42 protein-coding genes and 2 pseudogenes (1 of these 44 only partly in view) are annotated in these 45,057 nt (G+C 70.9%); 16 read left to right on the top strand and 28 right to left on the bottom strand.

Translation table 11 applies throughout. The features are described 5' to 3' along the window. Positions 1 to 325: 325 nt before the first annotated feature. Positions 326 to 1,102, top strand: coding sequence for a class I SAM-dependent methyltransferase (locus ACF1CT_RS32580; RefSeq protein WP_391787609.1), 777 nt, complete (start codon positions 326 to 328; stop codon positions 1,100 to 1,102). A 385-nt stretch (positions 1,103 to 1,487) separates the two neighbouring features. Here ACF1CT_RS32580 and ACF1CT_RS32575 read toward each other — a convergent pair whose 3' ends face one another. Both ACF1CT_RS32575 and ACF1CT_RS32570 read right to left on the bottom strand, forming a co-directional pair. Then, a complete protein-coding gene (locus tag ACF1CT_RS32575) occupies positions 1,488 to 2,312 on the bottom strand; it encodes an aldo/keto reductase (protein WP_391787603.1) in 825 nt (274 codons plus the stop codon). Positions 2,313 to 2,576: 264 nt separating this feature from the next. Next, positions 2,577 to 3,863: an MFS transporter gene (locus tag ACF1CT_RS32570; protein WP_391787602.1), complete on the bottom strand. Its 1,287-nt coding sequence runs from the start codon at positions 3,861 to 3,863 to the stop codon at positions 2,577 to 2,579. 427 nt (positions 3,864 to 4,290) lie between these two features. Here ACF1CT_RS32570 and ACF1CT_RS32565 point away from each other — a divergent pair, with 427 nt between their 5' ends. Further along, positions 4,291 to 4,776 (top strand): MarR family winged helix-turn-helix transcriptional regulator, encoded by a 486-nt coding sequence (locus tag ACF1CT_RS32565; protein WP_391787601.1) that lies wholly within the window; start codon positions 4,291 to 4,293, stop codon positions 4,774 to 4,776. A gap of 436 nt (positions 4,777 to 5,212) precedes the next feature. Here ACF1CT_RS32565 and ACF1CT_RS32560 read toward each other — a convergent pair whose 3' ends face one another. Further along, on the bottom strand, positions 5,213 to 6,232 hold the full coding sequence (locus ACF1CT_RS32560; protein WP_391787600.1) for a hypothetical protein: 1,020 nt from the start codon (positions 6,230 to 6,232) through the stop codon (positions 5,213 to 5,215). Between the two features lie 117 nt (positions 6,233 to 6,349). Here ACF1CT_RS32560 and ACF1CT_RS32555 point away from each other — a divergent pair, with 117 nt between their 5' ends. Next, positions 6,350 to 6,970: a TetR/AcrR family transcriptional regulator gene (locus ACF1CT_RS32555; protein ID WP_391787599.1), complete on the top strand. Its 621-nt coding sequence runs from the start codon at positions 6,350 to 6,352 to the stop codon at positions 6,968 to 6,970. A gap of 147 nt (positions 6,971 to 7,117) precedes the next feature. Here the strand turns inward: ACF1CT_RS32555 and ACF1CT_RS32550 are convergent, their stop codons facing one another. After that, positions 7,118 to 8,116, bottom strand: a complete 999-nt coding sequence (locus ACF1CT_RS32550) for a LysR family transcriptional regulator (protein WP_391787598.1) — start codon at positions 8,114 to 8,116, stop codon at positions 7,118 to 7,120. 71 nt (positions 8,117 to 8,187) lie between these two features. Between ACF1CT_RS32550 and ACF1CT_RS32545 the strand changes: the two genes are divergently transcribed. Continuing rightward, positions 8,188 to 8,862, top strand: coding sequence for a maleylpyruvate isomerase family mycothiol-dependent enzyme (locus ACF1CT_RS32545; protein ID WP_391787597.1), 675 nt, complete (start codon positions 8,188 to 8,190; stop codon positions 8,860 to 8,862). A gap of 163 nt (positions 8,863 to 9,025) precedes the next feature. On the opposite strand, the gene ACF1CT_RS32540 is transcribed toward ACF1CT_RS32545, so the two are convergent. Beyond that, positions 9,026 to 9,619 (bottom strand): peroxiredoxin-like family protein, encoded by a 594-nt coding sequence (locus tag ACF1CT_RS32540; protein WP_391787596.1) that lies wholly within the window; start codon positions 9,617 to 9,619, stop codon positions 9,026 to 9,028. A 71-nt stretch (positions 9,620 to 9,690) separates the two neighbouring features. Between ACF1CT_RS32540 and ACF1CT_RS32535 the strand changes: the two genes are divergently transcribed. Further along, positions 9,691 to 10,305: a TetR/AcrR family transcriptional regulator gene (locus ACF1CT_RS32535; protein WP_391787608.1), complete on the top strand. Its 615-nt coding sequence runs from the start codon at positions 9,691 to 9,693 to the stop codon at positions 10,303 to 10,305. A 242-nt stretch (positions 10,306 to 10,547) separates the two neighbouring features. On the opposite strand, the gene ACF1CT_RS32530 is transcribed toward ACF1CT_RS32535, so the two are convergent. Further along, entirely contained in the window at positions 10,548 to 11,810 is a 1,263-nt protein-coding gene (locus ACF1CT_RS32530) for an MFS transporter (RefSeq protein ID WP_391787595.1), read from the bottom strand. 199 nt (positions 11,811 to 12,009) lie between these two features. On the opposite strand from ACF1CT_RS32530, the gene ACF1CT_RS32525 reads away from it, so the two are divergent. Then, positions 12,010 to 12,954, top strand: coding sequence for a hypothetical protein (locus tag ACF1CT_RS32525; RefSeq protein WP_391787594.1), 945 nt, complete (start codon positions 12,010 to 12,012; stop codon positions 12,952 to 12,954). Between the two features lie 137 nt (positions 12,955 to 13,091). On the opposite strand, the gene ACF1CT_RS32520 is transcribed toward ACF1CT_RS32525, so the two are convergent. From ACF1CT_RS32520 to ACF1CT_RS32455, 14 genes and pseudogenes are all read right to left on the bottom strand, one after another. Beyond that, positions 13,092 to 14,810, bottom strand: a complete 1,719-nt coding sequence (locus tag ACF1CT_RS32520; protein ID WP_391787593.1) for an oleate hydratase — start codon at positions 14,808 to 14,810, stop codon at positions 13,092 to 13,094. 260 nt (positions 14,811 to 15,070) lie between these two features. Next, positions 15,071 to 15,175: pseudogene (locus ACF1CT_RS32515) on the bottom strand (IS5/IS1182 family transposase); the annotation flags it as partial. Between the two features lie 198 nt (positions 15,176 to 15,373). After that, the gene (locus ACF1CT_RS32510) at positions 15,374 to 15,793 is read right to left on the bottom strand and encodes an SRPBCC family protein (protein WP_391787592.1); all 420 of its coding nucleotides are present in this window, start codon (positions 15,791 to 15,793) and stop codon (positions 15,374 to 15,376) included. Positions 15,794 to 15,843: 50 nt separating this feature from the next. Continuing rightward, on the bottom strand, positions 15,844 to 16,854 hold the full coding sequence (locus ACF1CT_RS32505; RefSeq protein WP_391787591.1) for an aldo/keto reductase: 1,011 nt from the start codon (positions 16,852 to 16,854) through the stop codon (positions 15,844 to 15,846). Between the two features lie 571 nt (positions 16,855 to 17,425). Next, positions 17,426 to 18,199 carry an SDR family NAD(P)-dependent oxidoreductase gene (locus ACF1CT_RS32500; protein ID WP_391787590.1) on the bottom strand — a complete coding sequence of 258 codons (774 nt, stop codon included), beginning with the start codon at positions 18,197 to 18,199 and terminating at the stop codon, positions 17,426 to 17,428. Continuing rightward, positions 18,196 to 18,330: a hypothetical protein gene (locus ACF1CT_RS32495; RefSeq protein WP_391787589.1), complete on the bottom strand. Its 135-nt coding sequence runs from the start codon at positions 18,328 to 18,330 to the stop codon at positions 18,196 to 18,198. The genes ACF1CT_RS32500 and ACF1CT_RS32495 overlap by 4 nt, the downstream gene beginning before the upstream one ends. Before the next feature lie 807 nt (positions 18,331 to 19,137). After that, the gene (locus ACF1CT_RS32490; protein ID WP_391787588.1) at positions 19,138 to 19,560 is read right to left on the bottom strand and encodes a heme-binding protein; all 423 of its coding nucleotides are present in this window, start codon (positions 19,558 to 19,560) and stop codon (positions 19,138 to 19,140) included. A gap of 43 nt (positions 19,561 to 19,603) precedes the next feature. Continuing rightward, positions 19,604 to 19,951 (bottom strand): annotated as a pseudogene (locus ACF1CT_RS32485) (MFS transporter); the annotation flags it as partial. A 209-nt stretch (positions 19,952 to 20,160) separates the two neighbouring features. Beyond that, positions 20,161 to 20,652: a VOC family protein gene (locus tag ACF1CT_RS32480; protein WP_391787587.1), complete on the bottom strand. Its 492-nt coding sequence runs from the start codon at positions 20,650 to 20,652 to the stop codon at positions 20,161 to 20,163. A 299-nt stretch (positions 20,653 to 20,951) separates the two neighbouring features. After that, positions 20,952 to 21,989: a TIGR03571 family LLM class oxidoreductase gene (locus ACF1CT_RS32475; protein ID WP_391787586.1), complete on the bottom strand. Its 1,038-nt coding sequence runs from the start codon at positions 21,987 to 21,989 to the stop codon at positions 20,952 to 20,954. Between the two features lie 176 nt (positions 21,990 to 22,165). Further along, a complete protein-coding gene (locus ACF1CT_RS32470; RefSeq protein ID WP_391787585.1) occupies positions 22,166 to 22,996 on the bottom strand; it encodes an aldo/keto reductase in 831 nt (276 codons plus the stop codon). A 13-nt stretch (positions 22,997 to 23,009) separates the two neighbouring features. Continuing rightward, positions 23,010 to 23,366, bottom strand: coding sequence for a nuclear transport factor 2 family protein (locus tag ACF1CT_RS32465; protein ID WP_391787584.1), 357 nt, complete (start codon positions 23,364 to 23,366; stop codon positions 23,010 to 23,012). Further along, positions 23,366 to 23,788 carry a heme-binding protein gene (locus ACF1CT_RS32460; protein ID WP_391787583.1) on the bottom strand — a complete coding sequence of 141 codons (423 nt, stop codon included), beginning with the start codon at positions 23,786 to 23,788 and terminating at the stop codon, positions 23,366 to 23,368. Before ACF1CT_RS32460 ends, ACF1CT_RS32465 begins: the two co-directional genes overlap by 1 nt. A gap of 69 nt (positions 23,789 to 23,857) precedes the next feature. Further along, entirely contained in the window at positions 23,858 to 25,069 is a 1,212-nt protein-coding gene (locus tag ACF1CT_RS32455; RefSeq protein ID WP_391787582.1) for an MFS transporter, read from the bottom strand. 150 nt (positions 25,070 to 25,219) lie between these two features. Between ACF1CT_RS32455 and ACF1CT_RS32450 the strand changes: the two genes are divergently transcribed. Then, the gene (locus ACF1CT_RS32450) at positions 25,220 to 25,690 is read left to right on the top strand and encodes a MarR family winged helix-turn-helix transcriptional regulator (protein WP_391787581.1); all 471 of its coding nucleotides are present in this window, start codon (positions 25,220 to 25,222) and stop codon (positions 25,688 to 25,690) included. Continuing rightward, positions 25,687 to 25,857, top strand: a complete 171-nt coding sequence (locus tag ACF1CT_RS32445) for a hypothetical protein (protein WP_391787580.1) — start codon at positions 25,687 to 25,689, stop codon at positions 25,855 to 25,857. The genes ACF1CT_RS32450 and ACF1CT_RS32445 overlap by 4 nt, the downstream gene beginning before the upstream one ends. Before the next feature lie 127 nt (positions 25,858 to 25,984). Here ACF1CT_RS32445 and ACF1CT_RS32440 read toward each other — a convergent pair whose 3' ends face one another. From ACF1CT_RS32440 to ACF1CT_RS32425, 4 genes are all read right to left on the bottom strand, one after another. Next, positions 25,985 to 26,551, bottom strand: a complete 567-nt coding sequence (locus ACF1CT_RS32440) for a CGNR zinc finger domain-containing protein (RefSeq protein ID WP_391787579.1) — start codon at positions 26,549 to 26,551, stop codon at positions 25,985 to 25,987. A gap of 297 nt (positions 26,552 to 26,848) precedes the next feature. Then, a complete protein-coding gene (locus ACF1CT_RS32435) occupies positions 26,849 to 28,477 on the bottom strand; it encodes an ABC-F family ATP-binding cassette domain-containing protein (protein ID WP_391787578.1) in 1,629 nt (542 codons plus the stop codon). Between the two features lie 80 nt (positions 28,478 to 28,557). Next, a complete protein-coding gene (locus ACF1CT_RS32430; protein ID WP_391787577.1) occupies positions 28,558 to 30,192 on the bottom strand; it encodes an ABC-F family ATP-binding cassette domain-containing protein in 1,635 nt (544 codons plus the stop codon). Positions 30,193 to 30,508: 316 nt separating this feature from the next. Further along, the gene (locus ACF1CT_RS32425; protein WP_391787576.1) at positions 30,509 to 30,913 is read right to left on the bottom strand and encodes a hypothetical protein; all 405 of its coding nucleotides are present in this window, start codon (positions 30,911 to 30,913) and stop codon (positions 30,509 to 30,511) included. A gap of 408 nt (positions 30,914 to 31,321) precedes the next feature. Between ACF1CT_RS32425 and ACF1CT_RS32420 the strand changes: the two genes are divergently transcribed. Continuing rightward, positions 31,322 to 32,554 carry an abortive phage infection protein gene (locus ACF1CT_RS32420; protein WP_391787607.1) on the top strand — a complete coding sequence of 411 codons (1,233 nt, stop codon included), beginning with the start codon at positions 31,322 to 31,324 and terminating at the stop codon, positions 32,552 to 32,554. A gap of 195 nt (positions 32,555 to 32,749) precedes the next feature. Here ACF1CT_RS32420 and ACF1CT_RS32415 read toward each other — a convergent pair whose 3' ends face one another. Further along, positions 32,750 to 33,727, bottom strand: coding sequence for an SDR family NAD(P)-dependent oxidoreductase (locus ACF1CT_RS32415; protein ID WP_391787575.1), 978 nt, complete (start codon positions 33,725 to 33,727; stop codon positions 32,750 to 32,752). A 416-nt stretch (positions 33,728 to 34,143) separates the two neighbouring features. Between ACF1CT_RS32415 and ACF1CT_RS32410 the strand changes: the two genes are divergently transcribed. Beyond that, on the top strand, positions 34,144 to 35,364 hold the full coding sequence (locus tag ACF1CT_RS32410; protein WP_391787574.1) for a PQQ-binding-like beta-propeller repeat protein: 1,221 nt from the start codon (positions 34,144 to 34,146) through the stop codon (positions 35,362 to 35,364). 97 nt (positions 35,365 to 35,461) lie between these two features. Here the strand turns inward: ACF1CT_RS32410 and ACF1CT_RS32405 are convergent, their stop codons facing one another. Both ACF1CT_RS32405 and ACF1CT_RS32400 read right to left on the bottom strand, forming a co-directional pair. Beyond that, the gene (locus ACF1CT_RS32405; protein ID WP_391787573.1) at positions 35,462 to 35,740 is read right to left on the bottom strand and encodes a hypothetical protein; all 279 of its coding nucleotides are present in this window, start codon (positions 35,738 to 35,740) and stop codon (positions 35,462 to 35,464) included. A 194-nt stretch (positions 35,741 to 35,934) separates the two neighbouring features. Further along, positions 35,935 to 37,488, bottom strand: a complete 1,554-nt coding sequence (locus ACF1CT_RS32400; RefSeq protein ID WP_391787572.1) for a SulP family inorganic anion transporter — start codon at positions 37,486 to 37,488, stop codon at positions 35,935 to 35,937. Positions 37,489 to 38,009: 521 nt separating this feature from the next. Here ACF1CT_RS32400 and ACF1CT_RS32395 point away from each other — a divergent pair. The 3 genes from ACF1CT_RS32395 to ACF1CT_RS32385 all read left to right on the top strand — a co-directional run bounded on the left by ACF1CT_RS32395 (position 38,010) and on the right by ACF1CT_RS32385 (position 40,209). Further along, positions 38,010 to 38,423 carry a MerR family transcriptional regulator gene (locus ACF1CT_RS32395; protein ID WP_391787571.1) on the top strand — a complete coding sequence of 138 codons (414 nt, stop codon included), beginning with the start codon at positions 38,010 to 38,012 and terminating at the stop codon, positions 38,421 to 38,423. A 106-nt stretch (positions 38,424 to 38,529) separates the two neighbouring features. Further along, entirely contained in the window at positions 38,530 to 39,198 is a 669-nt protein-coding gene (locus tag ACF1CT_RS32390; protein ID WP_391787570.1) for a HEAT repeat domain-containing protein, read from the top strand. A gap of 6 nt (positions 39,199 to 39,204) precedes the next feature. After that, entirely contained in the window at positions 39,205 to 40,209 is a 1,005-nt protein-coding gene (locus ACF1CT_RS32385) for a HEAT repeat domain-containing protein (RefSeq protein WP_391787569.1), read from the top strand. Between the two features lie 165 nt (positions 40,210 to 40,374). Here the strand turns inward: ACF1CT_RS32385 and ACF1CT_RS32380 are convergent, their stop codons facing one another. Continuing rightward, the gene (locus tag ACF1CT_RS32380) at positions 40,375 to 41,529 is read right to left on the bottom strand and encodes an oxygenase MpaB family protein (RefSeq protein ID WP_391787568.1); all 1,155 of its coding nucleotides are present in this window, start codon (positions 41,527 to 41,529) and stop codon (positions 40,375 to 40,377) included. Positions 41,530 to 42,285: 756 nt separating this feature from the next. On the opposite strand from ACF1CT_RS32380, the gene ACF1CT_RS32375 reads away from it, so the two are divergent. The 3 genes in view from ACF1CT_RS32375 to ACF1CT_RS32365 are tightly spaced (at most 56 nt apart) and all read left to right on the top strand, a layout consistent with a single transcriptional unit that may run on beyond the window. Then, the gene (locus ACF1CT_RS32375) at positions 42,286 to 42,882 is read left to right on the top strand and encodes a TetR/AcrR family transcriptional regulator (RefSeq protein ID WP_391787606.1); all 597 of its coding nucleotides are present in this window, start codon (positions 42,286 to 42,288) and stop codon (positions 42,880 to 42,882) included. Positions 42,883 to 42,919: 37 nt separating this feature from the next. After that, positions 42,920 to 44,749 (top strand): flavin-containing monooxygenase, encoded by a 1,830-nt coding sequence (locus ACF1CT_RS32370; protein WP_391787567.1) that lies wholly within the window; start codon positions 42,920 to 42,922, stop codon positions 44,747 to 44,749. Positions 44,750 to 44,805: 56 nt separating this feature from the next. Continuing rightward, positions 44,806 to 45,057 carry the beginning of a hypothetical protein gene (locus ACF1CT_RS32365; protein ID WP_391787605.1) on the top strand. Its footprint extends 1,395 nt past the window's final position, so only the first 252 of its 1,647 coding nucleotides appear in the window; it begins with the start codon at positions 44,806 to 44,808; the stop codon falls past the right edge of the window.

Here is a 45,057-nt window from a genome sequence, read left to right as displayed (position 1 = left end):
GCCCCGTGAACGACTCCACCCACACACGTTCAGCCCTCAACACCCCATCCATACAACGGAGATGCCCAGATCACGGCCTTCTGCAACACCCTTTAGGCGTTCCGTCCCGGCGAGGTCCGTCGGTCACGGCGCCGATTGCCCTTGCGGCACGGGGCGGTGACCGCGACGGCGGCGGCGCGAACAGCGCGGCGTCCGACGCCGGGAGCATGACACGGGGCCCGTCCGGAACCCATGGACGGGCCCTCCGCGACCGGGGCGTCGAACTCAGCCCCGGGGGGCGGTAGTTCATGGACGATAGCCTTGGGACATGCCAGCCATGCCAGCCATGCCCGAGACATCGGTGGCCCGCTTCTACGACGAACTCGCCGACGACTACCACCTGATCTACCCGGACTGGGACGCGAGCATCCGTCGCCAGGGCGACGCCCTGGACGCCCTGATCGGCAAGGATCGTGCGGCGGTGCTCGACTGTTCCTGCGGCATCGGCACGCAGGCCATCGGTTTGGCACTGCGCGGGCACCGTGTCACCGGGACCGACATCAGCCACCGTGCCGCCGCGCGCGCCGCCCGTGAGGCCGACCGCCGGAGCCTGAGCCTGTGGACGGCCGGCGCCGACATGCGACGCCTTCCCTTTCCTGATGGCTCTTTCGACGTCGTCGTCTGTGCCGACAACTCGCTGCCTCATCTGTTGACCGAGCGGGATGTGCACGCCGCCCTGGCCGAGATGCGTCGTGTGCTGCGTCCTGCCGGCCTGTTGCTGGTCAGTACACGTCCCTACGACGACCTGCTGCGCGAGCGCCCTGTCTCGACGCCCCCGCAGGTCCACCGGGTCGCCGACCGTGCCGACGGCGAGGAACGAACCGTCACCTTCCAGCTCTGGCACTGGCATGACGACGGCGAGCACTACGACCTGGAGCACTTTCAGCTCCTTCCGGCGGGCAGGGAATGGCGTGTCCAGGTCCGCCGGACCACCTACTGGGCGGTCGGCCGGGACCGGTTGTCCGGCCTCGCTGCCGAGGCCGGTTTCGTCGACCCCGGATGGCGGACGCCTCGGGAGACCGGCTTCTTCCAGCCGCTGCTCGTGGCCCGGGCAGGAGCGTAGAAAGAGGTTCCACCGCAGGGGATCGGGTCGCGGGGGCCTTGTGAAGGGCGGCGAGGCCGTCGCGGCGGATGCCGGGGAAGAGTTGGACGACTTCGTCGTCGGTGGCACCGTCGCGGTCGAAGCGGCCGGGCCATCGGTCCCCGGCGATGTCGTCCCGGCCGGGGACCGCGTGGAGCCGGAGGGTGGAGACGTGGCCGTTGACCGCGAAACGGGGCCCTGGCTGGGTGCGGGGACCGGGCGGGGGGAGTGCGGGTGGGTCACTATGGTGGGCCCTTCCCGAGCGGGGGCGCCGCCCCGTTCCGGGCGGTCTGTCCGGAACGGGGCGGCGCGGTGTACGGGACGGGCCGTATCGCTGGTGACGGGTGCACCGACTCGGACGTGCGGTTCAGTTGAACTGGTCCGGGTGGGGGCCGGTGCGCAGACCACGGTCGGTGGCGGCGATCGCGTCCATGTCCTCGTCGGTGAGTTCGAAGTCGAACACATCGAGGTTCTGGCGGATGCGGGCCGGGGTGACCGACTTGGGGATGACGACGTTGCCGAGCTGGAGGTGCCAGCGCAGCACCACCTGGGCGGGCGACTTGCCGGTGCGCTCGGCGATGGCGGTGACGGCGGGGTCGCTCAGGACCGCGCCCTGGGCGAGAGGGCTCCAGGCCTCGGTGATGATGCCGTGCCGGGCGTGGAAGGCGCGCAGCTCGGCCTGCTGAAGTCCGGGGTGCAGTTCGATCTGGTTGACCGCCGGGACGAGCGTGCTGTTCTCCATCAGGCGGGTGAGATGGGCGGGCTGGAAGTTCGAGACGCCTGCGGCGCGGATCCGACCCTCGGCGGCGAGGCGCTCGATGGCGCGCCAGGAATCCGGGTAGAGGTCGCGGGCGGGGGTGGGCCAGTGGATCAGGTAGAGGTCGAGGTGGTCCAGGCCCAGCTTGTCGAGGCTGGCGTCGAAGGCGCGCAGGGTGGCGTCGTAGCCCTGATCGGCGTTCCACAGTTTGGTGGTGACGAACAGTTCCTCGCGGGGCAGCCCGGAGGCGGCGAGGGCACGGCCGACACCGCTCTCGTTGCCGTAGATCGCGGCGGTGTCGATGCTGCGGTAGCCGGCCTTCAGGGCCTCGGTGACGGCGGTGGTGGTCTCGTCGTCGGGGACCTGGAAGACCCCGAAGCCGAGCCGGGGGATCTCGACGCCGTTGTTCAGCTTCACGGTGGGGATGACGGTCATGGTGTCGGCTCTCTTTCAGTCGGTGAGGTCGGTGAGGTCGGTGAGGTCGGTGAGGTCGGTGAGGTCGGTGAGGTCGGTGGGGTCAGCGGGGTCGGTGGGATCAGCGGTCGGCGCGTCGAGCCGCAGGGCCGGTGTACGCCTGGCGGGTACTGGTCTCGCCGGAGATCAGGACTGCCCGGTCGTCGCGGCGGAAGGCGGGCAGGTGGCCGCCCGCGTCCAGGTCCGTGACACCGACCGGGATTCCGGCGGCCTCGGCGGCGGTGATCAGGGTCTCGGCGTCGGCGGAGTGGGCGGGGCGAGGGCGGTGGTGCTCATGGTGGTGCTTCTTCTGACAGAGGGCGAGAGGGGCCGGCGGTGGACAGGGGCGGGGGCGGCCGCGAGGGCGTCGACCGCGGTCTTCCGCGCGGTGGTGCGGCGTTCCAGGGCGGCGGACCAGAAGGCGAGGAGCAGGGCCGCGGCGGCGAGAACCGCGCCGACCCAGTTCGGGGCGGTGTAGCCGAGGCCGGCGGCGATGACCATGCCGCCGAGCCAGGCCGCGAGGGCGTTGCCGAGGTTGAATGCCCCGATGTTCACGGCCGAGGCCAGTGTGGGGGCGCCGTGGGCCTGGTCCAGCACCCGCTTCTGCAGTGGCGGGACGGTGGCGAAGCCGAGTGCGCCCACCAGCAGGATCGTGACGGCGGCGGTGATCCGGTTGTGCGCCGTCAGGGTGAACAGCGCCAGCACGATGGCGAGGCCGCCGAGGGTGGTGTACAGCATCGGCATCAGCTTGCGGTCGGCGAACTTGCCGCCGAGGAGGTTGCCGAGGAACATGCCGACGCCGAACAGCACCAGCAGCCAGGTGACCGCACCGTCCGAGTAGCCCGCCACACGAGTCATCATCGGTGCGATGTAGGTGATCGCGGCGAAGACACCCCCGAAACCGAGCACGGTCATCGCCATGGCGAGCAGTACCTGCGGGTTGCGGAACGCTGCCAGTTCGCGGCCCAGGTGGGTGCTCTCCGGGCGCGGCATGGCAGGGACCAGCCCGGCGATGCCCAGCAGGCCCACGACGCCGAGCGCCGCGACGATTCCGAAGGTGATCCGCCAGCCGACGGCCTGACCTATGAAGGTGCCGGCCGGTACACCGACGATGTTGGCGATGGTCAATCCGGTGAACATGGTGGCGATGGCGCCGGCCTTCTTGTGCGGGGCGACCAGATCGGCGGCGACCACCGAGCCGATGCCGAAGAAGGCGCCGTGGGCCAGTGAGGTCACGATCCGGCCGGTGAGCATCACCGGGAAGTTCGGCGCGAGAGCCGAGAGCAGGTTGCCGACCACGAACAGGCCCATCAGCAGCATGAGCATCGTCCTGCGGCTGATCCTGGTGCCGAGCACGGTCATCAGCGGTGCGCCGACGACGACGCCGAGCGCGTAACCGGTGACCAGCAGGCCGGCGCCGGGAATGGACACGCCGTAGTCCCCGGCGATCTGCGGCAGCAGACCCATGACCACGAACTCGGTGGTGCCGATGCCGAAGGCCCCGATGGCCAGGGCGATGAGAGCGAGAGGCATGGCGCCGCCTTCCATGTGATTGCGATTGCGCCTTACAGGCATCAACAATAATTGCAGACGCCTTATGAATGCAAGGGCGGGCATTTCTTCTGGGGGTTGGATTGCGGTGATGGTCGGGGTCTCCGGCCCGTGCCGCCGAGGTCTGTCCGGGCGAAGGGGGCTGGATGGCGGGACGGCAGGGCGACAGCGGGGCGGGACGGCAGGGCGACAGCAGGGCGGGGCGGCAGGGCGGCAGGACGGCAGCGCGACGGCGCGACAGGGTGGCCGGGTGCCTGGTCGGTGAAGTTGCCCTCGGGCTGGATGATCTCCAGGTCCGTACCGTCCGGATTCCAGGGGTGCTTGTATAAGCCTTATGTAGGCTCTCGCCGATATTCCCAAGAAGGTCTTATCCTGGATCCCAGTCGCATCCAGAAGGAGACCCGGACCCATGACCGCCACGGACCTCGCGCCGACCGCCCTCGCCAATGGATGGGCAGCCCTCTACCTCCTGTACGGCAGGATCGAGGCGCACATCGAGCGCGCCCTGCAGTCCGGGCACGGCCTGAGTGTGCGGGAGTACTCACTGCTCGATGTGCTCAGCCGCCAGCACGACGGCGAGGGCGGGCACCTGCAGATGAGGGAGGTCGCCGAGGCGGTGGTGCTCAGCCAGAGTGCCACCACCCGCCTGGTCTCCCGGCTGGAGGATCGTGGCCTGCTCTCCCGCTATCTGTGTCCGACCGACCGCCGCGGTATCTACACGGATGTCAGCGACGCGGGCCTGGAACTCCTGAAGGAGGCCCGGCCGACCAATGACACCGCCCTCAGGGAGGCGCTCGACGAAGCCGCCAGGAACCCCGAACTGGCTCCCCTGGTCAAGGCGGTCGAGGGAATGGACCCGGCACGTCCGAACCCCGGCCTCCTTCCGGCGCGCTGAGAGCCTGTCGGGTGACCTCTGGCCGGGTGGCCACGTCCTGGCACGCACGCTTCCGGTGTTGCCGACATGACCGAGTGGCTCCGCTACCGGGCCGTCCCGGCGCCTTGGAAGCGCACGCACCATGCCCCGTCCGCTTTCCGGCCGAAGGTCACCCGACAGGCTCTGAGGAGGAGCGGACCGCTTCCCTCCTTTCTCGGCAATCCGTACCGCCCGGACGGGCCGGAGGCCCGCGCCATGGCGGCGGGGGATGCGCAGGTCGAGGTGATGCACGGCTCGGGCTCGATCCCGTCATCCCCGGCGGGCGCGTGACGAGCGCGCCACTGCGACGATCTCCCGCGGTCTCGCCACGCCTCCACCGTGCCGGAGTCCGGCTCGCCCTCCGCTTCACCCCTCGGTGCTTCCCCCCTCGGCGCTTCCCCCCTCGGTGCTTCCCGCCTCAGTGCTTCCGGTGGAAGTCGGCGACGGCGGCGAACGCGGCCTTGGGCTCCCACGGCATCCCGGGGTGGGTGGTGCCGAGCCGACCGTCCAGCACCTTGACGATGCCGTAACTTGCCAGGTCCAGGTCGTCGCGCGGGTCGCCGTCCGGGCGGTGGACATGGTCGTGGAGGGCGAAGGTGAATACGAACGTGCTGTCGATTCCGCCCGCGTCGAACGCCTCCAGCAGCTCGACCAGACAGGCGGCCTGACCGGCTTCGTCGCGGGCGTACACGCCGTTCAGCCGGACGGGACCGTTCTCGTCGTACTCGACGATCTCCAGCCCGTGAGCGCCTCGGTCCCCCGCGCCGCGGTATCCGGCCGAGCCGAACTCGGTGATCGCGACCGGCTTCTGCCCGGCGGTGAGATCGTGGACGGCCGCCGCGAAGCGGTCGGCGGTCTCGGCCGACCGGTAGAGGTCCAGGGACACGATGTCGAAGAGGGACCAGTCGACGCGTTCCAGCGGCACGGAGGCGTAGGTGACTGGGCCGTTGAAACGCTCGCGGACGAGCGCCGCGGCCCTGCCGAGGAACGCGTTGACGCGGCTGCCGACCTCACCGATGTGCTCGCGCACCCGCTGCGGATCGCTCAGCAGCGCGATGCGGTCGTCGGTGCTGTCGCCGGGCAGGAACCCCTTGTTCATCAAGCTCATCTCGGCACCGGCGACGAACACGACCTCGGCGCCCCGCCGACGGAGCCGCTCCGCGCGATCGGCGCAGTCGGCGAGCAGCGGCAGCATCTCGTCCTCCGTCAGTTCGAGGGGGTAGGGCGAGAACCAGACCTCCAGCCCGAGATCGGCGGCGTACGACGCCGCGCGTTCCAGCCGCTCCGGGTCGCCGCCCATCACGCGGACCGCGTTGCAGTGCAACTCATCCCGGATGACCCGAAGTTCACGCTCGACCACCGCCGGGTCGAAGACCCGGCGGGAGTTCGCTCCGTCCCGGACGAATCCGGTGTCGTAGCTGATTCCTCTGGCACGCATGTGACGCATCCTCCCCTGGGGAAATTTACGGTACGCAACGTACCTTATTTGTCGGGGTTCAGGGATGGCAATCACAATGGCGAAGGTACGAGCGGTGCCGTTTGGAGGAGAGGTGCCATGGCAGGGGAACCGACGGGCCGGGCGGGTGCCGGGCAGACGCGGCGACGCGGGGCCGTTCTGGAGGAGGCGATCCTGGGCGCCGCGGTGGACGAGCTCACCGAGTCCGGGTACGCCGGATTGACCATGGACAAGGTCGCCACCCGCGCCGGGACCAACAAGAACGCCATCTACCGCCGGTGGCCGAACCGTCTCGCGCTCGGTATCGCCGCCTACCGGCAGTTGGCCACGACGGTCCAGCCGCCCGACACCGGCAGTCTGCGCGGCGACGCCCTGGAGTTCCTGCGCCAGGCGAACCGGCACTGGAGCTCCCCGCTGGGGGCGATCCTGCGCGAACTGCTCTCCGCGGCCGGTGGCACGTCGGAGCTCCGGGCGCAGTTGCAGGAACAGTCCGGCGACGCGACGGCAGCGCCCTGGCTGACCGTTCTGGGACGCGCGGTCGCACGCGGCGAGGCGTCCCCCGAAGCACTCCATCCACGAGTGGCGACCGTGGCCGTCGTCCTGCTGCGCAACGAATTCGTCGTACGCGGGATGCCCACGGCACCGGACGACGTTCTCGTCGAGATCGTCGACGAGGTGTACCTGCCCCTGGTACGGCGACGCGGTTCTGCCCCGGACTGACCTTCGGGCCGCGCCGACCTTTCCGGCCGCGACCGCACCGAACCCGGATCCGCCGAACCCTTCAGGCCGCGACCGCACCGAAGCCGCGCCGGTGAACCGTCCCGGCCGCGGCACGGGGTGACGGTGTCGTCCGCCCGCCCGCCCCGCTCACCCCTCCGGCAGGTCCGGCAGCACCTCGCGCAGCCGGGCGAGGAGCGTGCGGGCCGCCGGGCTCGCGGGCCCGGTGGACCGCCAGGCCAGAGCTACCCGGCCGCGCAGCCCGGGCCGGATGATCCGAAGTGTGCGCAGCGGCCCGTCGGGGACCGGCTCCTCACCGGCCGGCAGCACGGCGACGCCGAGTCCTCGGGCGGCGAGCCGCGCGAGAACGTACGGGGCGGTCGCCTCGAAGGCGATACGGGGCCGGAACCCCGCCTGCGCGCAGGCGCGTTCGAGCACGGTGCGCACCCCGGTGCCGCGCGGCAGACAGATCAGTGGCCGCTCGCGCAGCTCGGCCAGCGGAACGCCGACGCCGACGCCGACGCTTTCGGTGTCGCCGGTGTCGCCGGTGTCGTCGGTGTCATCGGCATGTTTGCCGCGTTCGTTGTGTTCGTTGTGTTCGGCGTGGGCGAGCAGTGGATCTCCAGGAGCGACGGCGGCGACCAGTGGGTCGTCGATCACCGTCTGGAAGGTGAGGCCGGGCGAGGGCCCGTCCTCGGTCCGTCCGAGGACGGCGATGTCGAGTTCACCGGACAGGAGCGCGTCCTGCATCCGCACCGAGGTGTCCTCGGTGAGAGCCATCTCCATCCCGGGGTGCGCGTCATGGAAGTCGGCGAGGACGGATGCCACGTCGAAGGCGTGGCCGATGGCGCCGGAGACGAGCCCGATGGTGACCCGGCCGCGCAGCAGCCCGGTGATCTCGTCCACCGCTTCCCGTATCCCCTCCACCGAGGCGAGGGCGGCCCGCGCGTACGGCAGCACGGCTCGTCCCGCCTCCGTCGGTGTCACCGTCCGGCCGACGCGGTCGAGCAACGGTTGCCCCAACTCCCGCTCCAGTTGGCGTATCTGGGCGCTCAGGCCGGGCTGGGCGAGATGCAACCGCGCGGCGGCACGGGTGAAACCGCCCTCCTCGACGACGGCGACGAAGTACCGGAGCTGCCGAAGTTCCATAACCAACGATTCTAGATCACAGCATGACTGTCTATTGGACTTATGAATCGGCCGCGCACACGCTGGGATACATGGGGAAAAAGAGTCGGAGCACCAGGAACGGGATCGATCTCGGGGCCGTGATCGCGTCGGAGCGCCGGGAGTTGGCGGACCTGCTCGACGGCCTGCGGGCCGACCAGTGGGACGAACCGAGCCTCTGCGAGGGATGGCGGGTGCGCGAGGTCGCGGCTCATATGTCGACCGGGTTCCGGTACTCCCTGGCGGCGACGCTCACCGAACTCGCGAAGGCGCGGGGCGGCCTCGACCGGATGACCGACCGGGTCGCCCGCCGTGACGCTGCCGCCCACCCGACCGCCCGACTCGCCGCGTTCCTGCGGGACAACGCGCACCACCCCTGGAAGCCGCCGGTCGGCGGGCTCCCGGCGGCGCTCGGCCACGACGTGGTGCACGGACTGGACATCACCGTAGCCCTCGGCATCGACCGGCGCGTCCCGGAGGACCGGCTGCGGATCCTGCTCGACGAGGTCCGTCCCCGCGGCGTCAGGTTCTTCGGGGCGGACCTCGGCGGGGTACGGCTGTGCGCCGATGACCTGGACTGGTCCTTCGGCAACGGCACCCCTGTGTACGGGGCCGCCCAGGACCTGCTGCTCGTCGCGTTCGGGCGGAGACTTCCGGCCGGTCGGCTGCGGGGCGGGCCGGGCGACCGGTTCACCACCGTCCGACCGTCCGAACCGGGGCGCGCGTGAACGGCGCGCGTGAACGGCGCGTGTGACCGAGACGTGTGAACGGGGCGGGTGGACGGGGCGGGTGGACGAGCCGGGTGGACGGGGTGCGCGGGCCGGGGCGTGTGAACGGGGTGCAGGCCGTCGGGCGATCCCACCGCGGCAGGTCCGGGCCGCGGCGGCCTCCTCACAGGGTGTGCGGGCCGATCGTGGCCGCGTCGGACGCCAGTGTGAGCAACTCGTCGACCGACCACTGGTCGTAGACGTGCTCGCCGTGCTTCGCCGCGACGATCCGGCCGTCGCTCGCGATGAGGAAATCCGCGGGGAGACCGAGCCGGCCGCCGTTCGGCCGGGCCACCGGTCCGTGCTCGCGGCCCCGGAGCACCTCCAGGCAGCCCCGCAGGACCGCCCGGACGATCGGTCCCCAGGCGCGCGGGTCCAGCAGGGCGCGCCTGGACACCTCCACGCCGAACTCCGCGTACAACCGCCTGCCGGGGTCCGCGACAACCGCGAACGGAAGACCGGCGGTGTGCGGCAGCAGTTCCTCGACGGGGGAGTGGAACACCACGACCTCGCGAATACCGGCGGCCTCGATCTCCTCGTGGCGCCGCACCACCGATCGCAGGTGCAGGTTGCAGACCGGGCAGCCGGCGAACCGGCGGAACTGGAGGTGGACCAGCCGGTCGGGATCCGGGACCGCTACCGGGGGACCGGAAACGGGGGTGAGGTGGCGTCCGACGATGTCGGAGCCCGGCTCCAACGGCCTACGAGATGCGCGCATATACGGCCCCTCTCATGAGCATACGGTGTACACCTACGAGCTTAGGCGTATGCCGTACGCTGTCAATCGTGATGCCGCGCCCCCGTTCACTCACCCCCGACCGGTTGGCCTCCGCCGCCCTCGCCGTCATCGACCGCGAGGGCATCGCCGCACTGTCGATGCGTGCGGTCGCCCACGAGCTCGGCGTCAGCACCATGGCGCTCTACCGGTACGTGCGCGACCGCGACGAACTCGAAGGGCTCGTCGTCGAGCTCGTGCTCGGTGCCGTCGACACCGAGCCGCCGACGTCCGACGCGCCGTGGACCGAGCGGATCACGACCATGGTGGTGCGCCTGCGCGACGCCGTGGCCGCACACCCGGCGGTCCTCACCCTGACGATCGCCCACCGGCACCGTTCTCCCGGAGTGCTGCGCTGGTCGGAAACCGTGCTCGGTATCCTCGCCGAGGCCGGGTACGGCGGCGAACGGCGGGTCATCGCACTGCGCTGTCTGGTGAGTTACGTCAACGGGGCGATCCAGCTCGAACACCTCGGCCCGCTGTCCGGCGACGGCACGATCGCCCTCACCGAACTGCCGCCGTCCGGCTTCCCGTACATGACCGAGACCGCCGAGTGTGCCCGGAGCGTCGGTGCCGACCGGGAATTCCTCGGCGGGCTCGCGGTGGTGCTGCGCGGCCTGGAGACGTGACACCGGGTCGTGCGCGACATCCCGTTCCGGGCCCGGGTTCCGGGGCGCACGCCGCGGGTGTTTCCGCCGCCCCGGGCCGGGGTTCCGGGGCGCACGCCGCGGGCGTTTCGCCGTCCCGGGCGCGGTCGTCGCGGATTCCCCTCCCGTAGGCCGGTGCCGCGCCCCGGTTCACCCCGCACCCCCACGGCGACGGTGCGACCGCCGAAGTGCACCGGTGGCCTCCGGCCCCGCGACGGCCGCGTTCAGTCCGGCGACGGCGTTGCCCTGTGTCGCCGCACGGAAGGCAGTGCCAGCACCGCACAGGCTGAGACCACCTGCCATGTCGCACCGAATGCCAGGAGCCGGTCGGCTCCCACGACGCCCGACACCGGCCCGGCGAGTGCGAGCCCGAGCGGCCCCAGCGCGAAGGCGCCCAGACTGTCGAACGCGCTGATGCGCCCGCGGACCTCGGTGGGGACCTCACGCTGGACGAGGGTGGCGAACAGACTGCTGCACGCCGCCGCCCCGACCCCTGCGACGAACGCCGCCGCCGCCACGCCGGCCGAGGGGAGCCGCGCGGACAGCGCGGCCGCCGGAAGGGCCCAGGCCGCGGACGTGGCCATGGACCACAGGAGTGCGCGCCCGGGCTTCCTGCCGAGCAGTGCCAGGCCGCCGACGACCGAGCCGGCGCCGTACAGGGCAAGTACGAGACCCCAGGAACGCGCGCCGCCGAGCCGCTGCTGGGCGATGGTCGGTCCCAGCACCAGAAACGGCGCCCACAGCACGAAGTTGAACAGGCTGATGTGGAGCGTCGCGATCCACAGCCACGTGCGGGAGGTGAACTCCTTCCAGCCGTGCCCCAGATCGCTGAACAGCCCGCTGCGCGGCACGGACGGTTGCGACAGGCGCAGTCCGGCCAGGGCCACGACGCTCACGCCGTAACTGACCGCGTCGACCGCGATCACCGTGCCCGCGTCGAAGACGGCGACGAGCACACCGGCCAGACCGGGACCCGCGACCGAGGTCATGGCCTGGACCGTCTGCAACAGTGAGTTGGCGTCGGAGAGTTCCTCCTCGGGCACCAGGCCGGGCACCAGGGCCGTCAGGCCCGGACTGAAGCCGCCCTCACCGACACCGAGAACCACTGCCAGCACGACGACTTCCCAGAGCCGTGCGCTGTGGGTGACCAGGAGCACGGCCAGGACTGCCTGGGCGGCGAACCGGAGCAGATCCGCCGTCAGCATCACCGTCCGGGCCCCGAGCCGGTCGGTGAGCACACCACCGAGCAGTAGCACGGCCAGGATCGCCAGGATGCGTACCGCCATGACCAGACCGACGGAGTCGGCTCCGCCGTTGGGCAGTTCCAGTACGGCGAAGGTCGTGCCGATCGTGCTCATGCCGGAGCCGAGCAGCGACGTGCTCTGACCGACGAGGAACCGGCGGAACCGGGAGTGCCGCAGTACACGCAGACGGTGTGCGGCCGTTCGGGCAACCGCTCCGGAGGGAGCGGGAATGCGATGTTTCATAGCTCCGCAATGTGCCGCTTCCGACCCGTGTTCCACAACAGTTTCAGGAAAGAAAGTTGAGTTTCTTTCTGGCAATTTTACTTCTGGATCAATTGCCGCAGTAAATAGCTGAAATTTACTGCAACATGCCTGGTGGTAGGGTGTCTTGCGAGAAAATGAATTCTCTCCCGAGGGATAATTTACTGCGGAAGCGAGTGGCATGATTCAGCAGCGGATCGATGGTTCGGGAACGTCCTGCCCGGCGCCGGTGGAGTACGGCGCCGCAGTCGACCGCTACCTTGCCGCGGCGGGGTTGGGCAGCTCCTCCAGCCGGGTCTATCGCATCTCGTTGCACGGGTGGGCCTGGCCACTGGTCGAGCGCCGTGCTCCGACCGGCCGCGAGCGCAGGGGTGCCCTCCCGCCGGTCGTTCCGCTGGCCCGGCTCGACGACCCGCAGGCCGCACAGCGGTTGCGACGGGGTCTTGCCGACCGTGCCGACGTCGCGCAGCCGCGCACACTGGTCCGCGAACTCGCCTGCCTCCGAGCCGCGATCGCGTGGTGGCGGGCCCGAGGCTGGATCAGCGCGGACCCGGCCGCCGGACTGGCGTTGCCGACAGCGGGCCCCGTCCCGGAAACGGCCTCCTCCGGCGGGCCGACGACCGATGTCCCCGCGCCTCCCGCCGTGACGACCGTGAGGGAATCCGCCACCGACCGGGACCGGGCCCGTGCCGCGCTCGCGCTGCGTGCCCCGCTCAGGGAGTTGACCCTGTGGCATCTCCTTCACGAGTCGGGTGCCTCCGTCGAACGGGTGCTCGCCCTCGACATCGGCCATCTCGACCTGCTCGGTCGATGCGCCAGGGCGGGCGCGGGAGCCCCTCTCGGCTGGGGGCCGGGCACGGCACGCCTGCTCCCGATGCTGCTGGCCGGACGCACCTCGGGGCCGGTGTTCGTCACCTGCCGACGGGTTCACACCGGCACACCGGTTGCCGACCGCTGCCCGGTGACCGGTCGCGGCAGGCTCTCCTACCGCCGTGCCGCCGAACTGTTCACCGCCGCGACCGGGCCGCTCGACCCCACCGGCCGCGGCTGGACTCTGCTCGTCCTGCGCGACCGGGCGCCACGGAGCCGGAATCGGGTACGGCGGGTCAGGCCGGTCCGGGGATGATCCGCCGACCGCCGGTCCGCACCCTCACGAGCGGACCCGGTCCGCACCCCCACGAGCGGAACCCGGTCCGCGTCGCCCACGAGCGGAACCCGGTCCGGGGAACGGGCGAGGGCCGGGAGAAGGCGGTCGGGCGGGGGTCAGGAGAAGGCGGTGCGGAGGGCCGACCAGGCGATCCGGGGGTCGGCGAGGCCGTGGTACATCGGCGGGATCTTCTTCTCCACGCCGAAGTGGTGGTACACGGCCGTCATGGCCGACCGCACCGAGTACTCGACCGTGAACACCACGTCCTCCGGGATCTCCACGAACTGGCCGAGAAAGGCGAAGTTCTCCGCGCCGTCCGGTACGACCAGCGGCCGGTCGGCCACCACCCGCCGCTGGAACTGGGCGTCGATGTAGGGCATCTGGACGGTGGTGATCTTGCTGGTCGCCCGTACGTCGTCGGCGATGTCGTCGAAGCCCAGGTGCCCGAGCAGTTCGTCGAGGATCTCCGCGCCCGTGCAGTCGTCCATCTTCTTCGGTACATGGTCCCCGGGAACATCGCCGAACAGGGCGTATCCCCAGAGTGTGTAGACGTCGTTCGGCTGGTCCCGGAAGTGGGGCTGGGCCGGTACCACGATCGACAGCAGCCAGCGCGAGTCCTTCCACGTCATCAGCGCGCCCTCGCCCGGCACGTTGCCGGTGTACTCCTGGATGCGGTCCAGCAGGGTGCGGCCGTTCATGGTCAGGGTGAACGACTCCCACTTGGTCTCGTCGATGTTGCCGCAGAAGGCCGTCGGGCGGCCGAAGTCCGGGGCCTTCCTGGCGATGGACTCCCACAGGCGCCAGGAGCCGTCCCGCTTGTCACGGATCAGCTCCGGGACGGTGGCGCTGTCGCCGTAGGCGGTGTCCGCGGTCATCGAGCCGATCGTCAGGAAGACGTAGTCGTCGGCGCCGAGTTCGACCGTGACGGAACCCGAACCCGAACCCGAACCTGAACCCGAACCCGAACCCGAACCCGAACCCGAACCCGAACCCGAACCTGAATCGGAACCCGAACCCGAATCGGAACCTGGACCGTGCCCCTTGCCGGTTTCGCTACCGGGGGCCGCCCGCCGCAGATGCAGACGCGAGACCCGGCGCGCGTCCGGGTCGGAGAATTCCACGTCGTCGACGGTCACCCCGAACTCGGTCCGTACGCCCTGCGCGGTGAGCCATTCCTGGATCGGCCGGATCACCGAGTCGTACTGGTTGTACTTGCTCCGCCGCACCCCGGACAACGTGTGAATGCGGTCGAACTCCTGGACGAACGCGAGGAAGTAGCGCTTCAGCTCGATCGCCGAGTGCCAGGTCTGGAAGGCGAAGGTGGTCCGCCACATGCACCAGAAGTTGGTCGTGAAGAAGTGAGGCTGGAAGAAGTCGTCGATGCGCCGGGCCCCGATGATCCGCTCGGGCAGCGCCAGGAGCCGGGTCATGTCGGCCCGGTCGCGGGTGTCCAGGCCCAGTTGCGAGGCGTCCGCGATCGAGCGGTCGCCATTGATGATCCGGGCCTTGGCATGGGTGGGGTGCTCGATGTTGAACGCCAGGAACTCCTGCCGGACCGAAACCGCCGGGTCGTCCAGGGTCGGGATTGACTCCAGCAGGTTCCAGAGGCAGACGTAGTGCTCCTCCTCGAACATCCGGCCGCCGCGCGTGACGTAGCCGCCCTCCGGCGTGGGAGCGGGCGCGCCGTCCATCGACCCGCCCGCGATCGGCAACTGTTCGAGGATGCGGATGTTCTCCCCGGGCACCCCCGCATCGCGCACCAGGAACGCGGCCGCGGCGAGCGAGGCGATGCCCCCGCCGACCAGATGGACCTTGGAGTTCGGCGATGCCGACATGGACGACCTCCGGTTCGTCGGGCCCGGCTGACGGCGACCGGAAGCCCGACGCATCACCACCCGCCCACTCTGCCTTCCCGAGCCTCCCCCAACCCGGCCCGCCCCGCGAACGGAGGGGCTTGTCGGGGCGCTGGTTGCCCATGGGGGTTCACCCGATCGGCTCCGGACCGGCGGCATCCCCGTGCCCGGTACGGGGGTGGCAGGCCGGGTGCGCGGGCATCGTTCCCTGGACGCATCTGGACGCATCTGGACGCATCTGGACCGCCGCCGTTGGCCGGCGGCCTGCGGACCTGGATCTCGGTGGCGTCCAGCCGCAGTTCGATCCCTGGGGCCCGGGCGCAGGCGAACACGTCCATCAGCGGCCGCTTGGTCGGTGACATGGCGGCGAGTCATGCGGAGGGTGCCGGTGAAGGACAGCCGGTCGTGGCCGAGGCCGGATCGGTGAGCGGTCCGGTGCATGACGTGCCGTAGTGCGTGACGCACGAGAAGGAAGCACCGTAGCCCGGGTATGCGGGGTGCGTACCCGGGCTGTGCGGTGGGGCCTGGTGAGGGACGGCCCGGTGTCAGGCGGTGAGGGTCTTGTGGAGGGCGTCGAGGCCGTCGCGGTAGATGCCGGTGAAGAGGTCGGTGACTTCGTCGTCGGTGGCGTTGTGGGGGTTGAAGCGGCCGGACCACTGGACCTCGGCGACGTCGTCGCGGCCGGGAACGGCGTGGACCCGGATGGTGGAGACGTAGCCGTTGACCGGGTACGGGGCCTGGAGGATGGCGTAGCTGTAGTGGCGCTCGGTTTCGTTGAAGTCCACGAGGCGCTCGATGATGACCTCGCCGTTCGTGTTCTTCAGGCGGCGGACGCGGCCGCCTTCGAGCGGGGTGCTCTCGGGGATGTAGGGGAGCCAGTCGGGAAGGGCGTCGAAGCCGCCGATGAGGTTCCAGACCTTGTCGGGGGAGTCGGGCACTATGCGGCTGACGGAGGTGGAAGCCATGATCTTTCTCCTGGATCCTGGTGCTGTGGTGGTGGGTCGGGGGTGTGTGATCAGGCGCCGTTGGGCAGCGGGGCGGCCGGGCTGACCAGGCCTGCGGTGCGCAGCTCGTGCCAGAAAGCGGCCGGGACGGTCTCGTTCAGGGCGGCGATGTCCTCGGCGATGCGGCTGGGCCGGGTGGCCCCGGGGACGGCGGCGACGGCAACCGGGTGTGCGAGGGAGAACTGGAGGGCGGCGGCCTTGATGCTGATGCCGTGCTTCTCGGTGAGGGCCTTGAGCTTCGCGACGCGCTCGATGATCTGCGGCGGGGCCTGCTGGTATTCGAAGTGGGTGCCGCCGGCGAGGACGCCGGAGCTGTAGGGGCCGCCGACGACCATGTCGACGTTCTGTTCCTGGGCCATGGGCAGGAGCCGCTGCAGGGCGTGTTCGTGGTCGAGGAGGGTGTAGCGGCCGGCGAGGAGGAATCCGTCGGGCTGCGGCTCGTCGAGGGCGAGGGTCAGCTCGATGGGTTCGGTCTTGTTGACGCCGAGGCCCCAGGCCTTGATGACGCCCTCGTCGCGCAGCCGGGACAGTACCCGGAAGGCGCCGGTGCGGGCCTCCTCGAACTTCTGGAGCCACAGATCGCCGTGGAAGTCCTGGGCGATGTCGTGGACCCAGACGATGTCGAGCCGGTCGGTGCCCAGGCGCTTGAGGCTGTCCTCGATGGAGCGCTCGGTGGCCTCGGCGGTCCACACGTGGAGCATCTTGTTCGGGTTGCCGTGCTCGAACAGGCCGCCCTTCTCGCCGAGGTCGCGGGCGCCCTCCTCCAACTCGTCGAGGATGACCCGGCCGACCTTGGTCGACAGGACGTAGGAGTCGCGGGGCTTGGTGGACAGGACCTCGCCCAGGCGGGACTCCGAGAGGCCGGATCCGTAGAAGGGGGCGGTGTCGTAGTAGCGGATCCCCTGGTCCCAGGCGGCTTCGACGGTGGCGCGGGCCTCCTCGTCGGGGATCGCGCGGAACATGTTGCCGAGCGGGGCAGTGCCGAAGCCGAGCCGGCCGGGAAGGATTTCCTTGAGGGACATGAGGTGCCTTTTCGATCAGTGGAGCCGGGGTGCGACGGCATCCCCGGCGTGGGGGCGAGGCATGAGTGAACGGATGCCTCTGCGGCCGGCGGTTCTGCCGGCGGAGCCGTGGCAGTGGATGCACGGTGGCGTCCTGCCGGAGCCAGGTGTCCGACGCAGATAGTTGCATAAGCGCCTTACGGGTATGAACAATAATTGCAGACGCTTGGTAATGCAAGTGTCTGGACATCGGGCCGGTCGATCCGGGCTCGGGGGCCAGCCTCATGAGGCGGGCGTCAGGCCCATCGGGCACACGCACTCCCTGCCGTCGACCTCACTGCGGTCCACGAGGCCCCGCAAGGCGAAGGCAGCCGCACGCGCTGGCCGTCCGCCTGCGCCGACGACGGCACACCGGATCCCGTGGGGGCGCCGCGCGGGTCGCCCGGGGCTCCCGGCCGGAGCTCATCCCGGAGAAGGGGACACACAGCCCCTCGCCCAGGAGGAAGGCGAGCCGCTCACGGCACAACCACCCGTTCCCGTCGGCAGCAGGCACCGGACGGCTCGGATACCGGCGCGATGTCGGACGCCTGTTTCAGGGGATGATCGTGGGGACGAGGCCGCCGTCGACGCCGAGCGCCCTGCCTGTGGTCGCCGAGGCATGTTCCGACGCCACGTACGTGATCATGCTCGCCACCTCGTGAGGGCGGATCAGGCGTTTGAGCAGGGACGCGGACGCACGGTTCTCGGCAAGGTAGCGCCGCTCCTGCTCACCGGGGTCGACACCGGGATAGAGCTCGTCGAACATGGCCAGCACGCCGTCGCTCATCGTCGGTCCGGGCAGCACGCAGTTCACCGTGACCCCGGTGCCGGCGACCTCCTGGGCCATACCGCGGGACACGGCGAGCTGCGCCGTCTTGGTCATTCCGTAGTGGACCATGTCCGTCGGAGTCTGAACGCCGGCCTCGCTGCTGACGAAGATCACACGGCCCCACCCGCGCCGGGCCATTCGTGGCGTGTAGTGGCGTGCCAGGCGCACCCCGGAGAGCACGTTGACCTCGTAGAGGCGAAGCCAGTCCGCATCGGGGATTTCGAACACGGGCCTGGTCTCGAAGACGCCGGTGTTGTTGACCAGGATGTCGGCCTCGGGCAGTTGCCGGATCAGGTCGGCCGTCCCTTCGGCCGTCCCGACGTCGGCTGTGATGCCGCGTCCGCCGATCCGCTCCGCCGTTTCGGCGACCCGGTCGGCGTTGCGGCCGTTGACCACGACGTCGGCCCCGGCGGAAGCGAGCGCCTGCGCGGCTGCTTCGCCGATTCCCGCCGTCGACCCGGTGACCAGGGCGATACGTCCGCTGAGATCGATCTTCATAGGGCGAGTACCTCTCCAGAAATGGTGGGGCCGTAGGTGACGGTCCGTGTCCGATTCGTGCCGCGTTCGCGCAGCGCCCGCTCGCGGCGGCGTGCGTCGGCGAAGCGCGCGTTCTCACCGCCGATGACCATGTCGCCCGACTTCCGCGGCGTGCGGTCCCCTCGACGACCTCGGTGGTGGCCTCACCGGCCTTCACCTTCACCGTGATCAGCAGCCCGCAGGGGAGCTCCGGCGTCGTCACGAACTCCTGCGGCGACTCGGTCGGGACGAACGCGCCCTCGTTGTCGAACCCCTCGATCAGGGCCCCGGCCCGCCCCGGGAGCCGGTTGTGCACCGCGGCCGTGAAGACGTCGCGTGCGGAGCTCCGCGCCGGGTCGCGGCGCATGACCGCAGGCATCGTCACGCCGATCCGGACGGACGTCTCCATGCCTGTGCCTCGTTCCTCCTGGGCCCCGGAAGGCTTGCGGTCCTGCGCGGCAGTTCGCCGGGCCGGGCGGTCCGGCGAACTGCGTCCACGCGAACGAGCGCCGTGTACGGCCGTAAGAAAGAATTCCTGCCGGACCACGGGGCCGCGCGGCGAACTCCGGCCGTTGACGTCAGGGTCTGCCCGGAAACGGCGTCGTCCGGTGCGTGCGATCGCGAGGCGGCCGGAAGCCCTCGCAGCGGATGTATGCGGGTGTTCCGACGATGCGGCGAGGTGCGACAGTTGCTGTCGCGCACCCGCCAGGGATTACGGGACGGCCCTTGGCCCGTTCAGGGCGAGGGTGTGGCGGACGGGCCTGGGTGCTGGTGAGGCCGTCGCGGAGGACGAAGGCGCCGATGTCGTCGGCGACCCGATGGGGGCCGGCGTCCCCCGGTGCGGTTCGCGGTGATCAGGTCGAGGTCTCCGGTGCCCAGATGCTTCTTGTGGTCGGCGAAGTCCGCCTGCGGGGTGCGGGTCACCGGATGAGTTCCTCCAGTGCGGTGGTGGCGAAGGAGTGGTCCTGTTCGGGGGTGCCGCCGCCGACGCCGATGGCGCCGATGAGGCGGCCGTCGCGGTGGACGGGGGTGCCGCCGGCGATGAACAGCAGCGGCTTGTCGAGCGCGGTGGGCAGGGTGTGGAACGGCCCGCCCGGTTTGACGAGGTCGACGAGGTCGGCGGTCGGCGTGTCGAGCTGCAGGGCGGTGTAGGCCTTGCGGGTGCTGGTCTCGCCGGAGATCAGCACCGCCCCGTCGTCCCGGCGGAAGGCCAGCAGGTGCCCGCCCGCGTCCAGGACGGTGACGCTGACCGGGACCCCGGCCGCCTCGGCGGCGGCTCGGGCGGCCGCGATCACAGTCTCGGCGTCGGCTGAGGTCAGCGGGGTGACAGCAGTGGCGCTCATGGTGTTTCTCCTGGGGTGAGGAGGGTGTGGAAGGAGAGGGAGGTCAGTGGCGGACGGCGGTGGGAGTGGGAACGGCGTCGACCGGCATGGCCACGGGAAGGGCACGGCGCTCCAGGGCGGCGGACCCGAGGACGAGGGCCGGTGCGGCTGCGGCGGGGAGGGCGCCGACCCAGTTCGGGGCGGTGCATCCGAGGCCGGGGGCGATGACGAGGCCGCCCAGCCACGCGGCGAGCGCGTTGCCGAGACCGAACGCGCCGATGTCGACGACGGAGGCCAGGGCGGACGCCCTGTGGGCCTGGTGAAGGACGCGCTTCTGGATCGGCGGGACGGTGGCGAAACCGAGCGCTCCGACGAGCAGGATGGCGATCGCGGTGAGGATCTTGCTGTGTGCCCGGCCCGGCCCGCCCTTCGACGGCACTCCGGACGGGTCGCCGTCGCCGCCGTCGTCGCCGCCGTCGTCGCCGCCGTCGTCGCCGGCGTGTCGGCGGCAAGGGTCCCGGACCGCCGGGAACTGTCTTCGCACTGCCGTCTGCCGTGCGGCGCCCGGCACGCACGTACCAGGCGCCGCACGCCGATCCACCCCCGTTGCTCCCCAGGTCGTCAGCTGGCGAAGCCGCCCTCGGGCTGGATGATCTCCAGGTTCGTGCCGTCCGGATCGTTGAAGTAGGCAACCTTGGTGCCGAGGGCTGCCTCCGGGGTGACCTCCCCCGCGATGAATGTGTAGTCGTCGCCGAGGAAGTCGTAGCCGGCATCCTTCATCCGCTGGTATACGGCGTCGAAGTCGTCGACCTTGAGGCACAGGTGCATGGAGCCCGGGCGGTTCGCCTTGCCGTTGGTGCGCTCACCGACCGGCTCCTGGAACTGGATGAGATCGATGCCCAGGCTGTTGTCCAGGTTGATCGTGGCGTACCGCAGCTTTGAGGTGGGCAGTCCCTGCGATTTGCCGAACGGCACACTGCTCATGGTCCCTTCCGCGACGGGCTCCCGCCCGGTGAGAGCCTTGTAGAACGCGATCGAGGCGTCCAGGTCCGAGACCGAGATCCCGACGTGTGCGGCCCGGGTGAGGTTCATCGGAGTGGTGGCAGTGGTCATGACGCATCCCTTCGTTGTGCGCTCTGCCACCACGGCGAAACGTTTGCGGGGGCAGGGCGGCTCCATGAGGAGCCGGACGGAAGCGATTCTTCGGCAGGGCGACGGAGTGCGCACCTTGCCGACAGCCCGCCCCGGCGCGGCCGCACAGGGGTTGCGGGCCGGACGGGATGATGCCTCTCCGGGGCCGCTGCGGCTTCGGGCCTCCGCCTCTTCCGAGTCTCCGTCTCTTCGGGAACCTCTGCGGCCGTCGGCGTCCGGCGGGAGCCCGGCATCCGGCACTTCGGCGAGCGCTGCCTACCTCAGGAAGCGACGATGCCGCGCGTATCGGTCCCGCCCGCTGTGCCGGGGGAGGGGAAGTGCGGCAGGACCGTTTCGGCGAGCTCGTGGAGCATCTCTTCCACGGGGCGGTTGCCGGGACGGAGGTTGAAGGAGACGTGGGCGACGCCGAGTTCGCCCATCGCCCGCAGGTGGTCGATCAGAGCCTGGTGGCCGGTGCGCAGGCCGAGCCGGATCGGGGTCGCCGCAGTGGAGGGGTCCCCGGTGAGGTCCAGTTGCATGGGGGTGAGGTACGGCTTGGACGTGCCGGCGGTCAGCTCCTGCCACTCCCGTGTCCTGAGGCGCAGGGCTCCCAGGGGACGCGGGTAATTGAGGGACGCGTCCGCGTTCTGCGAGATCCACTCGGCCGACTGCTGGGCGTGCCCGGCGATGGCGAGAGGTACGGACGGGCCCGTCGGCTTGGGCAGGACGTCCAGATGACGTTCGGCGTCGAGACCGAGCTCGGGCAGCTCCATGCCCGCACCATCGGGGTGCCGGGCCCACGCGGCACGCAGGATCTCCACACTCCTGCGGAACGTGGCACCACGGCCTTGGAAGTCCTCCCCGAACAGGGGGTACTCGACGGGCCGGTCTCCGCTCGCCAGGCCGAGGACGAACCGGCCGCCGGAGAGCACGTCGACCGTGGCAGCGGCCTTGGCGACCAGCAGCGGCTGCCGCAGCGGCAGGACGACGGCCGCGGTCCCGAGCACGGCCCGCTCGGTCACTGCCGCGAGGTGCCCGAGGTGCGTGAACGTCTCGAAGACGGAACCGGCGTCGCCGAACTGCTCGGGATCGTAGAGGGGGACGTCCCGCACCCAGAGCCCGGCGAAGCCCAGCTCGTCCGCCAGACGGGCGAGTTCGGCATGGCGGGTCAGGTCCGGGACACCGAAGGGGCGGCCCGCGGCCCGGTCGGCGCGGAGCCGGGTCGCGCCCCAGTCGTTGTCGAGGGGCAGTTCGAGGCCCAGAGTCGGCAGGCTCGCGGCGTTCACGAGCCGGTCCAGGGCGGTGGGGGCGACGGGCATGGCGGACACAACTTTCGGAGAGCGGCGACGACGCGGGGCGACGCCCGAGGTGACGCGGAATTACGGAGTTCGAGTACGGGCTCGCGCGGGCGGGACCTGCCATCCACGCCCGCGCGAGCCGGGGCAACCCGACGGGACGGCGTGGAACGCCGCCCCGTCCGGGCCGGTCGGAAGGGTCAGTTGAGCTCGTCCGGGTGGGGGCCGGTGCGCAGACCACGGTCGGTGGCGGCGATCGCGGCCATGTCGTCGTCGGTGAGCTGGAAGTCGAACACGTCGAGGTTCTGGCGGATGCGGGCCGGGGTGACCGACTTGGGGATGACGACGTTGCCGAGCTGGAGGTGCCAGCGCAGCACCACCTGGGCGGGGGACTTGCCGGTGCGGTCGGCGATGGCGGTGATGGCGGGGTCGTTCAGGACGGCGCCCTGGGCGAGCGGGCTCCAGGCCTCGGTGGCGATGCCGTGCCGGGCGTGGGCGGCGCGCAGCTCGCTCTGCTGGAGACCGGGGTGCAGTTCGATCTGGTTGACGACCGGGACCAGATCGGAGCCGGCGATGAGTCGGTCGAGGTGCGCGGGCTGGAAGTTGGACACGCCGGCGGCGCGGACCCGTCCCTCGGCGACGAGCTTCTCGATGGCCTTCCAGGACTCGCGGTACAGGTCGCGGGCCGGGGTCGGCCAGTGGATCAGGTAGAGGTCGAGGTGGTCCAGGCCCAGCTTGTCGAGGCTGGCGTCGAAGGCGCGCAGGGTGGCGTCGTAGCCCTGGTCGGCGTTCCACAGCTTGGTGGTGACGAACAGTTCCTCGCGGGCGATCCCGGAAGAGGCGAGGGCGCGGCCGACGCCGGTCTCGTTGCCGTAGATCGCGGCGGTGTCGATGCTGCGGTAACCGGCCTCCAGGGCGGAGCTCACCGCGGCGGTGGTCCGGTCGTCGGGGACCTGGAAGACGCCGAAGCCGAGCTGAGGGATCTCGACGCCGTTGTCGAGGGTGACGGTGGGGATGACGGACGGTGCCATGATGTGTGGCCTTTCAGACGGTACGGGTTGTACGGGTGGAGAGGGTGTAGCGGACGGTCTGGGCGCTGATGAGACCGTCACGGAAGACGAACGTGTCGACGCCGTCGGTGACCTCGTGGGTGGTGGTGGCGGCGGTCCACTGCAGGAACAGCACGTTTCCGGCGAACTGTGGAGTCAACTGCCAGTCGGCGTCGGGAAGATCGGCCAGGAGACGGCCGATTCCCTCCCGTATGCCCTGATGACCGGTCAGCGTTCCCCCGGGGGTGACGAGGACGGCGTCCTCGGTGTAGTTCGCGGTGATCAGGCCGAGGTCCCCGGTGCCGAGCTGCTTCCCGTGGTCGGCGAATACTTCCTGCGGGGTGCGGGCCATCAGGACAGCTCCTGGACGGCCGCGGTGGCGAAGGAGTGGTCCTGTCCGGGGGTGCCGCCGCCGACGCCGATGGCGCCGATGAGGCGGCCGTCGCGGTGGACGGGGACACCGCCGGCGATGAACAGCAGCGGCTTGTCGAGCGCGGTGGGCAGGGTGTGGAACGGTCCCCCGGGCTTGACGAGGTCGACGAGGTCGGCGGTCGGCGTGTCGAGCTGCAGGGCGGTGTAGGCCTTGCGGGTGCTGGTCTCGCCGGAGATCAGCACCGCCCGGTCGTCCCGGCGGAAGGCCAGCAGGTGCCCGCCCGCGTCCAGGACGGTGACGCTCACGGTGACTCCCGCGGAGTCGGCGGCGCGGCGCGCGGCGGTGACGAGGACCTCTGCGTCCTGCGTGGTCAGTGGGGCGACGGGGACGGTGGTGCTCATGATGGATTCCTTCGGGGGTGGGGGATCGGGTGGGGGCGGGAACGCTCGGGCCGCGGTGGCGCGTGCGGGTCAGTGCAGGACGGTTTCCGGCGTGCTCCGGTGCCCGACGGGTCCTGCGACGACGTGCTCGGTGGTGCGGGTGCGGCGGTGGAGGCGGGCGGCGAGCAGGGCGAGCAGCAGGGCCGTGCCGGAGAGGATGGCGCCGATCCAGTTGGGGGAGGTGTAGCCGAGGCCCGCGGCGATCACGACACCGCCGAGCCAGGCCGCGAGGGCGTTGCCGAGGTTGAAGGCGCCGATGTTGGCGGCGGAGGCCAGGGTCGGAGCGGCCGAGGCCTGGTCGAGCACCCACTTCTGCAGTGGCGGGACGGTCGCGAAGCCGAGGGCGCCGATCAGGGAGAGGGTGATCGCGGCCAGCACCTTGTTGTGGGCGGTTGCGGTGAACAGCAGCAGTGCGACGGTGAGGGCCGCGAGGGTGGTGAGGAGCATCGGCATCAGCCTGCGGTCGGCGAACTTGCCGCCGAGGAGGTTGCCCAGGAACATGCCGAGACCGAAGAGGACGAGCAGCCAGGTCACCGCGCCCTCGGTGTAGCCGGCCACTTCGGTCATCATCGGGGTGATGTAGGTGATCGCGGCGAAGACACCGCCGTAGCCGAGGACGGTCATGGCCATGGCCAGCCACACCTGCACGTTGCGGAATGCGGCGAACTCGGTGCGTACGGTCACCGATTCGGGTCGGCCCGTCTCGGGGACCAGCCTGGCGACGCCGAGGAAGCCGATGACGCCGAGCGCGGCGACGATGACGAAGGTGACGCGCCAGCCGGCGGCCTGGCCGATGTACGTACCGGCGGGGACACCGACGACGTTGGCCACGGTCAGGCCCATGAACATCAGGGAGATGGCCGAGGCCTTCTTCTCCGGAGCGACAAGGCCGGCTGCGACCACGGAACCGATCCCGAAGAACGCGCCGTGTGCCAGGGAGGCCACGATCCGGCCGATGAGCATGACGCCGAAGCTCGGTGCGAAGGCGGACAGTGCGTTGCCGATGACGAACAGCGCCATCAGGAACATCAGCATCTTCTTGCGGGACACCTTGGTGCCGAGGACGGTCAGGAGCGGCGCGCCGAACACGACGCCCAGGGCGTAGCCGGAGACCAGCCAGCCGGCGGCCGGGATGGTCACACCGAAGTCGCCTGCGACCTGGGGCAGCACGCCCATGATCACGAATTCGGTGGTGCCGATCCCGAAGGCCCCGATGGCGAGAGCCAGGAGCGCGAGAGGCATGGGGAGCTACCTTCCAAGTGCTTGCAATGAGTGCTTACGGCACACGACAATAATTGCACACGCTGGATAAGGCAAACGCGCAATGAAGTGGTGTGCATGTATCGGCGTGTGCAATAATTGAGGTGTACGGCCCGAAGAAGGAGGCCCCCGTTGACTGCTACAGCCCCCGCGCTCACCGCACTGGCTCAGGGCTGGTGCGCACTGTCTCTGCTGCACGGAAGAATCGAGTCCCGCCTCGAACGCGCCCTGCAGGCCGGTCATGACCTGAGCGTGCGCGAGTACTCGCTCCTCGACGTCCTCAGCCGCCAGCACGACGGGGAGGGCGGACACCTGCAGATGAAACAGGTCGCCGACTCCGTCGTACTCAGCCAGAGCGCGACGACCCGCCTGGTCACCCGCCTTGAGGACCGCGGACTCCTGGAGCGCTATCTGTGCCCCACCGACCGGCGCGGCATCTACACCAACGTCACCGAGGCCGGCCTCAAGCTGCTGCGCGAAGCCCGTCCGACGAATGAGGCGGCCCTGCGCGCGGCACTGCGGGAAGCCGCCGAGGACCCTCGGCTGGAAGCCCTGGTGCGCACCGTCGAAACCGCGCGGGCACCGGCAGCGATCACTACGTGAAAGCGACCACCCTCAACGCATACGGCGGCCCCGATGCACTGCGGCTTGACGGCCTCCCGGAGGCCGCCACAGCAATCGGCGCCCCAGTTTCCGACCGCAGCGTCAAACCCCCGACCCGCAGCAGGCCGGGCGTGGAACTCGACCTCGCCCGCGAGACGGCCTGCTGATCCACCCCCGAGCCGAACGGCCGGGCCGGCACGTCCCGAGCCCTTGGGAACCGCCGCCGCCGCCGGGGCGCCCCGGCCCGCCCGGGGCTCCGGCACGGGCCCCTCGCCGGAGTGGGGGGCGAGGCCGTCAGGCCGTGGCGGCGGCGACCTGCGCGTTCTTCTTGCGCGCCCGATAGGCGGCCGCCTTGATCCGGTTCCCGCACGACTCCATGCCGCACCACTGCCGCCGCGTACCCCGTGAACGGTCGATGTAGACGCGGGTGCACTCGGGATTGCCGCACTCCTTGAGCAGCGGCACGTCAGGTCCGCTCAGGAGTTCGACCGCCTGCCGTGCCACGGCCGACAGGGCCTCGTCCTGCGTCGCCTCGGTCCAGCGCCCCGACAGGGTGAGCTGCGGGGCCGCGGACGGCCTGCGTGCCGCGCCGTTCAGGACCTCCAGCGCCCCGGCGTCGAAATTCTCGCCGAGGCGACGGTCCGTCACCAGCCGGTAGACGGCTTCCCGCACGGTCGTCGCGCGGTCGACGTCCGCCCGGCGGGCGGGGGAGACCGCGTCGACGATCCCGGACTCCACGTACCAGGCGTCCAGCCGGTCCGGTGACGCGAACATCTCGAACCGCACGGTGCGCCGGGCCCGGAGCGTCGCCGCGAAGTCCAGAGCCGGATTCCCGCACAGGAAGACGTGATTCAGGTCCACGTCACCATCTTGACGGGTGACTCATGCCGCGGCAAGACGCGCCACCCGCCGGACCCGCCGAGCCCGGCGCGCCCGCAGAGTCTGCCGATCCCGTGGCCGATCCGCCGGTCCGAAGCTCGACCGGAGCTTCGGACCGGCTCGACCGGAGCCCCGGCCGTGACTCGACCGGAGCCCCGGCCGTGACTCGACCGGAGCCCCGGCCGTGACTCGACCGGAGCCCCGGCCGTGACTCGACCGGAGCATTTGCTGCCGCTCGACCGGAGCAGTGGTTGTCGTTCAACCGGAGCAGTGGTTCGTTCAACCGGTGCTCCGGCCGGAGCCGAGCCGGAGTTCGCTTCCCCGCCAACGTCTGCGCAGCCAGCGGTCGTGGCTGGCCAGCACGATCGCGCCGGGCCCGGTGCCCAGGGCGTCCTCCAGTTCGTCGCAGAGGCGCGGCGACAGATGGTTGGTGGGTTCGTCGAGCAGCAGCAGTTCCGGCGGACGTGCCACCAGGAGCGCCAGCGCGAGCCGACGCCGCTGTCCGACCGAAAGCTGCCCGACCGGCCCGTCCAGATCCGTTTCGCGCAGCAGCCCCAGCGAGGCCAGCGGTACCGCCTCCGCCCGTTCGGCGCCGAGCGAGAGCGCGTAGGTGTCCCGCACGGTACGGTCCGGCCGTTCGAACACGGTGTCCTGGGCCAGCAGCCCCACGGTCAACCCGTGCCGCCGTCGTACGTCGCCCCCGGCCACGAGACGCCCTGCGAGCACCGACAGCAGTGTCGACTTCCCCGCGCCGTTGCCTCCGGTGACGAGCAGACGCTCGGTCGCCGACACGTCCAGCCGCGCCACATCCAGCCGGCCCGGCAGGCAGACGTCGCGCAGGGAGACGAGGGTGCCGTCGGCCGCGCCTCCGGCGAGCGCGGCGACGCGGAACCGCAGCGGCTGCGGCGGCTCACCGACCCGGCCGCGCTCCAACTCGTCCAGCCTGCGCGCGGCGTTGCGCACGCGTCGCGAGATCTGGCCCTGCACCCGGCCGCCCCGATGGCCGTAGCCCATCTTCTCGTTGTCCCGGCGCTCGCGGTTCGGGGCGACCCGGTGCGCGGTCACCTCCGCCGACCGGCGAAGCGCCTCCACCTCCTCCTGCTCCTCGGCGTACCGCCGTTCCCAGCGCTCCCGCTCGACCCGCTTCTCGACCTGGTAGGCGCTGTAGTCGCCGCCGTACCGCACGGGACCGTCCACGGCCGGATCGAGATCGACGAGGTCCGTGCAGACGGCGTCGAGGAAGGCCCGGTCGTGACTGGCCACCACGACGACCCCGGACAGGCCGCGCACCTGCCCCTCCAGGAACGCGGCGGCGTCGTCGTCGAGGTGGTTGGTCGGCTCGTCCAGCAGCAGTGCGCAGGGGCGGCGCACCAGCAGGGCGGCCAGTGCCAGGCGGCTGCGCTGCCCGCCCGAGAGGGAGCCGAGGGCCCGGTCGTGCCCGAGTGCGGCGAGGCCGAGCCCGTCGAGCGTGATCGCGGCCCGCCGGTCGGCGTCCCAGGACTCCCTCCGCTGAGCCTCTTCGAGCCGTCGGCCGTACGCGTCGAGCAGTTCGCCGTATGCGGGGCAGTCCTGCGGGTCGCGGGCGAGCCGCCCGGTGAGGCGTTCCAGCTCGGCAAGGTCGGCGCGGGCCTCGCGCAGGGCGTCGTCCAACACGTCGGCGACCGTCGACGAGGCGTCGAACGGCATCTCCTGATGCAGAAAGCCCAGGTCGGACGGGCGCGTGACGCTTCCGGCGTCGGGTTCGTCGACCCCGGCGAGCAGACGCAGCAACGTCGACTTGCCGGCGCCGTTCTCCCCGATCAGCCCGATGCGGCGGCCGGGGGACGCGGTGAGTGACACCCCGTCCAGCACCCGCCGGGTGCCGAGGGTGCGGATGAGGTCGTGGGCGAGCAGGGCGGGACGGGACATGGGCGATCCACCTGACGTGGTTGGTGTGCGGCCCGCCGGGTGTACACCTCGGACGCGGGCCCGGTCGGCACGCCGACGGCTCACACCTCGGGCGCCGCCGTCTCCCGCAGCTCACCGCCGGACAGCCGCAGCCACCGGTTCACGCCGATCCGGGCGAGAAACCGCTCGTCGTGGCTGACCACCATGAACGCCCCCTTGTAGGAACCGAGCGCGCTCTCCAACTGGCCGGTGCCGACCAGGTCCAGGTTGTTCGTCGGCTCGTCCAGGAGCAGCAGCTGCGGGGCCGGTTCGGCGCACAGCACACAGGCGAGGGTGGCGCGCAGCAGCTCACCGCCGGACAGCACACCCACGGGGAGGTGGGCCCGCGCCCCCCGGAAGAGGAAGCGGGCGAGCAGGTTCATCCGCTCCGCCTCCGGCCGCCGCGGGGCGAACGCGGTGAAGTTCTCGGCGACGCTGCGGTCGGGGTCCAGCAGGTCCAGCCGCTGCGAGAGGTACGCGATCCGGCCGTCGGCCCGCTTGACCTGCCCGTCGTCCGGCTCCAGATCCCCGTTGACCAGCCGCATCAGGGTGGTCTTGCCGCCGCCGTTGGGACCGGTCAGTGCGATGCGCTCGGGCCCCCGGATCGTCAGAGCGACGCCCTCCGCGCCGAACAGGTCGCGTTGCCCGCGACGGGCCCGCAGCCCCTCGCCGAGGAAGAGAGTGCGTCCGGCGGGCACGTCGGTGTCCGGCAGGTCCAGGGTGAGGCGCTGCTCGTCGCGCAGGGCGCGGCCCGCCTCGTCCAGCCGGGCCTTTGCCTCGCCGACCCGGGAGGCGTGCATCTGGCCCGACCGGCCCGCGGACTCCTGGGCGCCCCGCTTCATGTTCCCGGCGAAGATGCGCGGCAGACCGGCGCTCTTGAGGTTGCGGGCGGCGTTGCTCGCCCGGCGTTCCGCGCGTTCGCGGGCCTGCTGCATTTCCCGCTTCTCCCGCTTCAGCTCCTGTTCGGCGTTGCGGACGTTCTTCTCGGCGACCTCCTGCTCGGCCTGCACGGCGGCTTCGTACTCGGTGAAGTTCCCTCCGTGGAAACGCAGTTGGTCGCTTTCGAGCTCGGCGATGCGCTCCATGCGGTCGAGCAGTGCCCGGTCGTGGCTGACCAGCAGGAGGCAGCCGCCGAAGTCCTCCAGCGCGTCGTAGAGCTTGTGCCGGGCGTCGAGATCGAGGTTGTTGGTCGGTTCGTCGAGCAGCAGCACGTCGGGACGCCTCAGCAACTGGGCAGCCAGCCCGAGCGAGACGATCTGGCCGCCGCTGAGCGTGCTCAGGCTCCGGTCGAGGGTGAGGTCGGCGAGGCCGAGCCGGTCCAGTTGGGCCCGGGTGCGTTCCTCGATGTCCCAGTCGTCGCCGATGGTCGTGAAGTGCTCCCCGTCCACATCACCGGACTCCACGGCGTCCAGGGCCCGGATCACCTCGGCGACTCCCAGGACCTCGGCCACCGTGAGGCCACCGGTCAGGGGCAGGGTCTGCGGGAGGTAACCGAGCGAGCCCGCCACGGAGATCGATCCGGTGTGGGGGCGCAGCTCACCGGCGATCAGCCTGAGCAGAGTGCTCTTGCCGGAGCCGTTGGGTGCGACGAGACCCGTCCGGCCGCCGCCCAGGGCGAAGGACAGGTCCTGGAACACCGGGGTGTCGTCGGGCCAGGCGAAGGACAGGTTCGAGCAGATGACGGAGGCGTCTGACATGGGAAGACCTCAAAGGAGATACGGGCAGGCAGAGACTGGTGCCCGGGACACGGGAAATGGGAACGACAAGACGAGCCACGGCGGCTGTGCGATGCCTCTGGGCACCGGCCGGTGGCCTGTCGGGGCGGGATCTCACCCCGAGATGTCGTCGTCCCCTGCCATGTCCGGTCTCCTCGCTATGCGGTCGATGTCGCGGCGATTCTAACGCAGCGGCCCGGTGAGGTCCTGGTAATTTCGGCCCGCCGCGACGACCGGGGCTGCGGGCCCGGGATTCGTTCCCCAAGGCCCCGGGGCCCAGCGAGCGCCTCCGGGGCGCCTACAGCCCGAGATCCGCGGCCAGACAGGAGAAGGACGTCCACGAGCCCTCCGGGTCGTACGCGTCCCGTGCCGGCGCCGTGGGCGATACCGGCTTCAGCTGGACCATGTCCTCGTAGGGGACGCGGTCGGGCAGCTTGCCGAACCGCTCGTGCCGGACCACCGCGGCGTCGTCCACAGTGCCGGTCACGGTGTCTTTCGTCGGCGCGTCGCTCCCGGTACCCGCGGTGTGGCCGGTGTTCTCGATGCGCACGGTGCTCGCGGTGCGCATGGTGCTCGCGGGGTGAACGGTGCTCTCGGAGTGCGGGGTGCCGTGTACGGCGTACTCGATGTGCGGGACGTTTCCGGTGTTCACGACGTCCTTGGTGTTCACGATGTCGGTGGTGTTCACGATGTCGGTGGTCACGGCCAACCTCCGCTCGATCGGTGGCGGGATCGCGCCATACCGATGGGTGCTACGGGGGTCCTACCCTCTCCGTCACCTGTCAAACCGGTGACGGAGAGGGTCCGTGCGGTGGGCCGGCTCGCGGGGTGCCGTCGGAAGCGGTCCGCCTCGACGACGGCCCGGGAGAGGAAGCGCGTCGTGCCGTGACCGCGGAGGCTCGGGACGATCACTCGGTTGCCGCCGAGTCCGAGGCGGCCGACGAAGGAAGGAACCCAAGTAGCTTTCGATGGAGCTTCGTTCATCCTTTCGCCGGTGGTTCGCAGACCTTCGGCCGATTCCGGGCAGCCGGTTCTCCCCGGCAGGCTGAGGCCACACGGGAAACACCCACCGCAGGGAGTCGCAGTGCAGCGCAGTGAACGCAGCCGAGGGATCAGCCGGAGTCGGTTCCTGGCCGGGGCAGGGGCGGTCGGGGCCGCGGCGGCCGGATCCCTCCTGGCCGGAACCTCCGCATCGGCGGTGACGCAGGGGGGCCGAGCCCGGGAACAGGGAGGGGAGGCAAATGGCGACGACAGGGGAACCGCCGACGGCGCCGTCCGAGGCACCGGGCTGAAGTACCGAGGGGTGTGTTACACGGTCGGCGAGGGCGAGAACCCGGCCACCGCGTGGAGCGTCCCCCGCATGCGCGCGGACATCCGCGCCATCGCCCGGGACCTGCACGCCACTTCCGTCGAGGTGACCGGCGACGGTGTGGAACGGCTCAACGCCACCGCGACCGAGGCGGCCGAGCAGGGCCTGCACGTCTGGCTCCAGCCGACATTGGGCGACCGCCCCGCCCACGAGATCCTCGACCACCTCGCCGGGACCGGCCGGCACCTGGAGCGGCTGCGCCGCCAGGGCGCACGGGCGGACCTGAGCGTGGGCTGCGAGTTCTGGCTGTTCGTTCCGGGCATCGTCCCCGGCGACAACGCGCAGGAACGCATCCACAACCTCATGACCGGCAACTACGACCCCGAGCGGATGACGCGCCGCCTGCACGCCTTCACCGAGCGGGCGGCGGCGGTCGGGCGTTCGGTCTTCGGCGGCAACCTGTCGTACGCGGCGGCGCAGGACGACGAGGTCGACTGGAACCTGTTCGACATCGTGGGCATCGACTACTACTCGTACTTTCCGAACCGCGCGGACTATCTGCGCGAACTGCGTACGTATCTCCGTTGGGGAAAGCCGCTGGCCATCACGGAGTTCGGCACCTGTGCGTATGTGGGAGCGCCGGAACGGGGCGGAATGGGATGGGACACCGTCGACTACACCGTGCGACCGCCGCAGATCAAGGGCGACCTGGTACGGAGCGAGCGCACCCAGGCCGCCTATCTCACCGAACTCCTCGGAGTCTTCGAGTCGTTGGGGCTGTACGCGGCGATGGCCTTCGAGTTCGTCACCGCCGACGCCCCGCACTCCGCCGAACCGCGCTACGACCTGGACATGGCGAGTTACGCGATCGTCAAACCCGTCAAGGACCGGTTCGACGATCCCCGGTCCGACTGGCACTGGGAGCCCAAACAGGCATTCCACGCACTGGCAGGCTGTTATGAGCTGGGGAGCGGGAGAAGGCGGAGCAGCGAGCGGCGTCCTGCGGCTTCGAGTCCGGGGCGGAGGAGGGAATGAGGGCGCATGGGGCCTCCCCTGTGCGGGCGAGGCCGGGAACGTGGGGAACCGCGTGGGTGCCCGGCGACACGATCGGGGACGGTGATCCGGCACCCGGACGGCGCACCGGTACGACGGCGAAACCGGTAGGACGGGAAGACCGGTAGGACAGGAAGACCGGTACGGCAACACGTCGGAGTTCATGGGGAGTTGCCGTCATGCGGCGGTTCGGCCCGGCGGGGCATCGCGCGAACCGCTCGCGTCGACGCCGGTCAGGTCACGGGAGGCATCCCACAGCCGTGCGGCCACGGAAACGTCGGTGAGGTGTTGCCACACCGTTTCCAGCCGGGGCCTGCCGCGCAGGCCGAGGACCCGTGGTGTCCACAGCTGCCCGCCGAGCACGGCCGGGTCGAGTACCGCTCGCACCGCGGGCCACGCCCCGGAGTGCTTCCCCTGGAGGAGGACGGCGGCGGGCAACCCGGGCAGCCGGGTGTGCAGGGGCCGCGCGGGGATCGCCGGCGGGCGTGAGGGGGTGAGCGCGTCCAGGGCTCCGCCGGGGTGGACCACCACGCTCGCCACCGTGCTGTCGGCGGCCCGCAGCCGACGGTCGAGTTCGAACCCGAAGTACATCTGCGCCAGTTTGGACCTGCCGTAGGCGCGCTTGGGCCGGTAGTCCTGCCGGGACTGGAGGTCGTCCGGGTCCAACCGTTCGGACTTCGCCGCGAAACTGCCCATGGTCACGACGCGCGCGCTCGGCGCGGCCGACAGCAGCGGCATCAGCCAGTGGGTCAGGACGTAGTGCCCGAGATGGTTCGTGCCGAACATGAGCTCGTGACCGTCCGCCGTCTCCCGGCGAGGCGGGTGGTCGAGTGCGACCCCGGCGTTGTGGACCACCGCGTCCAGACGCGACACCTCCAGCGCGTCCACCGAGGCCCGGATCGAGGACAGATCGGCAAGGTCCAGCCGCACCGAGCGCACCCGTGCGTCGGGGACGCGTGCGCGTATCGCGGCCATGGCGTCCTCGGCCTTGCCGGGGCTCCGACTGCCGAGCACGACCGTGGCACCCGTGGTGGACAACTGCTCCGCGACGAAGTACCCGATGCCCGCGTTGCCTCCCGTGACCAGGAAGACGCGGCCGTCCGCACGCGGGAGCCGGTGAACGTTTCGGAGCGGGGCGGGATGGATGGGCGACATGGGACGTGCTCCCTCGCAGGGGTCGTGGGACGGGGCCGGAGGACGGACCGCTCCCTCGAAGCGGCCCGTCGCCCAGCATTCCCACGGTCACCGACACATCGCCTACGTGGCGCCGACAGCCCGGGAGGGAGCCCCGGCCGGGCTGTCGGCGTGCCGTCGGCGTCGTGTTGTTCGCGTCGTGCGGTCGTCGCCCCGCTCGCTTCGCCGTGCCGAACCGGTCATGCGCCGTGCCGAACCGGTCACAGGGGTGTCCCGGTCGCGTCCCACTCCTCAATTGGCCGAAATTCGCTGGTTACTCTGATCCGGCTCCGGGCGCCCATGCCCGGCGCGTCCGGTTTCCGCATTCGGGGGACCGGTGGACCGGGGGATCCGGCAACATCGCGCACGGGTATCGCACGAAGACGGGGGAGAAGGCCATGGACAGAGACGACGTGTCACGGCGCCGGGCGATGGGACTGGCCGGAAAGGGTCTGGGGCTGGCGTTGCTCGGGGCCGGCGTGTGGGGGTGCGCGCCGGAGGACGGCCCCGCCGCCGGTGGTGCCACGCGGAGACCGGGCGGAGGCGGCGGGAGCGGGAACCCGTTCGTCACCCCGCCGCCGGGCACCGCCCCCCGGGCCCTGTGGCAGACCCCCGCGTCCAACGACGGCCTGGCCGGAAACGAGGCGCTCGCCGTGGTCGGCGACGTGGTGATCGTGTCCGGCGACCCGCTGGTGGGGCGGGACATCGCCTCCGGCCGGGAGGTGTGGTCCCGCAAGGGCGTCACCACCCCCGGGGCCAACCTGCTCCTCGGTTCCGGAACCCTCTACCTCGCCAGTGCCGAGTACGACGGGAACGTCGTCGGTCTGGATCCCGGCACCGGTGGGGAGACCTGGCGGAGCCGTCTGGGCACGCGGTACTCGCAGCCCCGTCCGATCGCCGCCGACGACCGCCACGTCTACGTCACCGGGGGCATCCTGGACAAGGACTTCAGGACACCGGACAACGTGGTCGCCGCGATCGACACCACGTCCGGCGAGGTCGTCTGGCGCGAACAGCGCGACCACGGCACGGAGGAGACCGGGATCACCGCGGAGGCCATCGGCGGACACCTCGTCTACACCGACTTTCGGGAGAACCTCACCGTCCGTGACACCGCGACCGGGCGACAGGTCTGGACGAAGAAGATCGGCCGGTCCAACAGCCGCGCGTTCGCCGTCCACGAGGACCTGGTCGTCCTCGCCGACGGGCCCCGGTTGCGCGCCTTCGCGCTGGCCGACGGCAAGGAGCGCTGGTCGCTTGCCTCCGGGGAGTTCAGCCGGTTCAACGATCCGGCGGTCCTGGACGGTGTTCTCTACGCCTCCGACACCGCCCACGGTCTGTGGGCGGTCGACCCCGCCACCGGCAGGAAGGCCTGGCGCAACGACGACCTTCTGGACGTCGCCTTTCCCTGGCAGTTCGCCAAGGTCGGCGACACTCTCTACGGGGCGACGGAGTTCGACGAGAAGGGCGGCATCCACGCCTTCGACGCCGGCAGCGGGAAACTGCGCTGGACGTACAACGACGGCAGCGGCAACATCCAGAAGTGGTACCTGGCGGCCCGGGGCAAGCGGCTGGCGGCCCTGCACGGGAAGAAGACGACCTGTCTGCCGGCCGTCTGACCCGTGGACCGTCGTCCGCCGTCGCGCCCCGTGCCGTCACCGGGGGCGACGGGAACGGGGCGCGACGGCGGGCGACGGCCGGGCGCGTTCCGGGCGCTCAGTCCAGGACGTTGACGTCCCTGTTCGCGAGGGTGCTGTCGGCGGTGGGGAGCGGGCGGTGTCCCTCGTCCCAGTGATTGGACCAGGAACACAGGCCGCACGCGTACCGCCCGTCGAGTCCGTAGACCTGGGCGTCGCAGCCGCGACAACGGCTGGTGGTGATCTCGGGGGTTATCGCAGTGGCCGGGACGGTCGAGGACCAGCCGCACTGGTTGGAGCAGGTCCACGACCCGTCGGGCCCCTGAGCGGCCGCAGCGCCGCAGTTTCCGCACGTCATAGGTGACCTCCGGGAGTAACCCCGCCGACGGGGGCGCGGCGGGGCTGACTCCAAGTCTGACAGCGGTCGGCGGCGTCGGGGAGGGGTTTCGGGAGCGGACCCCCTCCGGCGCGGTTGTTCGGCGGGCGGCGTCGGGGGTTCGCGGGGCGGCGTCGGGATCCGCGGGGCGGTCGGGCCGCTCGTGCGCCGACCGGTCAGTGACCGGCGGTGAGTTCGCCGCTCAGCCTGCCGTGGAGCAGGGCGCTGGGGTCGTTCAGTCCGGTGATCTCGACGGTCTTGCCGCGTTGCGCGTACTTGGCCTCGACGGTGTCGAGCGCGGCGACGGAGGAGGCGTCCCAGATGTGCGCCGCACTCAGGTCGATGACGACTCTGTCCGGGTCGGTGGCGTAACGGAACCGGCCGACGAGGTCGTTGGACGAGGCGAAGAACAACGCGCCGTCGATCCGGTAGACGACCGTGCTGTCGTCGGGGGCGGTGACGGCGGTGACGTCCACGACATCGGCGACGCGCCTGGCGAAGACGGCCATGGCGGTGACGGAGCCGACGACGACGCCGATGGCGAGGTTGTGGGTGGCCACCACGCAGCCGACCGTGATCACCATGACGGCGATCTCCCCGGCCGGCATCCGCTTCAGGGTCCCGGGGGCGACGGAGTGCCAGTCGAAGGTCGCGAACGACACCATGACCATGACGGCGACCAGGGCGGCCATGGGGATGCCGGAGACGAGCGGGCCGAAGACGATGCACAGGACCATCAGGAACGCGCCGGCCAGGAAGGTCGACAGCCGGGTCCGGGCGCCGGAGACCTTCACATTGATCATCGTCTGGCCGATCATGGCGCAGCCGCCCATGCCGCCGAAGAAACCGGTGACGATGTTGGCGATGCCCTGGCCGATGGACTCGCGGGTCTTGGAGGAGTGGGTGTCGGTGATGTCGTCCACCAGCTTCGCGGTCATCAGCGACTCCATCAGGCCCACCAGGGCCATCGCGAGCGCGTACGGGGCGATCGTCCTCAGGGTGTCGAGGGTGAACGGCACATCCGGCAGGCCGGGCACGGGGAGCGAGGAGGGCAGGGCGCCCCTGTCGCCGACGGTCGGGACCGCGATGCCGGCGGCGACCGTGACGACGGTGAGGACGACGATCGACACGAGCGGCGCCGGGATCACCCCGGTGACCTTCGGGAAGAACACCATCAGCGCGAGCCCGGCCGCGATCAGCGGGTACACGGCCCAGGGGACGTCGTGCATCTCGGGGACCTGGGCCAGGAAGATGAGAACGGCGAGGGAGTTGACGAAGCCGACCATCACCGAGCGCGGGACGAACCGCATCAGCCTCGCCACGCCGAGCGCACCGAGCAGCACCTGGAAGACACCGGCGAGCATGACCGCGGCGACCAGGTGGCCGAGGCCGTGCTCGCGGTTGAGCGGTGCGATCACGAGGGCGACGGCGCCGGTGGCGGCGGAGATCATCGCGCGGCGACCCCCGACGACGGAGATGGTGACGGCCATGGTGAACGAGGCGAACAGACCGATCGCGGGATCGACACCGGCGATGATCGAGAAGGAGATCGCCTCGGGGATCAGCGCGAGTGCGACGACCAGACCGGCGAGGACCTCGGTGCGCCAGACCTTCGGGTCGGTGAGCCAGTCGGGTCTCGGGCCGCGCGGGCGTGCGGCCGGGAACGGGGCGGCGGTGGAGGCGGACGGAGACGCGGAGGAGGACGGAGCGGAGGACGGAGTGGAGGACAAGGGCGAAGGAACCTGTCGTGCTCGGGCGCACCCCGGGCAGCGGGCCGGGGCGTGCGGGAAGGCGTGGAGGGCGGCGGCACCCCGCCGACGACCCCACGAGGAGGTACGAAGGACGGGACGCCTCGTGGTGCGGCCGGACATGTGCGACCCCGGGCGGTCGATGTCCCGTGCATGCCCCGCGGGTGTCCGACGTGCCGTGATGCCCCGCGGGCGTCCGACGGCCACTGCTTCGCCGGACTTCCGGCCGGGCCGCGGCGCCGGGGCGACGCGACGGTCCCGGTGCGTCACGGCGGGCAGACGGCGGCGGGAGTCATGGGCTCGCGCACGCTTCTCCCCTGCAAGAATCGGAACGTCAGGAATCGGAACGTCGCCGGGGCGACACCGGCCCGGCGCGACACGGGTGGGACAGCGGTCGGCCGCGCCCGCCCGACCAGCAACTCTACCCTAACGTTAGGGTAGAGATCGGCGACGCCCGCCCGGACCGGGACCATGGGCGACGAGACGGGGCACAGGAGACGGGCGTGGACGGCAAGCACATCCAGATCGGCGAGGTCGCCGCACGGACCGAACTGTCCCTGCGCACCATCCGGCACTACGAGGAGACCGGCCTGGTCGTCCCTTCCGCCCGCTCCCGGGGCGGCTTCCGCCTCTATACCGAGAACGATGTCGCCCGCCTCATGGTCATCCGCCGCATGAAACCGCTCGGCTTCACCCTGGACCAGATGCGCGACCTGCTGGACGCGACGGACCGCCTGGACGCGGACGACACGGCCGACGCCGCCGACAGGCTCGACGCCGACCGGCGCGATGCCCTCCTGGAACGCGTTCGCGCGTACGAGAGGGCCGCCGCCGAGCAGGTCGAGAAGCTACGTGTCCAGCTCGCCCGCGCGGAGGACTTCGCCGCCACCCTGCGCGCCCGCCTGCAGGGGACATGAGGCGGTGGCGGCCCCGACGGCGCCAGCGCCGCGACACCGGCGCCCTCCCGGACTTGACCTTGACACGGTGACAAGCCCTTCACTGCGGCCGAGGAGGTGGTCCCCCATGACCATGTCGGAACAGGACACGGACACGATTCGAGTTCTCCAGGGGCTGGAGAACAGCAGTGCGTCGGTACGGCTGCGGACTGCACTGGCGGTCGGCACGACCCCCGACCCGCGGTTCATCGACACGCTCGTCGAACGATGCGCGATCGAGCCGGAATTCCATGTGCGCGAAATGCTCACGTGGGCACTCACCCGTCACCCGCCGTCGATGACGGTCCCGGAGCTTCTCCACGAAATCCGTTCGGAGCGTGCGCAGGCACGAAGCCAGGCGTTGCACACGCTGTCCAAGATCGGGGACCGGCGGGCGTGGCCGGCGATCACCCGGTCGCTTCTGACCGATGCCGACGACGAGGTGGCGCGGAGCGCCTGGCGGGCGGCGGTCGCGCTCGTGCCAGAAGGCGAGGAGCACGCGTTGGCCGGGGCGCTGACGACACAGCTCGGGCGTGGCGAACGTGAGACGCAGCTCAGTCTGAGCCGGGCACTGATCGCACTCGGTGAGGTGATTCTGCCGACTCTGCGCGCCGCGATGACACATCCGCGACCTCACGTGCGGCAGCACGCGATCGCCACGGAACGGCTGCTGCGCGACCCGGACGCCGGGTTCGAGTGGGCCGTAGAGGAGGCGAAGCGCGTCGTGGCGCTCGAAGGGGCGGGCCGGGAAGGGTGAGGGGCAGTGCTGATCGGTGATGTGGCTCGGCGGTCCGGGGTCAGCGCCCGCATGCTCAGACATTACGAGTCGCTCGGCCTGGTGCGGCCGACGGGCCGTACCGGGGCCGGCTACCGGGAGTACTCCGGCGAGGACATCCGGCGGATCCTCCACATCGAGAGCCTGCGGTCGTTGGGGCTGTCGCTGCGTGAGGTCGGGTGCGCGCTGGACGATCCCGGCTTCAAACCCCCGGAGCTCGTCGACGACCTCATCCACCGGACGCGAGAGCGCATCGCGGCGGAGACGGCGCTGCTCACGCGACTCCGCCGGATCGGTGCCGCGGAACCCGCCGACTGGGCGGACGTCCTCCAGACCGTCGCGCTTCTCCAGGCGTTGGGGTCGAAGAACGCCGGGACGCGCCAGCGTGCGGCCCTGTCCTCGGCCGGTGAGATTCCGGTGCCGGTGGAAACACTGGTCGAGGCAGTCCTCGGCGAGGCGGACCCGAACGTCGCCGGGGCCCTTCGCTGGGCTCTTGCACAGTCCGACGACGGAGGACTGCCGCTGCTGGCGGAGGGCCTCGGCTCACCGGTGGCCGAGGTGCGAGCGCGCGCCGTCCGGGCCATCGCCGAGAATCCGAGCGGCGCGGCGACCGCACTGCTGCACGACGCGCTCACCAACCCCGACACCGTGGTCCGCAGGTGCGCGGCCGTGGAACTCGGGGCACGCGGGGCGGCCGACGCGGTCCCGACGCTCATCGACATGGTCGTCGAGGGGACGAACGACGTCGATGCGGCCGATGTGCTGAGCGCGCTGGCGAGTTGTCCCGCGTCGGCGGAACGGATCGCCACCGGGCTCGTCGAGCGCCTCTCCCACGGCGCCGTCGAACCGTCGGCACGCCGACGGCTGGCACAGGCGCTCGCGGATGTCCCCGGAGTCACGGCGTCACGTGCCCTCAAGGATCTGTCCCGGGACGAGGACCGAGCCGTCGCGCTCACCGCGGCATACGTTCTCGGAATACGCGACGCGCGATGACGCACCCCTCGCGGGGTGCCGCGCACGCGGGACCCGGAGTCGATCCGGTGCGTGACGTGGGAGGACCGACCGCCGGGGCCGGGGAGTGGTTCCGGCGGTCGGAGCGCGATGGCTGATCCCTCCCGTCACCGATCGGTCGGCCGTTCCGCCGCCGCGGTGCGGTGATCAGCGGTTGTCGTGGAGTTCCTGGTGCATCTGCGGCTGGTCGTCCTGATCGTGCGTGACGGCGTACCGCTGGACTTCGCTGAACGCCTTCGACGCGACGCCGAGGACCTCCTTGTAGGGGTTGACGCCCACGGCCTGCTCGACGCCGCCGCCGAGCAGGCCACCGCCCAGCCCGGAGGCGACGCCGTGGGCGGCGGCGAGAGGCTTGCCGGCCTCCGCGAGGACACCTCCGGGAAGACCGGCCATGTCGGCGTACTTGTCGGTCAGGGCCACGCGGACCATGGCGAGGAACGCGTCGCTGAATCCGGGCTTCAGGAAGTCCTTGTAGAACGCGACGGCCTGTTCCGTCATGAACAGGCCGTCGTCGGACTTGCTCCACTCCTTGTCCCGTTCCGCGTTCCACATCCGTTCGACCTCGTCCGCGTCCTTGGGCAGCAGCCACTTCTCCGGCGTGCCGAGGTAGTGATTGACGTAGTGCCAGGCACACACGAAGCCGTGCGCGTCCTCACGGGAGACGTCGAGACCGAGACGCGCCATCGCCTGCAGGATCTGGGTGCTGAAGACGCAGGCGGCACCCGTGACGTACTTCTGGGAGACCGGCTCGCCCCACGTGACGTAGTCCCACGCCCCGCTCTTCTTGTGGAGCTGCCGCACGGAGGCGTGCACCAGACGCACCTTGGTGACGTTCGCGGCGAGCGTCCCGTTCCGCATGGCGTCCTCGTCGCCCATGTCGATGAACAGCCGCGAGGACTGCGACAGCCGACGGCCCGGCCCCTCCACGCCGCCCAGGCGTCCCGTGGAACGAAGGGTGAACGCACCGGTCGGAGAGAGATAGGTGCCGATCAGCCCGACGGTGCCCTGAAGCATGGACGCCTCCCCGTGGTGGTGCGCGAAGAAGCCCTCCGCGGCCCTCACGTCCGCCTCGCTCCAGTCCGGCGGCGGGGCGGACGCCTCGTCAAGGAACGCGCGCAGCCGCTCCGGCAGGTGGGACAGGTCCTGGTGCGGCTTCAGCGTTCCGATCGTACGGAACAACTCGTTGACCCCGGACACCTCCCGGTTGTCGATCAGATCCGACACCAGGGCGTCCGCCGCCGGGTCACCCGCCTGGTTCGCCGTTTCGAGCTCGGACGCGAAGGACTCGGCCGTCAATGCCACAGCGGGACTCCGTTTCTCGGTGATCGGGGAAGGGACGGTGTGCCCCTGCCGGGCGCCGGAACACACACTCGGTACGTCCCGCCACAGGCCGCCGGTCCATGAGGACCGGCCGGCCCGTCGCGGCGGCACCGCGCGATGTGCCGTTCCACGACGGACCGGTCCGGCGACGGGACCGGGCACACCGGCCACATGGACAAGATCTCCCGATCGTGGCCCGGCCCACAGGGCGAACGGCCCACGACAACCCTTTCGAGGTACGACCTCGTCCACGACGGGGAGTGGAGCAACGAACGGTGTGCGCCCGCGCGTTCGGTCACACCCCGACGCGCAGCACGCGCGCAGCACGTCTCCCACGGGAGGGACCGGTCGGAAGGCCGCCCTCCGGCCGCCCCCGCACGGCGTGACACCGCCGGCCCGAGGTCGCTTCCGAAACAGGCCATGCCCGCGGTCGGCCCCGCCCCTCCCAGCTCCCCGGAACGGTGGGCTTCTCACCCCGTACGGCGTCCGGAATGCGTCCGTTGCGGCAGGTCCCGCGCTGGCCGAAAACGTAAGTCAGTCAATTGACTCAAGAATGAGGGCGTGTATTCACTGAGCCCACATCCCCGATCAGGATCAAGGAGGCCGCCCGCGGTGACCGACGCCCCGAATCCGACCACGAGGACGGCGCGGGAGACCTCCCTCCCGCACACGAAGCGGACAGCGCGGACGAACCCCGTCCCGCACGCGACCCAGACGGCGCGGACCCGTCGGGCGATCATGACGGCGGCCGAACGGCTCTTCGCCGAACAGGGCCTTGTCGCCGTGTCGAACCGGCAGATCAGCGAGGCGGCCGGGCTCGGCAACAACACCGCCGTCAGCTACCACTTCGGCAGCAAGTCCGGACTCGTCCGGGCCATCATGCGCGACCACGCCGACGCCACCGAGCACATCCGCGAGCACCACCTGGCACGGTGCGCCGACAGCGCGGACATCCGCGACTGGGTCGGCTGCCTCGTCCGCCCGTCCTGCGAACACCTGGCCGATCTCGGTGTCCCGTCGTGGCACGGCCGCTTCGCCGTCCAGGCCATGGCCGACCCGGTGCTGCGCGCGACCGCCATCGACGAGGCACTCGAACGCCCGCCGCTGCGCCGGACGTTGGAAGGGCTCGCAGCCCACCTCACCGCCGTCCCGCTGACCGTCCGCGCCGAACGCGCCGACATGGCCCGCCACCTCATCCTCCAGACCTGCGCCGAGCGCGAACGCGCGCTCGCCGACGGCATCGGCGCCCGCCACGCCTCCTGGACCCGCACGGCCGACACCCTCACCGACGCCGTCGTCGGCCTCTTCCTCGCACCCGTCACCACCCGCCCGTAACGCCGTCCGCCGCCCGCCCCGCACCCGCAGGAGACCCATGCCCATCCCCCACGACCCGCAGGAACTCGGCTTCGACCCCGCCGAGTTGCGCGCCCGCTACCGCGCCGAACGCGACCGGCGCATACGCCCCGATGGCAGCGGACAGTACCGGCGCACCGAAGGCGAGTTCGGCACCTTCGACGAGGACCCCCACGCCACGGGCGAGGACACACGGGAGCCGTTCGACGACCGGGTGGACGCCCTGATCATCGGTGGCGGCTTCGGCGGGCTGCTCGCCGGGGCACGGCTGCGTCAGGCGGGTGTCGGCTCGATCCGGGTGATCGAGAAGGGCGCCGACTTCGGCGGCACCTGGTACTGGAACCGTTACCCCGGCATCCACTGCGACATCGAGTCGTACGTCTACCTGCCCCTGCTCGAAGAGGTCGGCCACGTCCCGGCGTGGAAATACTCCCCGGGCGAGGAGATACGGCAGCACGCACGCGCGATCGGCCGCCGTTTCGGCCTCTACGACAACGCCTGCTTCGGCACGCAGGCCACCGAACTGCGCTGGGACGAGGACGCGGCGCACTGGCTCGTCACCACCGACCGCGGCGACCGCATCCGGGCCGGACACGTCGTCGTCGCCACCGGTACCCTCAGCCAGTCCAAACTCCCCGGCATCCCGGGCATCGAGACCTTCCGCGGCCACACCTTCCACACCAGTCGCTGGGACTACACGTACACCGGCGGCAACGCCGACGGCGGACTGCGGGGGCTCGCCGACAAACGCGTCGCCCTCATCGGGACCGGAGCCACCGCCGTCCAGGTCGTCCCGCACCTCGCCGCCGACGCCCGTCACCTGTACGTGTTCCAGCGCACCCCGTCCACCGTCGACGTGCGCGGCAACCGGCCCACCGACCCCGCGTGGGCCGCGTCCCTGGAACCCGGCTGGCAGCGGCGGCGCAGGGAGAACTTCCTCAGGGCCGTCACCGGCATGCACGTGGACGAGGACCTCGTGAACGACGCCTGGACCGGCAGCGCCCGGCTCCAGGAGAAGATGATCCCCACCGAAAGCTACGCGCACGTACCCGCCGAGGAACGCGAACGGGCCTACGAACTCGCCGACTTCCTGAAGATGAACGAGCTGCGCGACCGGGTCGACGACATCGTCGCCGACCCGGAGACCGCGCGGAAGCTCAAGCCCTGGTACCGCTACATGTGCAAGCGCCCCACATTCAGCGACAGCTACCTCCAGGCGTTCAACCGCCCCGACGTCACCCTCGTCGACACCGCCGACACCCACGGCGTCGAACGCGTCACGGACCGGGCCGTCGTGGTCGGCGACCGTGCCTACGAGGTCGACTGCGTCATCTTCGCCACCGGCTTCGAGACCGGCGTCTCGGGCGTGCTCTCCGGGAAACTCCCCGTGTTCGGGCGCGGCGGCACGAGCCTGCTGGACGCCTGGAAGGACGGCCCCGGGACCCTGCACGGCTTCTGCAGCCACGGCTTCCCGAACCTGTTCCACATGGGCTCGCTGCAGAACGCCGCCGCCGTCAACTACGTCCACGTGCTCGACGAGCAGGCCACCCACATCGCCGAGGTCGTCGCACAGGCCCGCGAGCGCCGGGCGCGGTACGTCGAGCCGACCGCCGAGGCGCAGGACGCCTGGGTCGCCACGATCCGGCGCAAGGCCGCCGACCTGTACGCCTTCCACGCCGAATGCACCCCCGGCTACTACAACAACGAGGGCAGTCCCAGGGAGCGCAGCCAGTCCTACGGCGACGGCCCGGTCGCCTTCCACAAGTTGCTCCGGCGCTGGCGCGCCGACGGGGGGCTCGACGAGGTCCTGGTCGGAACGCGGGACGTCGAGGCGGCGAGGGCGCGGTGAACCCGCTCCCCGACCACGGAACGGCCCCGGACCACCGGGAGTCACCCGGCCACGCCGTGCTCCCCAACCGCTTCGACGCGACGGGCCGATCCCGTACCACCAGCACCCGCTTCGAGGCCCGCCGCCTCAACCCGCCCAACCGGCTGTGGGGGTCCAACGGCATCGCCTTCGGCCCCGACGGACGCCTCTACGCCGCACAGTTCCTCGCCGGACGGATCAGCGCCGTCGACCCGGCCACCGGGGACGTCGAGGTGATCGTGGAGATGGACGGTCCGGTCCAGTCGCCGGACGACCTCGCCTTCGGCGCG

It is taken from the genome of Streptomyces sp. NPDC014734, assembly GCF_043083325.1.
GTDB lineage: Bacteria > Actinomycetota > Actinomycetes > Streptomycetales > Streptomycetaceae > Streptomyces.
The sequence above is the reverse complement of the archived record's forward strand: the minus strand, read 5'-3'. Positions and strand labels throughout refer to the sequence as shown.

Coding starts and splice junctions, on each gene's coding strand:
- ACF1CT_RS32520 (WP_391787593.1), bottom strand. CDS start 14,810: ATGTCGGCATCGCCGAACTCCAAGGTCCATCTGGTCGGCGGGGGCATC.
- ACF1CT_RS32575 (WP_391787603.1), bottom strand. CDS start 2,312: ATGACCGTCATCCCCACCGTGAAGCTGAACAACGGCGTCGAGATCCCC.
- ACF1CT_RS32475 (WP_391787586.1), bottom strand. CDS start 21,989: ATGCCCGTCGCCCCCACCGCCCTGGACCGGCTCGTGAACGCCGCGAGC.
- ACF1CT_RS32505 (WP_391787591.1), bottom strand. CDS start 16,854: ATGTCCCTCAAGGAAATCCTTCCCGGCCGGCTCGGCTTCGGCACTGCC.
- ACF1CT_RS32545 (WP_391787597.1), top strand. CDS start 8,188: ATGGGGAAAAAGAGTCGGAGCACCAGGAACGGGATCGATCTCGGGGCC.
- ACF1CT_RS32500 (WP_391787590.1), bottom strand. CDS start 18,199: ATGAAGATCGATCTCAGCGGACGTATCGCCCTGGTCACCGGGTCGACG.
- ACF1CT_RS32390 (WP_391787570.1), top strand. CDS start 38,530: ATGACCATGTCGGAACAGGACACGGACACGATTCGAGTTCTCCAGGGG.
- ACF1CT_RS32535 (WP_391787608.1), top strand. CDS start 9,691: ATGCCGCGCCCCCGTTCACTCACCCCCGACCGGTTGGCCTCCGCCGCC.
- ACF1CT_RS32405 (WP_391787573.1), bottom strand. CDS start 35,740: ATGACGTGCGGAAACTGCGGCGCTGCGGCCGCTCAGGGGCCCGACGGG.
- ACF1CT_RS32530 (WP_391787595.1), bottom strand. CDS start 11,810: ATGAAACATCGCATTCCCGCTCCCTCCGGAGCGGTTGCCCGAACGGCC.
- ACF1CT_RS32465 (WP_391787584.1), bottom strand. CDS start 23,366: ATGGCCCGCACCCCGCAGGAAGTATTCGCCGACCACGGGAAGCAGCTC.
- ACF1CT_RS32495 (WP_391787589.1), bottom strand. CDS start 18,330: ATGGTCATCGGCGGTGAGAACGCGCGCTTCGCCGACGCACGCCGCCGC.
- ACF1CT_RS32565 (WP_391787601.1), top strand. CDS start 4,291: ATGACCGCCACGGACCTCGCGCCGACCGCCCTCGCCAATGGATGGGCA.
- ACF1CT_RS32570 (WP_391787602.1), bottom strand. CDS start 3,863: ATGCCTCTCGCTCTCATCGCCCTGGCCATCGGGGCCTTCGGCATCGGC.
- ACF1CT_RS32555 (WP_391787599.1), top strand. CDS start 6,350: ATGGCAGGGGAACCGACGGGCCGGGCGGGTGCCGGGCAGACGCGGCGA.
- ACF1CT_RS32435 (WP_391787578.1), bottom strand. CDS start 28,477: ATGTCCCGTCCCGCCCTGCTCGCCCACGACCTCATCCGCACCCTCGGC.
- ACF1CT_RS32460 (WP_391787583.1), bottom strand. CDS start 23,788: ATGAGCACCACCGTCCCCGTCGCCCCACTGACCACGCAGGACGCAGAG.
- ACF1CT_RS32550 (WP_391787598.1), bottom strand. CDS start 8,116: ATGGAACTTCGGCAGCTCCGGTACTTCGTCGCCGTCGTCGAGGAGGGC.
- ACF1CT_RS32370 (WP_391787567.1), top strand. CDS start 42,920: ATGCCCATCCCCCACGACCCGCAGGAACTCGGCTTCGACCCCGCCGAG.
- ACF1CT_RS32415 (WP_391787575.1), bottom strand. CDS start 33,727: ATGTCGCCCATCCATCCCGCCCCGCTCCGAAACGTTCACCGGCTCCCG.
- ACF1CT_RS32540 (WP_391787596.1), bottom strand. CDS start 9,619: ATGCGCGCATCTCGTAGGCCGTTGGAGCCGGGCTCCGACATCGTCGGA.
- ACF1CT_RS32430 (WP_391787577.1), bottom strand. CDS start 30,192: ATGTCAGACGCCTCCGTCATCTGCTCGAACCTGTCCTTCGCCTGGCCC.
- ACF1CT_RS32455 (WP_391787582.1), bottom strand. CDS start 25,069: ATGCCTCTCGCGCTCCTGGCTCTCGCCATCGGGGCCTTCGGGATCGGC.
- ACF1CT_RS32560 (WP_391787600.1), bottom strand. CDS start 6,232: ATGCGTGCCAGAGGAATCAGCTACGACACCGGATTCGTCCGGGACGGA.
- ACF1CT_RS32490 (WP_391787588.1), bottom strand. CDS start 19,560: ATGAGCGCCACTGCTGTCACCCCGCTGACCTCAGCCGACGCCGAGACT.
- ACF1CT_RS32510 (WP_391787592.1), bottom strand. CDS start 15,793: ATGGCTTCCACCTCCGTCAGCCGCATAGTGCCCGACTCCCCCGACAAG.
- ACF1CT_RS32580 (WP_391787609.1), top strand. CDS start 326: ATGCCCGAGACATCGGTGGCCCGCTTCTACGACGAACTCGCCGACGAC.
- ACF1CT_RS32525 (WP_391787594.1), top strand. CDS start 12,010: ATGATTCAGCAGCGGATCGATGGTTCGGGAACGTCCTGCCCGGCGCCG.
- ACF1CT_RS32480 (WP_391787587.1), bottom strand. CDS start 20,652: ATGACCACTGCCACCACTCCGATGAACCTCACCCGGGCCGCACACGTC.
- ACF1CT_RS32375 (WP_391787606.1), top strand. CDS start 42,286: ATGACGGCGGCCGAACGGCTCTTCGCCGAACAGGGCCTTGTCGCCGTG.
- ACF1CT_RS32410 (WP_391787574.1), top strand. CDS start 34,144: ATGGACAGAGACGACGTGTCACGGCGCCGGGCGATGGGACTGGCCGGA.
- ACF1CT_RS32470 (WP_391787585.1), bottom strand. CDS start 22,996: ATGGCACCGTCCGTCATCCCCACCGTCACCCTCGACAACGGCGTCGAG.